This window comes from Devosia indica (assembly GCF_003056405.1).
GTDB classification, from domain to species: Bacteria; Pseudomonadota; Alphaproteobacteria; order Rhizobiales; family Devosiaceae; genus Devosia; species Devosia indica.
In genome coordinates this window covers 57141-111565 of the sequence record NZ_PYVZ01000010.1, presented here as the reverse complement: position 1 = coordinate 111565, position 54425 = coordinate 57141, and the positions used below count along the sequence as shown (strand labels likewise).

Genomic DNA, 54425 nt, shown 5'->3' with positions numbered 1-54425 from the left:
CGAGATCGGCCTCGGCGGCGGCGCGCTTGGCGCTGAGATCGGCCTGAATGGCTTCGCGCGTTTCATTGGCAATGCCCTGGGCCTTGGCCTTGGCTTCTGCCAGGGCCTTTTCATAGGCCGCGATGGCAGCGTCGGTCTTCTGGCGATCCGCATCGGCAGCCGCCAGATCGGTGTCGATCAGCGTCTTGCGGTTGTCCAGAATGCCGCCAATACGGGGCAGGGCCAGCTTGCTCATCAACAGATACAGCGCGCCAAAGGTGATGGCGAGCCAGAGGAGCTGGCTGGGGAAAGTGGCCGGGTCGAAAGGCGGGAACACGTCCGAATGGCCGGCATCGCCGTGCGCTTCGGTCGTGGCATGCGTGTCTGCGGTCGGATCGGCGTGAACGCCATCCTCGACATGCATGGCATCAGCGGCGCCCGCGGCTTCTGCGCCGTGGTCGTCTGCTGGGGTTTCCGCTTCTTGAGCGTAGGCTTGCGTTACCATCTGGTAGAGGTCCCGTTAAATCCGGTCATCCAGTCGTGATTGACTGGAGAAGGGAACGCAGCCGGACATTGCGTCCGGCTGCGGCAATCTCGGTGCAGTCGCGCGATTAGGCGACGAACAGCAGGATCAGGGCAACCAGGAACGAGAAGATGCCCAGAGCTTCGGTCACGGCGAAGCCGAAGATCAGGTTACCGAACTGGCTCGGAGCAGCCGACGGGTTGCGCAGGGCACCCGAGAGGAAGTTGCCGAAGATGTTGGCCACGCCCAGGGCGGCACCAGCCATACCGAAGGTGGCAATACCGGCACCGATGAACTTTGCGGCTTCAGCTTCCATTTTAATGTCCTTTCAAGCGACTTTTGGGTTCCGGTGGGTCATCCACCGAGAATGGGTGGTTAGTGGGACGGGTGGATCGCGTCGTTGAGATACATGCAGGTCAGGACCGCAAAGACATAGGCCTGGACTGCACCGACGAGAAACTCGAGGCCCGTAAGGGCGATTGCCATCAGCATGGGCAGGATAGCGGCGGCCCAGCCGAAAGCGCCAAGGCCCGCAATCATCATGACCGCAAAGCCGGTGAAGACCTTGAGGGTGATGTGGCCGGCAAGGATGTTGCCGAACAGACGAACCGAGAGGCTGATGGGACGCGAGAGGAAGGAAATGACCTCGATCGGCGTCACGATGGGGAGAATATAGCCCGGCACACCGGCCGGTACGAAAAGCTTGAGGAACTTGGGGCCGTTCTTGACGAAGCCGTAGATGATGACGGTGAGGAACACCAGCATCGAAAGGGCAAAGGTGATGATGATGTGGCTGGTGACGGTGAAGAAATACGGCACCATGCCGAACATGTTGGCGGCAAAGATGAAGGTGAACAGGCTGAACACCAGCGGGAAGAACTTCATGCCGGCAGTGCCCGCCGAACTTCGGACCATCCCCGCCACGAACTCGTATAACAGTTCGGCCGTAAGCTGCGCGCGGGTCGGGACCAGCTTCTTGCCTGAGGTGGTGAGCAGCAGGAAAAGGGCGATCGTGGCCACCGTCAGCACCATGAACAGCGCCGAATTGGTGAAGGCAAACGTCGTGCCCGACCCTTCGGTGCCGTCACCGCCAACGGTAAACAGCTCGAAGATGTCATAGATGACAAACTGGTGGATCGGGTCAGTACCGGCCATGGAGCCCTCTAAGCGTCATCAATTCTCAGTCCGCTCTTCGTCTTCCACCTCGGGGCCAAGATCGGCACCCTTGGGGGCAGGCGAGGCGGCATTCATTTCCGCCACCACTCGGATGACGTTCAGGATTCCAGCGGCAAAGCCCATCAGCAGCAGGATGAGCAAGCCCCAGGGGCTGGTTCCCAGGCCAAGGTCAATGAGGTAGCCGAGACCGGCACCCACCAGGACCGCGGCGATGAATTCGGTACCGATACGCATGCCGCGCGCCAGACCGCTCATCTCCGGGGAAGCATCTCGGGCGGATCTGTTGTCCTCCCGGTCGCGCTCCCGCTTGGCAGAGGCGATACGCGATGCGAGATCGTGCGTCACCCCCCGGGCGCTATCTGATCGGCCCTGGTCGTCTGGCGAACTGGTCATCCGCTGCTCCCTTTGGCCGGCCATTTTCCGGAATTTCCGGACGCCCTTTAAGTCGCGCGCAACATAGTGGTGGCCCCAATTGGTGTCAAGGCGCGTGCGGCTTGTGTAAGTGTCTGTTTTAACGAGATGATTTGGTGTGTGGCGGGGGTGCGGCATGCTGTCCACACCGCGATCATGGCAGAGTCAGGGCAGGGCGGGGGGATTCTGCCCCTGCCGGCCTTGGCGCGGGGTGGCGCGACGCACTGCCAATCGATGGGTCAGCTCGCTTCCCGGAAGCTCTCTGCCGTCGTCAGATCGACCGAGACGAGTTGCGACACGCCGCGCTCGGCCATGGTGACACCAAACAGGCGATCCACCCGGCTCATGGTGATCGGGTTGTGGGTGATGACCATGAAGCGGGTATTGGTGCGCTGGCGCATCGAATCGAGCAGGTTGCAGAAGCGCTCGACATTGGCGTCGTCGAGTGGGGCATCCACCTCGTCCAGAACGCAGATCGGCGCTGGATTGGTCAGGAACACCGCAAAGATCAGGCTCATCGCGGTCAGCGCCTGCTCGCCGCCTGAGAGCAGCGTCATGGTCTGCGGCTTCTTGCCGGGTGGCCGGGCGATGATTTCCAGGCCTGCTTCAAGCGGATCATCGCTTTCCACGAAACGCAGCTCGGCCGTGCCGCCGCCGAACAGGGTGGTGAACAGCTCCTGGAAATGCGCGTTGACCTTGCCGAAGGCTTCATTGAGCCTTGCCCGGCCTTCGCGGTTGAGCGCGGCAATGCCGCCGCGCAGCTTGGCGATGGCCTCGATGATGTCGTCGCGGTCGCGCACCATGGTGTCCAGCTTGTCCTGGACTTCCTCGGCTTCCTTTTCCGCTGACAGATTGACCCCGCCCAGCCGCTCGCGCTCGGCCTTGAGCCGGTCAAGCTTCTGCTCGGTGGCATGTTCATTGGGTAGCGCTTCGGTGGGGCGGATGCCTGAGGCCTCGAGCGTCTTCGAAGCCGGAATGCCCAGCGATTCCTCGACCTGGCGTTCGATCTGCTGGCGCTGGGCGATGGAACCCTTCAGCCGCTCCTCAATGCGGGTCAATTCGATCCGGACCGCATTGAGCGCGTCACCCGCGCCCTTGAGGGACTTTTCGGCGTCGCGCCATGCCGTCTGGGCTGCGCTCAGGCGGTCGCCCGCGGCCTTGTGGTCCGCCTGCGCGGTTTCGATCTGGTCATCCAACTGGGCCTTGCGGCTCTCGAAGCCCTCCGGCGCTTCGGCCAGATTGGCAAGTTGGGCCTGCACCTCGGCCATGCGCTGGTCGAGCGTGGCCAATTGCGCTTGCGCGCCATCGCGGCGGCGCTGCCAGGCCGCGCTGTCCCGCCCAAGCTGCTCCAGTCGCGCGGCCCGCATGCGCGCCGCCGATTCCACCGTGCTGAGCTTGAGGCGGGCCTGGTCGGCCTTGTCGCGCAGCGCCGTCAGCGTCTGCTGGCCTGCTTCCGCAGCGGCCGCCATTTCGGTTTCGTCGCCCGCTTCGGCCAGCGCGGCCTCGGCCTCGGCCAGCATGGTCTCGGCTTCGGTGACACTGGCGGCCAGCCGCGCCTGGGCTTCTTCAAGCGTCGAGCGGCGGGTGGCGAGATCACCCATGGCGCGCTGCGCCTTGTCGAGATCGGCCTGGGCCGCGCCGATCGCGTGCTGGGCCTTGCGCCAGTCTTCGCGGCAGGTGCGCTCGCTCTGGCGCGCCGTGTCGAGCGCGGCCACCAGGGCATCGACATCCCGGCGCCAGCTATTGCGCTCGCCCTTGGCGCGCAGGATTTCCTCGTCGAGTTCGGCCAGGCGATTGCGCTGGGCCAGACGCTGCGCAGCAGCACTCGGGGCATCGGCGGCGGCAACGAAACCGTCCCAGCGCCACAGCGCACCGTCCAGCGTTACCAGTCTCTGGCCGGGCTTGAGCGCCTTCATCAGCCCCGGCCCGTCGACCGCATCGACCAGACCGATCTGGTCGAGCCGGCGCTTGAGCAATTCGGTGCCGGTGACATGGCGCGATAGCGGTTCGGCACCCTGCGGCAAGGCCGGGTCGTCATAGCCGTCAATGGCGATGGACCAGTGCATTGGCGCCCCGGCATCGGACGAGGCTTCCAGATCATCGCCCAGCGCGGCGCCGAGCGCGGTTTCATAGCCCGGCTCGACCGAGAGTTCGTCGACGACCGCAGGCCACAGGCTGGACCCGGTATTGAGCATCTTGCCCAGCGTTGAGGCCTCGGCCTCAAGCCGGGTGACCAGCGCGTCGAGTTCGGACAGGCGCGGACGGGCCGCATCGAGCCTGGCCTGGGCAGTGCCGGAAGCCTCCTCGGCAGCAAGGGCCGCCAGTTCAGCCGTCGTTGTGGCGGTCTGCGCCGCATCGAGCGCGGCGCGCCGGGCAGCAAGCGTCTCGTCGGCTTCGAGCGTCGCAATGACGCGGGCCTGATCGGCCTCGACCTCGGCCAGTTGCTGGGCCAGCCGGGCGCGGCGATTGCGGGCGTCGCCCAGATTGCGTTCCGCCTGGATGCGGCGGGCGCGCATCTGGGCCAGGGCATCGGCGGCCTCGCGCGTGGCGGCGTCCGCTTCGGCAACGGCGGCTTTTGCGGCTTCGGCCTCCGCGCGGGCAGTGTCGAACGCGGCCTGCGCGGCCTGCTGTTCGGCGGTAAGCTGGGTCTGTTCCTCGGCATAGGCGGCCAAGGTCACCTCGGCTTCACCGACCAGTTCGCGTTCGCGGGTGCCGTCGGCCGCAATCTGGCGCAGCCGATCCTCGAGTTCGGCCCGGCGCTGGCCCATGCGGCGCGCTTCCTCGGCTAATTGCTCGCGCAGAATGGTGTAGCGCTGCAAGACCGCCCCGGTGACCGCATCGCGCTCGCGCAGCGGTGTCAGGGCGGCTTCCGCCGTTTCGACGGATTTTTGCGCATTGAGCTCGGCATGGGTGGCATCGGCCAATTGCCGGATCAGCACGGCCTGCGCCGCTTCGGTTTCCTTTTCCGCAGCGCGCGTTGCCACCCAGCGAATGTGGAACAGAGTTGCCTCGGCGCGGCGAATATCGCCCGACAGGCCGCGATAGCGATTGGCCAGCCGCGCCTGGCGCTTGAGGGTTTCAAGCTGGCTTTCCACCTGGGCAATGACGTCATCGACCCGTTCGAGATTGCCTTCGGCCGCGCGCAGCCGCAATTCGGCTTCGTGACGGCGGGAGTGCAGGCCCGAAATGCCGGCGGCCTCTTCGAGAAGGGCACGGCGGGCGGTGGGCTTTGCCGCGATCAACTCGCCAATCTGTCCCTGCCGCACCATGGCTGGGGAATGGGCGCCGGTCGAAGCGTCGGCAAACAGCAATTGCACGTCGCGGGCGCGCACTTCCTTGCCATTGACGCGATAGACCGATCCGGCCTCGCGCTCGATGCGGCGCGTGACTTCGAGCACGTCCGCGTTGTTGAGCACAGCCGGGGCGGTGCGATCGGAGTTGTCGAGAACCAGGGTGACTTCGGCGCTGTTCCGCGCCGGGCGATTGCCGGAGCCTGAGAATATGACATCGTCCATGCCCGAGGCGCGCATGGCCTTGTATGAGCTTTCGCCCATGACCCAACGCATGGCCTCGACCAGATTGGACTTGCCGCAGCCATTGGGCCCGACAATGCCGGTCAGGCCCGGCTCCATGACGAGCACGGTTTCATCGGAAAACGACTTGAAACCGTGCAGCTTCAGGCGGGAGAACTTCATGCGTTCACCCGCCTGATGGCACTATTAGTTGGCAGGCGCCATCGCGTCGGCTGCGGGTGCCATTGCGTCAGCCGCAGGCGCCATTGCATCGGCTGCAGGCGCCATGGCGTCGGCAGCAGCCGGGGCGACGAAATCGGCGGGCACAAGCGGGTCGATCTCGGCAGCGAGCTGCTCGAGTGTCTTGCCTCCCGAAAGCGTCTTGCCATTGACATAGAAGGTTGGTGTCCCCGTCAGCCCGAACTCGTCCAGAGCCTGCTCGCGCTGGGCTTCGATCCCGGCGAACACCTCCTGATTCGTCAAGGCGGCCGAGAAGCTTTCCTCTGTAAAACCGAGCTGCTGGGCCACCGTGAAGATGGCGTCGCGCGGCTTGTCGGACATGCCCCACTCGTTCTGGGTCTTGAAATAGGTGGCGATCACATTGTGGTAGTTCTCTTCGCCGGCCGCTTCGGCAAGCAGGAAGATGGCTGCGTCCAGTGCATTGCGGGCAAAGGGCCGCACGATGAACTTGACCTTGCCGGTTTCGACATAGGCTTCCTTGAACGGCTCATAGACCGTGTTGTGGAAGGACGCGCAATGCGGGCAGGTGGGCGAGGCATATTCGATAACCGTGACCGGTGCATCGGCATTGCCTTCGACCTTGTCCGTAAGGCCGCCGGCCGGCGCCATCAATGCGGCCTGGTCGATCATGTCGCCTTCAGCAGCCTGCGATGCCGAAATGCCCGAAAGGGTCACCGCCGAAGCAGCAGCGGCCAGGATGATTGTTTCGCGGCGGTTGAATTTCACGTCTCAGGCTCCTGAAAATTTTTTGCCGGGCGACACTACACACGAGGATGGTGTCGGCAAGTGGGCACGCGCATCACTTGGGGGTGAACGGCATTATTGTTTCTTCATGTTCGACCTGCGCGAGAGCGCCAGACCCAGGGTCCTCAACGCTTCCCGCAGATCGTCATCTTCGACCATTTCGGTCGCCTTGCCGACCTTTGCAAGTTCGCTCTGGCTCGGTTGATAGGGCTTTTGCACCTTCTGGCCTGAACCGGGGGTGAATGGCTCCGCCGACAATCTGACATCATTGACCAGCACGTAGCCGAAATAGCGATTGACCGCGGCGGCAATGACCGGCGCCTCATGCTGGGCAAACAGGGCCTGGCCCGGCGCGCAGCGCAGGTAGAGCGTGGCACCCTCGGCCCCGTGATTGCTGCGCGGCCAGCTCAACTTGTCGGGAAGGGTCGTCTGGTCGAATGGCGGAGGAGCAATGTGACGCCACTGGGCGATGATGTCGCGCCCGGCAAAGCCGCGCTTTTTCAGTACCGGGTCGAGCGCGCCCGAAAGCGCGTCGGAAACCGACAGCGTCTTGTTTCGGCGTTTGGGTTCGGGCAGCGCGTCTTTTGCCATGCACCAGATATCGCTCGTGATGCTTGATGCACAAGCCCACCCCGCTAATGTCGAATTATTGTTCGCTGTTTCGTCGCGCCGTCAGGAACACAGGAGACGGTTGATATGCCCACACTTATCTCGAAGGACGGAACGACCATCGGTTATGAGGCAAAAGGCAGCGGCCCGGTGATCATCATGGTTGCCGGCGCCACGCAATATCGCGCCATCGATCCAACGACGCCCAGGCTGATCGAGCAGCTCTCGGACCGGTTCACGATGATCAATTTTGATCGGCGGGGACGTGGGCAATCCACCGATACGGCGCCCTATGCGGTTGCACGGGAAATCGAGGACATCGAAGCGCTGATCGATCTGTTCGGTGGCCAGGCGGGGCTGTATGGCATGTCGTCGGGCGCGGTGCTGGCGCTCGAGGCGGGCGTCGCGCTTCCTGGCAAAGTGACGTCTGTATTGCTCTACGAACCGCCGATTGATGTTGACCAGCCTTCGGCAGACTCATGGAAGCAACACAGCGAAATGGCGGCACTGGCCGAACGGGGAGAGGCCGAGGCGATGATGAGCCTGTTCATGGGGGCATTCATGTCGCCTGAGGAACTGGCCGGGTTCAAGCAATCGCCCGCCTGGCCGGGTTTCGCGGCGGTGGGCGGGACCATCGAGCATGACTATCGGATCCTGGCGGAGGCAACCGATGGCGATCACCATCCGGCACGCTGGCAGCAGATTGGCGTGCCCGTGCTGGTGGTGAACGGCGACAGCAGCTTTCCATTTATCGACGCCGGGGCGGCCTGGGTCGCGGCCGGGGTGCCGGGGGCGCACCGGCATATTCTGGCCGGGCAGGGACATGATGTCAGCGTCGAGGCGATTGCACCTGTGATTGCCGAGTTTTTTGCCGCGCACTGACTTCCTCAAGAGGGTATGAGGGGTTATGCCCATCGCCCATCCACATCCCATTGATTCAACATCCGTGCTCGCCTGGTATGACCGCCATGCGCGCGAGCTGCCCTGGCGGGTTTCGCCGGCAGACCGACGCCAGGGCGTTCGGCCCGGTCCCTATCGGGTATGGCTGAGCGAAGTGATGTTGCAGCAGACCACGGTGGCGGCCGTGAAGGCCTATTTTGTGCGCTTCACCACGCTCTGGCCAACAGTGCAGGACCTGGCGGCCACCCCGCTCGACAACGTGCTGCGCGAATGGGCCGGGCTTGGCTATTATGCCAGGGCGCGCAATCTGCATGCCTGCGCCAGGGCCGTGGTGGCGGAGCATGGCGGGGTGTTTCCCGACAGTGCCGCCGGCCTGCAAAGCCTGCCCGGCATCGGCGCCTATACCAGCGCCGCCATCGCCGCGATCTGCTTTGACGAACGCGTTGCCGTGCTCGATGGCAATCTCGACCGGGTGCTGGCGCGCTACTATGCGCTCGACGTACCGGTGCGCGAGGCCAAGGATGCATTGCGCGGCGCCCTGCAACTGGCCGTGCCCGAGCGGGCCGGGGATTTTGCCCAGGCCATGATGGACCTGGGCGCCACCATCTGCGCCCCGCGCGCCGCCATGTGTCTGGTCTGCCCCTTGCACGATGGTTGCGAAGCCCGGCAGCAGGGCGAGCCGACGCGCTATCCGGTCAAGCCGGCCAAGACCGAGCGACCGGTCCGCCGTGGCCATGCCTTCGTCATGCGCGACGGGGGCGGAGATGTTTACCTGCAATCCCGCCCGGGCAAGGGCCTGCTTGCCGGCATGACGGAAGTGCCGACTTCAGATTGGGGCGATGTGTTAGGGGAGCCGGATTTCCCCGCCAAAGGCGATTGGCGCCGGCATGGCCAGGTGGTCCATGTGTTCACCCATTTCCGGCTGGAGCTGGAGGTTTGGTCGGCGCTCGTTGCGCCTGACGGCCTCAATGCCGGCTGGTGGGCGCCGCCAGATGCCCTCAAGGGCGAGGCGCTGCCCACGCTGTTCAGGAAGGTATTGGCGGAGGCTGGGCTTAGCTGAGCAGCAGGCCCATCATCAAGATATCCTCGTGGACGCCATCGCGCAGCAACGCCCGCCGGCGGCGGCCTTCATGGGCGAAGCCGGCCTTTTCATAGAGTGCGATGGCTGGGGTATTGGAGGCATAGACTTCCAGTTCCACCCGTTCGAACTTTCCCTGCGCCGCATTGAGCGCTGCGGTCACTAGGGTAGTGCCGATGCCCTTGCCGCGATGGCTGGCCAGCAGCCCCATGCCAAGCCCACCACAATGCTCCGAATCCTGCTCGCCGCTGCGGCAGATATCGCACCAGCCCACGATCTCATCCCCATCGATAGCAACGAATTGCGGGTTGCCGCTTGCTAGATTGCTGGCAATGAATTGCAGCGAACGCGCCAGCGGCGGGGCCTCGGTGAGACGCAAAAACCGGCGTTCGCGCACCACGCTGTCGAGCGCGGCGTGAAAGCCCCCGGCATCGTCCAGGGTTATTGGGCGGATGGTGATGTTGAGGCCTAGTTCGAACCTTGTGTTGCGAAGGGAATGCCGACCATTACTCACCTTGGTTTTCCCACGTTTGCTGCTCGTAGCGTCGCGCGCTTATGGCTTTTTTCATGGGCGGATCATCTGCTGCCACTATGCTCAGGCTATTTTCAATTTTTCTAAGCGTGGGGACGACACCCATCACCGCGTCATAGGCAGGGTCCAATAGGTGAAGTACGCTGTATGTGTACCCGCGCTTTTCATCAGGCAACAGTTTGGGAAGCCAATCCCTAACTTCTTGGCAGTCTGCGTGAAACTTGGTTATCGCGAGAATGAGATCAGGCTTGAGAATGCCCAATTTGTTTGACAATGCCAAATATATCGTCGGGTGAGATAAGACGCTGCGTTCTAACAGGTATTCGTCGAACTTAACGTTCGGTCTCGGGGAAAAACCTTCGTCAAAGTATGCTGTAGCTACAAGGTTTGCAATTCTGGCGACTTGCGGTCGGAGTAGTAGGATTTCACCATAGAGCGCAGCAGTGGTGGACAATGCTTCAAGTTCGCGAAGCCTATTGTCTCGTTTGCGGTTTAAGTACGAATTGAAAAGTGCACCAAGTATTATCGCGAAAATACCAAACACGAATGTCGTAGTTGCGCTGACGAGTGTCAGCGCGCCACCTTGCAATTCGCCCATCCACTCCACAAGTGCCCCCATTTCCCGCCCCCAACAGGTATGAATGGGTGACAACATAGCAAACAAAAAGGCCGCCGGGGCAAACCGGCGGCCAGTTTTTAGAGCCTGTGAACTGATTGGAGGTCAGGATCAGGCAGAAAGCAAATCAAGTTTTTGACGAATGTCGGCGCGCAATGTGTCGATCGGCTCCATTCGTCCTGATCGTTCGTGGTGCCAGAAGGTCCACCCGTTGCATGACTCGGAGCCCTGAACCAGCGCACCGACCCTGTGGATCGACCCCTGGTGTGGACCCGAGACGAGCGAGCCGTCTGCACGAACCATGGCCGAATAACGCCGGCCCGCGTCGAAAAGTTGCGTGCCCACATCGAGCACACCCTGTTCCACAAGCGAGCCGAAGGGAATGCGGGTTTCCTTGCGCTTGGGCGTCACCGATTGCAGGGCTTCGAAGACGCCCGGGCGGATGGTGGCGATGCGCTGCCGGGCGCCCGCGATATAGTCGGGCTCACGCTCGATGCCGATGAAATGGCGGCCCAGCTTTCGGGCCACCGCGCCGGTGGTGCCGGTCCCAAAGAACGGGTCGAGCACGATGTCGCCGGGCTTGGTGGTGGCATTGAGAATGCGGAACAGGAGGGCCTCGGGCTTCTGCGTGGGATGCAGCTTGCCGTCATCCTCGTCCTTGAGGCGTTCCGAGCCGGTGCAGATCGGGAACAGCCAGTCCGAGCGCATCTGCGTATCGTCATTGGCCAGTTTCATGGCTTCATAATTGAAGGTGACACGGCTCTTCTGGCTTTTGGCCGCCCAGATCAGCGTCTCATGCGCATTGGTAAAGCGCGTACCGCGGAAATTGGGCATCGGATTGGCCTTGCGCCAGATCACGTCGTTGAGCATCCAGAAGCCCAGATCCTGCAATGCCGTGCCGACCCGGAAAATATTGTGATACGAGCCGATCACCCACATTGCCCCGTCGGGCTTGAGCACCCGTTTGGCAGCGCTCATCCAGGCGCGGGTAAACTGGTCGTAATGGGCAAAGCTGTCGAACTTGTCCCAGTCATCATCGACCGCATCGACCCTGGACTGGTCGGGGCGAGTCAGACCCTGCTCGAGTTGCAGGTTATATGGAGGATCTGCGAAAATCAGATCGACGGAGCCGGCCGGCAAACTATTCATGTGGTCGATGCAATCGCCCACAAGGATAGTGTCGATCGGCAGGCGTGTGGCCTGCCTTTCCGCATCGGCCTTCTTGGCCGTACGCGCGGTACGCAACATACACTTAACCCTAACGCAGTACTAACAAGCCCGTTATAGGGGCGCGAGGTTAATGGAGCGTTCGCAAGGGGTTAGCGAGGGGTTAATCTACCGTCTCAATGACCGTTTCGCGCACCAGAAGCGCTGCCACGGGAGCAAAATCGCGCCGGTGGTGACGGCTGGGGCCATGCAGGTTCAGCGCGGCCAGATGCGCCGCCGTGCCATAGCCCTTGTGGCCCGAGAAACCGAACTGCGGCGCATCGCAATCCATGATGGTGCACATGCGGTCGCGTGTGACCTTGGCGATGATCGAGGCAGCGGCAATCGAGACGCTGCGTCCGTCCCCGCCGATCAGTGCGATGCCGGGGCAGGGGAGTTCGGGCGGCACATCGCGCCCATCAACTAGCGCGCGATCGACCGGGCAGGGCAGGGCCGCAACCGCCCGCGCCATGGCGGCCAGGGTCGCGCCGCGAATATTGCGCAGCACAATTTCATCGGGAGGTGCCGAGACGACGGCAACCTCGGCACAAGCCATGATCGCGTTATAGAGCGCGTCACGCCGCTCGGCACTCAGCTTCTTGGAATCGTTGAGCCCTTCGGGAATATTGTCCGGATCGAGCCGCACCGCCGCCACGACAACCGGCCCGGCCAGCGGCCCGCGACCGGCCTCGTCGACGCCGGCGACAAATCGTGCCCCGCGCGCCAGCAGCATTTCCTCATGGCTGAAATCGGGAAAGCCGGCCTCGGCCGCAAAGAGCGTTCCGGTTGCCGGGTCTGTTGGGCGACGCCGGGCCATGCTCAGGCTTTGCCTCGCAGCCTGGCCTGGAGCGCTTCGCGGTCTTCAGCGAACAGATGGCGGCCGGCCTGATTGGTCTCCCCCACAAAATCGCGCACGGCCTTGCTCGCGTTCATATGCTGGGAAATATCACCCAGCACGGCCAGCCGCATCTGGTAATTCTGCAGTTTCTGAAAGAAGTGGCCGAGCTGCCTTGTGGAAAGATCGAAGAACCCTTCCGCAAACCGCTCGGCGGGAACCGCGATCATGTCGGTTTCGGTGCCATAGGTCTCGCCGAGCAGGTCCAGGGCATCTTGCTCACTTGCCAGGGCCTGCCCTTCGGCCGAAACGAAATAGACCGTCACTCCGTTGATGTTCTCGATGACCATGATGAGCAATCCCAAGTTTCTTGATCGGCATCGGAGCCCGTGATTGCTGCAAGGCCCTGCCACATGCTTTTGCCGATCACACTTATGCTGATACAAGAGTCTGGCCGGGGGGCAAAGGCGAGAGAGACTTTGATGCGCAATGCGACAGGCCTTGCAGCGTTTTTGCTGCTGACCGGTGCCGTTTCGGCCGAGCCCTTCCACCACCCTTATGGCGAATGGCGTGAATATCATCGGGACTGGCTGGCGGCCTGTCCCGATTCCATCAATGAGGACGCCGCCGACTATTACGGCTATTCCTGCTTTGCCAGCACGGGCAGCCAGGAGCTCAACGGCGCAGGACTGCCAGCCTATAAGCTGACCCTGATCCGCAATCGGCTCAATGGGGAGCTCGATATCGCGATCACGGTGTCGCCGGGGGATGGAGAATATGATCCCGACCGTCCCATTGCGCTGCGATTTGGCGGTGAAGCGCCCATTGCCCTCACTTTGGCCTCGGGGCTCGAAACCCGGCACAATACGATCAATCAGTTCTTCATCACCGGCCCCCGGCGCACCGACATTCTCGACAGGATGAAGGATCGCAACGCCCTGACCCTCTCGGTGCCGCTGATGGGGCTGGACGATCCGGTCGAAACCTGGCTCTCGCTGCGCGGCGTGCTGGCATCGCTCGATTTCATGGCCACCTATGCGCGCCGGGTGGCGCAATATTGAGACGCGACGGCTAGAACAGGCTCATCTGCGGGCTTTCCACCGTCGGGGCCTCGAACAGGTCGGCGCGGAGCGGCGGTAGCTTGGCATCGAGCCCGTAGCGCTCGCGGGCCTTTTCGAAACGCTGGCGCAGCAGGGTGGCATAGGGGCCCTCGCCGGTCATGCGGCTGCCGAAGCGCGGATCATTGTCGCGCCCGCCACGCGTGTCGCGCACCAGCGAGAGCACATGACGCACCCGGTCCGGGAAATGCCTGAGCAGCCATTCGCGGAACACGTCCCGCACTTCGCCGGGCAGGCGCAAAAGGATCATCTGCGCACTGATCGCGCCCTGGGCCTTGCCTGCGTCGAGAATGCGTTCGAGCTCCATGTCGTTGATCGCCGGGATCATCGGCGAGGCGAAGATGGCGGTTGGAATGCCGGCCTCCGAAAGCAATCGAATAGCTTCCAGCCGCCGCGCCGGGGAGGAGGCGCGCGGCTCCATTTTGCGGCTCAGCTTGTGGTCCATCGAGGTGACCGAAATCGCGACCTTCACCAGCCCCAATTTGGCCAGTTCTGTGAGGATATCGAGGTCCCGTACGATCAGCGCCGATTTGGTGGTGATCATCACCGGATGCCTGGTTTCCAGCATCACTTCGAGAATGCCGCGCGTCAGCTTGTGGGTGCGCTCGGCGGGCTGGTAGGGGTCGGTATTGGTGCCCATGGCAATAGGCTTGGCGCGGTAGTTCTTTGCCGAAAGTTCGGCCCGCAGCGCCTCTACGGCATTGGCCTTCACATAGATATCGCGCTCGAAGTCCACCCCGGCTGAATGCCCCAGATAGGCATGGGTCGGCCGCGCAAAGCAGTATGAGCAGCCATGCTCGCAACCGCGATAGGCATTGATCGAGCGCTCAAAGCCGATATCGGGACTGTCATTGCTGGTGATGATGGTCTTGGCGCGCTCGATATGTTCGATTGTTTCGAACATGGGCATTGCCTCGACGCTGCCCCAGCCGTCATCGAAGCTGTCACGCTGATGCTTTTCAAACCGGCCCACGCGATTGCTCTGCGCGCCCCGGCCGCGAATGCTGTCGGGTCGCTCCAGTTCGCGCCGCGCAAGATCGGCGTCCCGGCTGCGGCTCAGACGTTCAAGGGCTTCAAAAGAGGGCGCCTGATAAAGGGCCATGGTTCTGTCTCCTGCCTCGACGCGGAAGGGAATCGTCTCTCCTCCAACGCATTGGAAAGTTATCAGGTTGAATAGAACAGAACAAGAACATGTATGCGGCAAAGCTGGCTGCCGTGACAGATATCAGCATGGCGCCCATGCATTACAAGACTTTACCGCAGCCCGATCCGGGCGTAGGAAACCGAGCCCAACCGGCTTTATCGGCCATCCGCAATTGTGCGCTGCGCTCGTCTCGTTGAAGGCACGCAGGGCCCCGAAATTCATGCTGCTGACACTGGCTGTCGCGCGATTTTTGCAATTCCCGTGTCGAAAGCTGACGGCGCCGGCCGTCGCATGGGCGACACGCTATTCGTGATGAGGGTTACGACACATGACACTGCAAGCCACATTGGATGAGACGGCCGAGATCGCGCCGCACCATCCCGACAATGCCGCACGCAACAGGCTGGTCATCGCCATCCTGCTGGTCTCGACCTTTGTCGTGTTTCTCAACGAAACCATCATGAGCGTGGCCATTCCGCATCTGATGGGCGACCTCGGCGTTACCGCCAGCGCGGCCCAATGGCTGACCACGGGCTTCCTCTTGACCATGGCGGTGGTGATCCCGATCACCGGCTTCCTGCTGCAGCGGATCAATACCCGGCCGATCTTCATGCTCGCCATGGCTATCTTTTCGACTGGCACATTGGCCTGCGCCCTGGCGCCGGGCCTTGAACTGCTGATCGTCGGGCGCGTCATTCAGGCCATCGGCACCGCCATCATGATGCCTTTGCTGATGACCACTGTGATGACCCTTGTGCCACCCGAATCGCGCGGCAAGACCATGGGCAATATTTCCATCGTCATGTCGGTGGCCCCGGCCATCGGCCCGACCATTGGCGGGTTCATCTTGGCCAATTTCGACTGGCGCTTCATGTTCTATTTCACCTTGCCCATTGCCATTGCGGCACTGGTGCTGGGCGCGCTGCGCATCCGCAATGTCTCGACCCCCCGCTATGCCCCGCTCGATGTGCTGTCGGTGATCCTGTCGGCCTTTGCCTTTGGCGGTCTGGTCTATGGCCTGTCGAGCTTTGGCGAGAGCTTTGCCCATACTGGCGAGGCGGGGCCGGTGCCGCTCTGGCTGCCGATCGCCGTCGGCGTGATCGCCATGGGGCTGTTTGCCTGGCGCCAATTCGGCCTGCAGCGCGACGACAAGGCCCTGCTTGACCTGCGCGTGTTCCAGTCGCGCAACTATACCGTGTCGGTCTCGATGATGCTGGTGGCCATGATGGCCCTGTTCGGCACCGTCATCCTGCTACCCATCTATACCCAGAACGTGGTCGGGCTCGACACGCTCGAAACCGGCCTGCTGCTGTTGCCTGGCGGTCTGATCATGGGCCTGCTCGGCCCGGTCGTCGGCCGGCTTTATGACCGCGTCGGCCCCAGGGTGCTGGCCGTGCCGGGCGCCGTTCTGGTCTCGGCCGTACTTTGGGCGCTGACCACTGTGGGGCAGGACACCGCGCCCTGGGCTTTGCTGGCCGGCCATGTGGTGCTCAGTGTCGGCCTGGCGCTGATCTTTACCCCGGTCTTCACTTCGTCCATGGGATCGGTACGCATGGAGCTTTACTCGCACGCCTCGGCAGTGCTGGGCTCGATCCAGCAATTGGCCGGCGCGGCGGGCATTGCCTTGTTCGTGGCGTTGATGACCATTCGCACCGCGGCGCTTACGGCCGAGGGAGTGGAGCCGGTCGAGGCCCTGGCCGGCGGCATCCGTGCCGCGTTCCTGGTCGGCGCGATCATCTCGCTCTTTGCTATCCTTGCGGCCTTCTTCATCCGCAAGCCCGAGGGCGGAGCACCGGGCCATGGCGGTGGTCACTGACGCTACCCTGCAACAATAACTTCCAGCTCCCGCCCCCAAAAGGGCGGGAGTTTTTCTTGGCGCCAACCATTTCATTACCAATGCGGGCTAGTGCTGGAGCTGGAGGATGTCCGATGGATACCCAAGACAACTTCGCCATCCTGGCGCCGCTGATCCAGCTCTCCTTTGCCGCCGTGTTCTGCTGGCTGCAGCGGACCGGCATTGACTCGGCCTGGCGCTGGGGTCTGGCCTATGGCTTGAGCGCCTTGGCCGCGCTGCTCTACCTGCCGCCCTTCGATCCCGCCATCCAGACCGTTCTTTCGGATGCCTGCTATCTGGTGGCGTATTCGATGTTTGGCGAGGCGATCCTGGCCCGTCACAACCAATCGCTGCGGCGCGTGATACGGACCATTGTGTTGCTCGCCTTTCTCGGGCTGGATCTGATCGCCGTCATGGTCTTTGACAGCCTCGCCCTGAGTGTGCTGGCCATCGATATGGGGGTGGGCGTACTGCTCGCTTTCGGCCTGCTCGCCTGGCGGCACATGCGCAGCAGCGTGGATATCACGCTTGGCCTATGTGCTCTGCTGAGCGTGGCAGTTAACCTCCTTTCGGCGATCACCTATGGGCTGGTGTTTCCGGCGCAGGTCGAGGTGGCGCAGCTGTTTGGCAGCGAATATGCCTATCTCATGCAATTGACGGGCAGTGTGTTCGGCATCTGGTTCGGCCTGTCGGCCCTGGCCACCTATTCGCTCGATGCCATGGCGAAATATCGCGAAGCGGCGGACCGGGACCCGCTGAGCGGGCTGCTCAACCGGCGCGGCTTTGACGCTGCAACCAAATCACTGATCGAGAAGCGCCAGCGCGGGGCCTTGCTGACCGTGGATATCGACCACTTCAAGCAGATCAATGACCGTTACGGCCATGATGCCGGTGACCTGGTGCTGGTCGGGTTGGCCGATATCCTGCGCTCGACCCTGCCGGACAAGGCGATCATTGCCCGCTTTGGTGGCGAGGAATTCGTGGTGGTCGTTCCGCAGGCATCCTTGAGCGAAGGCGGCGCGCTGGCCCACGCGATCCGCGTGACCTGCGCCGGCCATGACTGGCGGCCGGCAGGCATCGACCGGCAGGTCACCGTTTGCCTGGGCGTGTCCGAAGCCGGTCTCGATGAGGAGACCTGGCGCCCGGCTTTCAACCGTGCCGATGCGGCGCTCTATGCCGCCAAGGAAGCGGGCCGGAACCAGGTGATGTTCGCCCGCAATGACAGGCTGCAACCAATCAGCCGCAGCGCTGCGTGAGCAGACATCAGCGCTCGTCGAGCCGGGGCATCAGTTCGACGAAATTGCACGGCTTGTGCCGGTAGTCGAGCTGGTGGGTGAGGATGCCTTCCCAGGCGTCGCGGCAGGCGCCGCGCGAACCGGGCAGGCAGAAGACGAACGTCGTGCCGATCAGCCCGGCCGTGGCTCGCGATTGCAGCGAAGATGTACCCACGGTGGTCGCTGAATATTGGTGGAACAGCACCGAGAAGCCTTCCATGCGCTTGTCGAACAGCGGTTCGACAGCTTCCGGTGTGATGTCGCGCCCGGAAAAGCCGGTGCCGCCGGTGGTCAGGATCACATCGACCCGGGGGGTGGCGACATAGGCCTGCACGGCGGCGCGCACGAGCTGGATCTCGTCACGCACCACCTGCCGTTCGAAGCAGTGATGCCCATCGGCCTCAAGCAGGGATTTGAGCAGCGCGCCGCCGGTATCGGTCTCCAGCGTGCGCGTGTCGGAGACGGCAATGACGGCGATGGAAAGTGGCTTGAAGGCCCGGTCCTCAAACTTTTCCGTTTTGAACATCGCCATCATCCTCCAGCGTCTCGATCAGTTCCTCGGGCACCGGATCTTCCCCGCCGGCCACGAACTCGTCGGCTTCACTATCAGCCCGCGGGTCCAGAACAAAGGTCTCGGGTGTCACCTGCTTGTCGCTCATCGCCTGGAACGGCGCGCGCTCGGCGGCGTCCACACTCTTGCGCACCCGCATCCGCAGATAGGCGGCGCCCGCCAATGCCCCGTGGAACGTGGCCGTGACGAGGAACAGGCCGACCGGGTGCCAGGCACCCATGATCAGCGAGGCAACCGCAGGGCCGATGGCGAGGCCCACCCCCAGAATGAGCAGCATGCCCCCGGCGATCTTGGCAAAGTCCCCATCGCGGGCAAAGTCGTTGGCATGGGCAACCGCGACCGCATAGATGGGGTTGGCGGCAAAGCCATAGGCGGCAAACAGCACATACATGCCCCAGCCGGCGCCGGGATTGATCAGCACCGTCAGCGCGCCCACCACGGCCGCAAAACCAGATAGGCCAATCAGCACCAGGCGGCGGTCGACGCGGTCGGACAGGCGCCCGAACGGCACCTGCGCCACCGCACCCAGAATAGCCGCCACGGCGAACAGCAAGGCGATTCCGCCTGCATCCAGCCCCTGCTCATAGCCATAGACCGGCGCCAGCGTGCCGAAGGCGCCATTGGCCATGCCGCAAGAAAAGGCCGCAATGGCGGCAACCGGCGAGGTCCGGTAGAGCAGTTTGAGATCGAGCCGGGCCGACTGCAGCGGCTTGGGTTGCGGGCTCGACGTGAGGGCCGTGGGCAGCACCGCGCAGATGAAGCTGATCGCGCCGATGACAAAGGGTATATAGCCCGCGGTGCCAGTGACCGACATGGCAATCTGCCCCAGGGTCGACGCGGCCATGTTGATCGTCACATAGATCGAAAAGATCGTGCCGCGGCTGCGGTTGTCGGCCACTTCGTTGAGCCAGCTTTCCACGATCATCGCCGCGCCGGCAAAGCAGAAGCCGGAAAGCGCGCGCAGCACGATCCAGCTAATGTCGTTGATCCACAGCAGGTTGAGCAGGATCGTGACCGTGCCGATGGCCGCCATCACCGAGAAGGCGCGGATATGCCCCACCTTGCGAACCACCAGCGGCACGGCCAGGGACCCGGCCACGAAACCGATCGACCAGCCCGTGCCGATCAGGCCCAGCGCCAATAGCGAGAAATTCTCTTCGGCGCCACGGACCGACAGCAGCAGCCCCTGCAGGCCGCCACCGAACATGAGCAGGGCTGACCCCAGGAACAGGGCATAAATCTTGACGACGGAAGCCATGACGCAGTTCGGCCTTCAGGTAGAGCGTTGCAAATCACACGAACGCGACCATAGCGCGTTCAGTTGCGCTGGATAGTCCCGAAATCCGGATCAGGCGAGCCCGAGTTCGTCCACACGCTGCCGGAAGCTCAGCAGGTCCCGCCAGGCCTGTTGCTTGGCCGGCGGATTGCGCAGCAGATAGGCCGGGTGCAGCGTGGGCAGGGCCGGCACAGTATGGGTGCCAATGGTCACGTCCTGCCATCTGCCACGCATCTTTATGATGCCGCTGGTGGTCTTGAACACGGTCTGCATGGCGGGGCCACCCAGCGTCATCACCAGGCTGGGCGCGACCAGTTCCACCTGCCGGTTTAGGAAGGGCAGGCACAATTCCATTTCCTCGGGCGTCGGCGTGCGATTGCCGGGCGGACGCCAGGGCACCGTGTTGACGATATAGACCGATGTGCGGTCCAGCCCGATGGCACCGAGCATGCGGTCGAGCAATTGACCCGACCGGCCGACAAAGGGTTTGCCCTGCCGGTCCTCTTCAGCCCCGGGGGCTTCGCCGATCAGCATGATTTTGGCGTCCGGATTGCCATCGGCAAACACCAGTTGCGTGGCACGGAATTTCAGCCCGCAGCCATCATAGCGTTCAAGCGCAGCGCGCAGGGCATCAAGCGATTGGGCCGACGCCGCCAATTGACGGGCTTCGCTCGGATCGCCGCCAACCGGGCCGGAAAGGGGTGGGGGCGCTGCCGGTGCCGCACCGGCCGGTGCCGCGCGCGGCGGCATCGCCGCTGGCATTGGCGGCTTCTGGGCAAAGCGGTCGACCGGTTCGTCAAGCACGGCCAAATCCACCCCGGCGGCCCGATACCAGTCGAGCACCGAGAGCAGTTCGGCATTGTTGAGCGGTCGATCTTGAGACATTGGGCCCGTTATGTCACACCCCGTCCAAGGGAACCAGTCGCCCTCCAAGCCCCAAAGGTGCATTTCCAATGGCAGAAGCCGGCAATCGCGAAACGCTTCCGACAGATGTGCTGATCGTCGGCGCCGGTCCGTCCGGTCTGGCCGCGGCCATTCGGCTCAAGCAGCGTTATCCCGAGCTTGCCGTCACTGTCGTGGAAAAGGCCGCCGAAATCGGTGGACATATCCTTTCGGGCGCGGTGATGGACCCGGTGGGCCTTGATGCCCTGATCCCTGACTGGCGCCTCAAGGGCGCGCCGGTCGGTCCCGATGTATCCAGGGACACCTATCACTTCCTCACCCGGTCGGCGGATTTCGCCTTTCCCCACGTGCTGGTACCGCCGCAGATGCGGACCAGGGATGGTATTATCGTCAGCCTGGGCGATCTGGTGCGCTGGCTGGGTGAACAGGCGGCTGAACTGGGCGTCGATATTTTCCCCATGACCGCGGCGGTCGATGTGCTGCGAAGTGGCGATGGCCCGGTGCGCGGCATCATCACCGGCGATCTTGGCCTGGATGCAGACGGCAATCCCAAGCCCGGACACGCAGAGGGTATTGCGCTTGAAGCGAAATATACCCTGATCGCCGAAGGCGCGCGCGGCTCCTTGGCCAAGCAGATCATCGGCGATTTCGCACTCGACCAGAATGCCAGCCCGCAAAAATTTGGCCTTGGCATCAAGGAAGTCTGGGAAATTCCAGCAGAGCGGCATCAGGCGGGGCGGGTCGACCACTATCTGGGATTCCCGCTCGATAACGCGACTGGCGGGGGCGGCTTTGCCTATCACGCCCAGGACAACAGGCTCTATCTCGGGCTGGTCGTGCATCTTGACTATGCCGACCCCACGCTCTCGCCCTTTGACGAATTCCAGCGCTTCAAGACCCATCCCTCCATCGCCCGCCTGCTCGAAGGGGCGACCCGCATCAGCTATGGCGCCCGTTCGCTGACCGCTGGTGGATTGCAGGCCATCCCCGATCTGGCCTTCGAGGGGGGCGGGCTGATCGGCTGTGCGGCCGGGTTCATGAATGCCCCGCGCCTCAAAGCCATCCACAATGCCATTCTGTCCGGCATCGGGGCTGCTGACGCGGTCGGCGATGCCATCGCTGCCGGGCGCCAGCATGACCGGATTGCCGATCTTGGGCACCACATCCTCTCGACCGGTATCGAAAAAGAACTGACCGGCGTGCGCAATCTCAAGCCGCTCTGGGGCCGGTTCGGCACGCTGCTTGGCGCGTTTCTGGGCGGCTTCGACATGTGGTGCCAGACCGTGCTGCGCTTTTCCCCCTTCGGCACGCTGCGCTGGAACACGCCTGATTCGGCCAAGCTGAAGACTTTGGACGAGGTCACACCGCGCCAATATGCCCGTCCTGACGGCAAGGCGACCTTTGATCGGTCGTCCTCGGTATTTCTGGCCAATCTCGCCCATGACGAGGATCAGCCGGTACACCTCAAGCTGGCTGATCCGTCCGTACCGGTCAGCGAAAATCTGCCGCGCTATGGTGAGCCGGCGCCGCTCTATTGCCCTGCGGGCGTTTATGAAATGGCCGAGGAACACGGCGCGCCGGTCTTCCGTATTCACCCGGCCAATTGCGTGCATTGCAAGACCTGCGACATCAAGGATCCGGCCCGCAACATCACCTGGGTGCCCCCCGAGGGCGGCAGTGGGCCCAACTACAGCGGAATGTGACCATGCGAAGCGGGCGCTGCCCTTGCGGCGCAGTCGCAAAACGGACAATCTTTGCGCCCAAACGCAGCCAGCAATGGCATAGGGAGAATTTGAGCACGTGACCCTGCTTTCCAATCGACCGGTATGGCGCCTCGCAATGGCTGCCATGCTTGCCCTGATGGCGACACCCCTGGCGGCCCAGAGCGAGGCATCTGCGGGCTTGCGTCAGGCCGCGCAGGACATGCTCAAACTGTTCCGGCCCAGCGTCACTGGCTCCTATATGGCCGGGCAGCAGGCGCTCAAGGATCTGCGGACGGACGAGGCCGCGCGCTATTTCTCCGATGCTGCCCAGGCCGATTGGGACAATCCCATTCTGGTCGAACGGGCCTTTGTGGCGCTCGCCACCGATGGGCAGATCGGCAAGGCCGCCTCCACGGCGCGGCGCATGCTCGAACTCGATCCGGCCAATGAGCTGGCCGAGCTGGTGGTGGCCTCCGAGGCGCTCAAGGAAAGGCGCTACGATTCCGCCGTGCGGCAGCTCAGCCAGATTTCGCAGGACAGCTTTAGCGGCATTACGGCCGGCATTCTGCGTGCCTGGGCCATGGTCGGTGACAACCGCGGCGATGACGCGCAGGCCTTGATGGAGCAGCTCGGCGCCAACGGGCTCGACGAGTTCCTGGTGTTCCATCGCGCGCTGATGGCCGAGGCCGCAGGCGATACTGAACTTGCTCTGGAGCTGGCCGCACGCGCCTTCGAGGCAGAGCCCTATGTGGCGCGCATGGCCGAGGTCTATGCCCGCATGCTGGCCAATGCCGGACGCTTCGACGAGGCCAGTGACGTGCTTGACGCTTTCGAGAGCGAAGGTCTGACCCACCCAATTATCGAAATCGTCCGCGAATCGATCGAAGCCGGTCGTCGTCCGGGCGTGTTTGCCGCCAATGTGCAGATCGGCGCCGCTGAAATGTTCCACGGCATTGGCGTGGCCCTGTCGCGCGATGGCAGCTCCGATCTGGCGCTGGTCTTCCTGCGCCTTGGCGTCTATCTCGATCCCGGTGCCGATGTCATCTCGCTGGCGCTGGGGCAATTGCTCGACATTGCCGGGCAGCATCAGGCCGCCAACCAGATTTATGATGCCATTCCGGCAAATTCGGCCATGAAGCCGATGGCTGTCGTGCGCGTGGCCCAGAATCTGGATACCACCGGCGACCGTGCCGAAGCCATTCGCCGTCTCAACAATATCGTCGCCACGCGCCCCGACGATCTCGACGCAGTGTCCGTGCTGGGCGATCTGCTGCGCTATGACGAGGACTACCTGGCTGCCGCCGAGGCCTATACCAAGGCGCTGGAGATAACCGGCGGCGAATCTCCGGCCGATTGGCGCTTCTATTATGTCCGCGGCATTGCCTATGAGCGCGCCAAGGAATGGCCCAGGGCCGAAGCCGACTTCCTCAAGGCCCTCGAGCTCAATCCGGATCAGCCCCAGGTCCTCAACTATCTGGGCTATAGCTGGATCGATCAGGACATGCATCTGGTGCGGGCGCTCGAAATGATCGAGAAGGCCGTCGCCGCCCAGCCGCAGGATGGCTACATCATCGATTCGCTCGGCTGGGCCTTCTACAAGCTCGACCGCATGGAAGAGGCCGTGGAAACGCTGGAACGCGCGGTCATGCTGCTGCCCAATGATCCTGAGATCAACGATCATCTGGGCGATGCCTATTGGAAAGTCGGGCGCAAGCTCGAAGCGCGCTTTCAGTGGAACATCGCCCGCTCGGTCGACGAGACGGGCAATGTGGCCGAACGGGTTGGACCCAAGCTTGCCGAGGGGCTGACGCCCGCCGCCGAAACCCAATAGTCCGCCCATGGTCGAGGCTATTGTTCAGACGGCGCCAGCCAAGATCAATCTGGCGCTGCATGTCACACGTCGGCGCGAAGACGGCTACCACGATCTCGAAAGCCTGATCGTGTTCGCCGATATTTTCGATGAGCTCGCAGCGCTCCCGGCGGACGAGGACAGCCTGACCATATCCGGTCCATTTTCGCGCGGTCTTGGCGCCGGGCCAAACAATCTGGTGCTTAAGGCCATCGCGGCCTTTCGTGCCCGTTGGCCAGAGCTTTCGCCACCGGGTCTCAATCTGCATCTGACCAAGAACCTGCCTGTCGCTGCCGGGATCGGGGGCGGTTCGGCCGATGCGGCTGCCGCTTTGCGCATCATGGCAGGTCTGGCCGCTGAGCCGGTGCCGGTTGCCGATCTGGCCGATCTGGCAGCGACCTTGGGCGCGGATGTGCCCGCTTGCCTGCTCTCGCGGCCGCTGGTGGCGCGCGGCGTGGGGGAAATCCTCTCGCCATTGCCCGATTTCCCGCAGCTCCATGTGACCCTGGTCAATCCGGGCGTAGCCGTGGCAACTGCCGACGTGTTCCGCCGGCTGCGTGCCCATGACAACTATCCCCTGCCGGCACTGCCCGAGCCCCTGACCCGGCCGGCGCAGCTCGGCCTCTGGCTCAACGAGACGCGCAATGACCTGCAGCCGCCAGCGGTCAAGCTGGTGCCCGAGATCGGTCTGCTCATCGAGGAAGTGGCCGAGACTCCCGGTTGCATGCTCTCGCGCATGTCCGGCTCCGGCGCCACCGTCTTCGGCCTGTTCGGCTCGGAAGGGCAGGCGCATGAGGCGGCCAATCACATTCGGCGGCAATATCCGGACTATTGGGCAGCGGCAGCCGCCATTTCCGTCCCGGCTGCTTGAAGCTGAACATTCAGCAAATGTGATTGCATAAGTGCCGGTCGCCGGTTTTGGGCCTTCGCGGCTTCTGCTACTAAATCTTGGGGGCGCATTTATTCGAGAACGCGCCGGCGGCAGCCGGCGATGTTCCCATCGTTGCGGATTCCGAGAGCGTGCCTTTTTCGACCCTTTTCAAGCCCGTTGCGGCCATCGGCCTGACCATCGCGGTGGCGGCCTGCTCAGGCGGCGGTGCGTCGTCATCTTCGAGCGGCGGATCTGGCGGTAGCAGCGCATCGAGCTCGGTGCCGAGCTATGTCTTCACCCCCGCACCCAGTGCCACCTGGGGCACCCGCAGCGTCACCTTCAATGCCGCGCAGGCCGCCGCATTTGCCGCCTCGGCCGAATTTCGCGCCAGCGATGCAAGCTGCGCCACGGTTGGGTGTGGCGTCACGCCAACCGGCACGCAGTCGGCCGCCTTTGTGCTCCATGGCGTGAACTGGGCCCATTCGGCCGGGCTGACCGGTGCACGTGAAACCATCGCCATCGTCGATGACGGCTTCCGGCTGTCCCATCAGGAATTTGCCGGCAAGACCATCAACAGCACCGGCGCGCTGCCCGATGAGGGACACGGTACCTTTGTCGCTTCGCTCGCCGCAGGGGTGAAAGATGGCGCCGGCATGCATGGCGTGGCGCCCGGGGCCGATCTGCACCTCACTTCATTCGCGCCAACCGGTGCGGGCTTCGACATTGCCAATGTAACCACGGGTACCCTGGCGGCGGCAGGGCTGAACGCGGCTGCCCAGAACAATTCCTGGGGCTTTGAGGTGTCTTCGCTGAACCTGCAGACCTATCTCAGCAACAATCCCGGTGCCACGACGGCCCAGGGACTGAACGCCACCCTGGGCTACGGCTCTGGCAATTGGCAGGCCTATCTCAATGCGCTGGACAGCTTCCAGAATACGGGTGTCATCGTCTGGGCATTGTCGAACAATAACAGCCTGACCTCTGGCGATGTCATGGCCGCCTTGCCCCATTTCGAACCACGCCTGGCCGAAGCCTGGATTGCGGCGGCCAATGGCTATTTCGAGGTCAATGGCAGCGGCGACATTACCCGCGCGGTTCGGCTCTCGGCGGCCTGCGGCCTGGCGGCCAAGTTTTGCCTGGCTGGCGATGGCATCAACACGGCCGCCTGGAACGGCAGCGACACCGACTATCGTAGTGGGTTCGGCACATCCTTCGTTGCGCCCCAGGTGGCCGGAGCCGTGGCCCTGCTGGCCGAGGCCTTCCCCGACATGACGCCGTCCGAATGGGCGCAGCGCCTGTTGGCCAGCGCGGACAATTCCTGGTTCGCCGCCCAGGGTGTCCCGCTTGCCGGCACGATCGACTATGGCAATGGCGTTACTCATGCCTATTCGACCGAATGGGGGCACGGCGTGATGGACATTCGGGCGGCCCTGAGCCCCATTGGTTCGGTCTCGGTGTTGAGCGGCGCCAGCGTTGCCAGTGCGGAACGCCACAGCCTGTCTCAAAGCACCATCGTCGCGCCGGCCAGCTTTGGCGATTCTCTCAGCCGCGCGCTCGAACCGCAGCAATTGGCGGTGTTCGACGCGCTCAATCGCGCTTATTCCGTCTCTTCGGCCAGCGCCGTGCAGACTGCAACTGCCACCGTGCTGCCGCGGCTGCCTGGGCAGGCCAGCATCGACCAGGGGCATGACGGGCTCAACTTCATCCATACCGGTGACCTGGCCGGCACGGTGACCGGCTATGCCGGGGCGGGTGGCGAGGCATCGGTGCTCTCCATGGCAGGCGAAAGCCTCCTGGTCGCCTCGATTGCCCCGGTTGGAGCGACGGGTGAACTCACCACCTATGGCTTTGCCGCCGAACATGGCGCGGTGGACAATGGCGCATTGGCGGGAGGTGGCATGACACTGTCCCTGCCGTTCGGCAGCGGGCAGGTTCGCTTCGGCGCGACCCTGGCTGGGGAACAGGGAGCGGTGATGGGACTCGATGGCGGCACGGCCTTCGATTTCGGGTCCGGCAGCGCTATCGGCGCGCTGAGCCTGGGACTGGAACAGCCGGTGTCGCCGGGCCTGTCACTGTTCGGCCGCCTCGAATATGGCGCGGTGGCGCGCCAGGGCGGCGGCAGCGGCCTGGTTACGGATTTTTCGGGCCTGACCTTTTCCGGCATGGAGATCGGCGCCAGTTTCGCGGACGCTCTGGCGGCAGGTGACCGCCTGACCCTGTCCGTCTCCCAGCCGCTGCGCATCGAAACCGGCACCGTCGAAATGACCCGCCCGGTTGCCCGCATGGCCGATGGCAGCATCATCAACCAGACCGCGAGCGCCGAGCTGGCATCATCTGGCCGGGAAATCGATCTTGGACTGTCCTATCAGGCCCGAATGCCCAACCAGGCCTCGTTCAGCCTTGGCCTCAAACATGCCATCAGCGCAGGCCACGTCGCTGGCCAGAGCGGCTCCGGGCTGATGCTCGGCTACCGGCAGGGCTTCTAGGGTTAGCTCGCGCGGCTGACGCTGTGCACCACTACATCGGCGAGAATGGATTTCATCTCGCTGTCGGGCAGTTGATCGAGCGCAGCAATAGCGGCCCGAGCATGGTCCTGCGCCTTTTCCAGAGTCCTTTTCAGCGTCTCGTAGCGGTTGAAGATGGCGACCACCTGGTGCACTTCGAGGTCTGTGGCGTCCGCATTGCCCAAGGCCGAAGCGATCAGCGCGCGCTCGCTTTCACTGGCGGCCTGCAGCGCCAGGATCACTGGCAGGGTCATCTTGCCTTCGCGCAGATCGTCGCCGACATTCTTGCCCAGCGTGCCAGACTGCCCGCCATAATCGAGCGCGTCATCGACAAGCTGGAAGGCATTGCCCAGCTCCAGCCCATAAAGCGCCAGCGCCTTGCGGCCGGCCTCGTCGGCTCCGCCCGACATGGCACCGACCTCGCAGGCAGCCTCGAACAGCACGGCGGTCTTGGCGCGGATCACCTCGGCATAATCGGCGGCACTGGTATCGAGATCGCCAGTCTTGGCGAGCTGGAAGACTTCACCTTCCGCCATCACGGCGGAGGCGGCGGACAGCACCCCGAGTGCATCGACATCACGGGTTTCCACCATCATCATAAAGGCTTGGCCGAGCAGGAAGTCACCAACCAGGATCGAGGCCTTGTTGCCCCAGACCATGCGGGCCGCCGGCTTGCCACGGCGCATATCGCTTTCGTCCACCACATCGTCATGCAGCAGCGTGGCATTGTGCATGAACTCGACAGCGGCGGCAAAATTGATGGCGCTGCCATTGCCTTTGCCGAACAGGATTGCGGCGGCGACCGTCAGCATGGGCCGCAGGCGCTTGCCGCCGCTTTCGATCAGGTAGCGCGCCAGCTCGGGCACCATATCGACATGGCTTTCGGCGCGCTCCAGAATAAGGGCATTGACGCGCGCCATGTCATCCGCGGTGGCGGCCATCAGCCGCTCCACCGGGTTCATCTCTGGCGCCTGATTGATCTTGGGCAGAACTGACACCGCCATAAAGTCCTTGATGCCTGAAGGGCAATTCGGGTTGAGACCGCCATGCCCAGCCATGTATGGTTCGGGCAAAACCAGCCTTCCGGTTGCGATGTCCCTAGACCAGCCTGCCCAGTTTGTAAAACATCAAACCATAACGCGCGATGCCTTTTTGGGCGGGCGGCTCACTCTGTCGCAGCCCCGAACCGGTTTTCGCGCCGGACTGGACAGTGTCCTGCTCGGCGCCGCTGTGCCTGCGGGCACGCGCAACGTGCTCGATCTGGGCGCGGGCGTGGGGACGGCCGGGCTAAGCGCGCTGGCCATGAGGCTCGCTGAAAAGGCCTGTCTGGTCGAGCGGGACGAAGCGGCGCTGGCGCTGGCGCGGGACAATGCCGCCCAGAACGGCCTTGCTGGACGGGCCGAGGTGCTGGCCCTCGATATTCTGGCCAAGGGCGCGGACCGGCGCGCCGCTGGTCTGAAGGACAATGCCTATGATGTGGTGATCGCCAACCCGCCTTATTTCGGCGCAGGTCAGGGCACGCATGCGCCGGACAATGCGCGCGCCGATGCGCGTCACATGGACACCGATGGCCTCGAAACCTGGGTGAAATGCGCCGCGACGGCGGCCAGCGCCGGCGGCACGGCAATACTCATCTATCCCGCCGAAGGTCTGGCGTCCCTGCTGGCGGCCTTTGACCGCCGTTTTGGCGGCATTGTGATATTGCCGCTTTGTCCGCGGCCGGGGGCACCGGCGTCCCGCGTCCTCGTACGCGGCAACAAGGGGTCGCGGGCGCCCTTGAGACTGTTGGCTACGCGCCCCCTGCACGGCGACCAGGGCAATGACTTTGCCCCCGAATTCGACTCCATTTTGCGCGGCACGGCGGTGCTGGACTGGTAATGGTGCCAGGGCCTGCCTAAATGAGCTGAACATCCAGGGGAGCACACATGACCGAGACGCCCGCGGGCACCAAGCGCAATTGGCTGAGCCGACTGATCCATCGCCCGCCCGTCATTCCGGTTGTGCGCCTGCAGGGCGTGATCGCCGCCGAACAGCGCCCCGGCCGGCTCAATATCGCCGCGGTCGAACCGCTGCTGGCCAAGGCTTTTACCATCAAATCGGCGCCCGCCGTCGCCATTGTCATCAATTCGCCCGGCGGTTCGCCGGTGCAGAGCCGGCTGATTTCAAAGCGCATTCGCGATCTGGCCAATGAGCACAACAAGCCCGTGCTGGTGTTTGTTGAGGACGCGGCCGCCTCTGGCGGTTACTTCATCGCCGTGGCCGGAGACGAAATCTTTGTCGATCCGTCCTCGATTGTCGGCTCCATCGGCGTCATCATGGCGACCTTCGGCTTTGTCGACGCCATCGGCAAGCTCGGCATCGAGCGCCGCGTGCACACGGCAGGCCGGAACAAGTCCACGCTCGACCCCTTCCTGCCCGAAAAGGCCGAGGACGTGGAGCGCATCAAGCGCTTCGAACTTGATATCCATCAGGTCTTTATCGACCACGTAAAGGCCGGGCGCCGCGGTCGGCTCAATGCCGATGACGATACCCTGTTCACCGGCGAATGGTGGACCGGCCTGCGAGGCGTGGAATTGGGCCTTGTCGATGCCGTCGGCGATTTGCACACCGTTCTGCGGCAGCGCTTTGGCCCCGAAGTGGTGCTCAAGCCCATCGCGCCCAAACGTCCCTTCTTCGCTTTGCCTCGGCTGGGATTTTCCGCTCAGGGCATGGTAGAGGACGTCACCACGTCTTTCGAGGATCGCGCCTGGTGGGCGCGGATCGGTCTCTAGGTCTTAAAGCATGCTCCTGCGCATACTGCTCTTTGTCGGCCTCGGCCTGCTGATCTATTTCGGCATTCGCCGCATCTGGAAGGATTGGACCAACAAGTTCAATCACGACGCCGAAGAAGCCAAACGCATCGCCCGCGAGCGCGACCGCGCCGAACGCGCCAAGCCCGGCGTCATCGACCTCAAGCGCGACGAGGACGGAACCTACCGGCCAAAGGACGGGGATCGCGACTAGCGCTTGGCCAGAATTCGCCTGCACCAGCTCATCAACGCTTGATCGTCTGCCGCAAAGGACCAATAAGCCGCCAGCCAACGCTTGGCGTCTGGGTAATGGGGTGTGAGATTGTGTTTCGCAAGCCAGCCCATGGCCAGTTTGCGGTCGGCCTCAGTTGCGTCTGGCGATATTTCGGTATCTAGATAGGCGACGGCGCTCCAGGCATCCATGCGCGGATCGCCGAATATGGTCGATGGTCCAAAGTCGAGTACAGCAGTGACCGAGCTGCCTTGCGAGAGCACATTTCCCGGAAAATAGTCCATATGCACAAGCGCGGCTTGGGACGGCACCGGCAGGTCGATATCCCGCATCGCCGCCACGGCGGGGCGCAGGTCAGTGGGACAGCTTGCAAGGCTCCGTTCCAGCCTGGCGCGAAGAAAGCTTCTCCACTCACGCTTGTGCAGCTCCGCGCCGCCGAGCAGTGGGCCGTAGCTGGGGCGGTCGATTGATATTGTCCTGATCTGGCCGACCACGTTGAGATAGTTGAGAAGTAAGTCGGTTCGCTCGGTGCCGGACACGCTCCCCAGGCGCTGCGAGACCGGCTGCCCCGATAATCTGGGTTCAACGCTGAAAACGCGCCCATTCCATGCCTGCACACTGTCCACCGACGGAACTTGAAACGTCAAATGCCGGGCACCAGTCTGGATCTCAGCCATCAGGCTGGCCCTTTGTTCAGCGTCTGCCAGCGCTGCCCCGGCCCGCAAAATGCGAACAACACGCGCATCATCCAGCGCATAGACTCGGGCTTCGCCACCGGCTCCAAGCAGGATGGCTTTCGGATGGCCGAGATAGGCAAGAAGGTCGAGGTCCGTGGCGCTCATGGTTGCATCTGCGGGAGACCGCCATTGTGTGTCAATGCAGGCTTTGTCCTCCGCGCCATTGACCGCTCCGGCACACCCCACTAGAGCTTTGTCCGCTTCATTGCAGGACTTTTGACATGACCTCTCGCCCCGCCCACATGGACCCGAAGAATTCCTTCCAGGGTCTGATCCTGACGCTGCAGCAATTCTGGGCCGAGCAGGGTTGCGTGATCCTGCAGCCCTACGACATGCAGATGGGCGCGGGAACCTTCCACACGGCGACGACTTTGCGCGCCCTGGGGCCCAAGCACTGGAAGGCGGCTTATGTGCAGCCATCCCGCCGCCCGACCGATGGGCGCTATGGCGAGAACCCCAATCGGCTGCAGCATTATTACCAATTCCAGGTGATCCTGAAGCCATCGCCCGACAACATCCAGCAGCTCTATCTCGACTCGCTGGCCGCTATCGGCCTCGACCAGAGTGTGCATGACGTGCGCTTTGTCGAGGACGACTGGGAAAGCCCGACCCTGGGCGCCTGGGGGCTGGGCTGGGAATGCTGGTGCGATGGCATGGAAGTCAGCCAGTTCACCTATTTCCAGCAGGTTGCCGGCTTTGAGTGTGCCCCCGTGCCGGGCGAGATCACCTATGGTCTTGAGCGCCTCGCCATGTATGTGCAGGGCGTCGAGAACGTCTATGACCTCAACTTCAACGGCCGGACGGGCGACGAGAAAGTCACCTATGGCGACGTCTTCCTGCAGAATGAGCAGGAAAGCTCGAAATACAATTTCGAGGCGGCCGATACCGAGATGCTGTTCCGCCATTTTGAGGATGCGGAAAAGGAATGCCGCGCCATTCTCGAAAAAGGCGCCGAGGGCAATCGCCAGACCATGGCGATCCCGGCCTATGAGCACGTCGTCAAGGCTTCGCATAATTTCAACATGCTCGACGCGCGCGGCGTGATCTCGGTCACCGAGCGCCAGAGCTACATCCTGCGCATCCGCGAACTGGCCAAGGCCTGCGGTGAAGCCTGGCTGCAAACCGCCGGCGGCGGCGCGGAGTAGTCGCGCCGCTTTGTCTCAGGGGTCACGCCAGGCCGTAAAGGATCGGCATGGGCGAGACGCCATTGGCGGCGAAATTGTCGAGCACATAACTCTTGAAGGTCGGGCGCAGCGCCAAGTCCGGCACAATGTCGTGCCAATGGTCCCAGCGGCAATGGTTGATCAGGCCATATTCCGACCCCTGGCCAGCCTCGGGCACCAGCAACTCCGAATTGTCGAGCCCGGTGCGATCTTCAAACCAGCCGGCGGTATATTCCCAGATCGGGATGAGCTTTCTGGGCTCTTCCCCGTGGAAATAATTGAACAGGAACACCCCGTCGCGCGAGAAATCGACCGAGCCGATGCGGCGGCCATTGCGTGCCCGCGTTACGTGCAGATAGTCCGACCGGGCCTTGAGCCCCGCGATCAGCTCGGCATAGCGCGGTGTGCCCTGCAGCGTCTCTGCGGCGGCGGGGTCGGTGGTTTCGATCAAGACGACCAGATCGAAAGCCGGCTTGTGCACGCCCTCGGGATGGTGTGCGCCAGGCGGTAGCAGGCGGGCAACGAAGACGGTGGCCCGCACCACGCTTGCGTCCTGCTCAAGCTCTTTGGCCAGTTTCAGGGCCAAGGCCCGCGCCTCGCGCTTGCGCCGGCTCTCCGGGCCCAGCCCGAAGGGGCGGATCGGGTCGATCTCGGCCGCGATGTGGATATAGCCCGCCGGTTTGGGTGCAATCAGATGCACCTTGGGAAAATTGAGATGGGCGTTGACCACGGTGATGTCCGCATCCTGCGGATGGTTCATGCTGTTCATGGCGAAACTCCTGACTTGAGATGAACGGCGAGAAAATGGGCGACATGCCGCTCGGCCATCTGCCGGGCGCGGTTGAGATCGTCAGGCGTGGCTGTGCTGCCCATCAGGGTCAGGCGGATGGTGGCGAGCGGGGCGATGGCCTCCCAGGCCAGCCAGTCGGCATCGAACCGGTCGTCAAAATGTCCGCCCGCCTGCCAGGCCCTGAACAGCGGGGTCAGGCGCTTCGCCACAGTGTCGACGGCCCGGCCTGCGCCATCGGCACCGTCGCGCAGCATCATCGAGGTGAATTTGCGCACCTCCGGCTCGGCCCAATGCGCCACGATGCGGCCGAACAGGCCGGACAGCGCCTTGTCCGGAGGCGCAGCGGCCATGGATGCCGGGTCGAAGCCGGAGAGCTTGAGCACGCCCGGACCGGCCCGCTCCATCAACACATCGAGAATGGCTTGCTTGCCTTCGAAATGGCCATAGATCGCGCTGTCCCGCACGCCGACCGCTTCGGCGATCTGTCGCACGCTGGTGGCGACGAACCCTTGTGCTGCGAACAGGTCAAGCGCGGCGGCCAGCAGCTTCTCGCGCGTATCCGGACCTTCTGCTTTTCGCGGGCGGCCCCGTCTGTTTGGTTCTGCTGTCATGCCAGTATATTTAATGAGCGCTCATTAAATAGACAAGCGAAAAATTGCCGGTCGCATGCCGTGAGGCGTGCGACCGGCTGCTTATGTCCCCCAAACGGGCATTGGTCAGTCAGCCAGGGCGGCGCTTTCCACCTTCAACACCGTCAGCTTGTGCCGCTTGTCGGCGCGGTCATGCCAGGTGATCGACTGGCCGGCCTTGAGCCCGATCAGCGCGACCCCGATCGGGGTCATCACGGAAATGCGGCCTTCTTCGATATTGGCGTCCACCGGATAGGCCAGGGTTACGGTCTGCTCCTGCCCCGAATTGGTTTCGAAGGTCACGCGCGAGCCCATACGCACCACGCCATCGGGCAGTTTTGCGTCATTGACCACCTTGGCGCGATCAAGCTCGGTGAGCAGGATCTCGGCCAGATCCGGATTGCGGTCGAGACCGGCTTCACCCAGTGCATAGAGCTTGGTGTGGTCGGTCTGGCCAAGGGTCAGGGGCGGGGTCAGGTCGCGGCGGATCTCAGTCATTTGAGGGTCCTTTCTAAAAGTCGGGCCGCGCGCGCAAGGGCGCCGCGCAGGCGGGTAGTATGAAACTGAAACTGGAGAACGGTGCGCCGGCGGCGGAACAGAAGTGTTCAGAAGCCCTAAGCAGGCTCCGGCGCGGGCATGCCTAGGGTAGATAGCTTGCGTGAAGAAAGCTGCAGCGATGCCATTGGCGCGTGTTCATAGGCTAAAAGCTAGGGATTGGCGGCGGGAAGTCAAGCCCACCGATCAAACCGGCGTTGCAAAGCCCCGGCCACAATGCCAGTTTGCGCCGCACATTGCTTGAGGGAGCGCAATCATGGAATGGGTCATTCTTCTGCTCGTGGTCGGCATCGCCGGCTACGCCATCGTCATCTACAATTCGCTGGTGTCCAACCGGCAGATGGTGCGCGAGGGCTGGTCGGGTATTGATGTGCAGCTCAAGCGCCGCACCGATCTCATTCCCAATCTGATGGAAACGGTGAAGGGCTATATGGCCCATGAGCGCGAAACGCTTGACGCCGTGGTCAATGCCCGCGCCAAGGCCACCAGCGCCGCCGCTGCCGGCCCGGAGGCCCGTGCCAAGGCCGAAGGCGAGCTATCCGCGGCCCTTGGGCGCCTGCTGGCCATTGCCGAGGCCTACCCCGACCTCAAGGCCAATACGACCTTTCTCGAGTTCCAGACGGCGCTCCAGGGCGTCGAGGACGAAATCCAGATGTCCCGCCGTTATTACAATGGTGCGGTGCGCAATCTGAACATCCAGGTGGAAAGCTTCCCCTCCAACCTGGTCGCCAATGCCTTCAAGTTCGAGCAGGCCGAGTATTTCGAGCTTGAGAACGAGGCCGAGCGGGCCGTGCCGCAGGTGAAGTTCTAAGCCCCATGCCTGTTCTGCCCCGCCTGATCGCTGTTCTCGCGCTGTTTTTGGCGCTGGCCGTGCCCGCTCTGGCGCGCGAGGAAATCCGCGCCTTTGCCGCCGATGTCGAACTGTTGACCGACGGATCGGTCGATGTGCTCGAAACTATCGACGTCAATGCCGAGGGCAATCAGATCCGGCGCGGCATCTATCGCGATATTCCCGTCACCATGATCGGGGAGCGCGGTAACAAGATCCGCATCACGCTCGATGTTGACGCGGTAACGCGGGGCGGGCAGCCCGAAATGTTCCGCGTCGAGCGCATGGGCGATTTCCAGCGCATCTGGATTGGCGATCCTGACGTCTTCCTGCAAAGGGGCGAGCATCGCTACACCATTGCCTACACCATGGACCGCATGGCGCGGCCCACTGCCGATGGCGCCGGTGACGAACTCTATTGGAATGCCACCGGCAATTACTGGGATTTTCCCATTCTGACTTCGGTGGCGCGCGTGCGCCTGCCCGAGGGGGCGGTGATCGAGGACATGGCCGCCTATACCGGCGTTGCCGGGGCCACTGGCCGCGACGTTTCCATGACCCGCGAAACCGACAACACAGCCATTTTCCGTACCCAGCGGCAACTGGATCCAGGCGAGGGCATGAGCTTTGCCGTTTCCTTCCAGAAGGGCGTTGTGACCTATCCAGAGGGCGTGGATGCCCTGCTGCAAACCGCCTCGGATCTGCGCGATGTCTGGCTGCCGGTCCTCGCTGTCCTCCTGTTGCTGGCCTACAATTTCACCGCCTGGCTGCGCGTTGGACGTGACCCGCCCAAGGGCACCATCATTCCGCTGTTTCATCCGCCGCGCGGTTTCTCGCCCGCACTGACCCACTACGTGCATAAATGGGGATTCTCCAATTCGGGCTGGACCGCCATGACGGCAGCGATCTTCAATCTGGGCGTCAAGGGGCTGGTTACGGTCCGCAATCCGGGCAAGACCCTGACCGTTGCGGTCACCGGCAAGCGGCCGGATCAAAAGCTCCCCGTCGGCGAACAGGTCCTGTTCTCCTATTTCGACGGCAAGGGCGCGGTCACCTTCGACAAGGCCAATGGCAAGGATCTGGGCACCAAGCGCACCGAGTTCACCAGCGCCATCGAAAGCGAAAACCGCAAGGTCTGGTTCAACCACAATTGGGGCTATGCGGGGCTCGGGTTCCTGCTCGCTGCGGCCATGATTGTTGGAATGGTTGTGTTCGATGTGCTTGAGCCGGTCTGGCTGTTCATTGCTTTGTTCGCCGGCATTTTCCTCGGTGTGATCGGCAGCGTGATCTTCGGTGCCGCAAAAGCCGGTGGCGCATACAATCGCTTTATCGCCATGCTGTTTGTGGCGGTCTTTGCTTTCAATTTTGCCGGCGGGGCCTTGGAGACCTTCACCGGCTTCACCATCAATTCCGCTGCGCTCGCGGCCGGCTCTATGGTGCTGATCTGCGTGGTTTTCACGGTCCTGCTGCGCGCCCCGACCGTGCAGGGGCGCAAGCTGATGGACCAGATCGACGGCCTCAAGCTCTACCTCGAAACGGCCGAGAAGAACCGGCTCAACATCGTCGATGAGCCGCCCATGACGATCGAGCGCTTCGAGCGGCTCTTGCCCTATGCCATAGCACTGGGCGTGGAAAAGCCCTGGTCCGAGCATTTCGAGGCCGAACTGGCCCGCAACGCAGTGCCCGACGCCGAAAAAGGCACTTACACGCCACGCTGGTATTCAGGCAGCCGCTCGTTCAATTCGGGCAATATCGCCCGGGCCGTCTCGGGCGCCTCGGCCGGCATGGCCGCTGCCATGGTCGCCGCCCAGCCGGTCCAGGCCAGCTCGTCCGGTTCGGGTGGCGGCGGCTCTTCCGGCGGCGGTGGTGGCGGCGGCGGTGGCGGCGGCTGGTAGAGATTGGGGGCGAGAGCTTAGGTGCCTACGATCCTGCGTCTCGATGGTTACCGTTTTTATTTCTATAGTGGCGAGGGCAGTGAGCCGCCTCATGTCCATGTGGAATTTGGCGACAAGCTCGCAAAGTATTGGTTGGAGCCCGTGGAACTCGCATCATCGAAGCGCTTTAGGTCTCACGAATTGGGGCCATTGCGTGATATCGTTCTGGTGCACCGTCAGACATTCTTGAGGGCTTGGTATGAGCACTTTGAAGCTTGAGAGCGAACCGCTTGCCGTTGATGTTTTTGTCGACGACGTCGTTTTGCGCGTCAGCCTGGACGATGGGCGAGAACTGTCGGTGCCGCTCGAATGGTTTCCGCGCCTCCGTGATGCCGCTCCCGCCAGCCGGTCCAATTGGCGGCTGATCGGTCTGGGCGAGGGCATCCATTGGCCCGAAATTGATGAGGACATTTCAATACTCGGTCTATTGGCGGGCAGCCGCCATCAATCCCGGGCCGCCTGACGCCACCTACTCGTTTCTGATAGCGCCGCACACTTCATCGCCGGGCAATAGACATCCTGTCGCCCCCACGCTAAGCACGCACACGCCTTCAAACACCGGTTGCCTTCCATGCCCGAACTGCTGCTCGAACTGTTCTCCGAGGAAATTCCCGCCCGCTTCCAGCGCCGCGCGGCCGAGGACCTCAAGAAAGCCGTGACCAACGCGCTGGTCGATGTGGGCCTGGTCTATGAAGGCGCCAAGGCGTTCGTGACCCCACGTCGCCTGGCTCTGTCCGTGGCCGGCCTGCCGGCCCGCTCGCCCGACACGCGAGAGGAAAAGAAGGGCCCCAAGGTCGGGGCGCCACAGCCAGCCATCGATGGCTTCCTGCGCTCGGCGGGCCTGATCTCGATCGATCAGGCCAAGGTGGAAAGCGACCCGAAAAAGGGCGATTTCTATGTGGCCGTGATCGAAAAGCCCGGCGCTGATGCCGTTGACCTGCTTTCGTCCATCCTGCCCAGAATATTGACCGATTTTGGCTGGGCCAAGTCCATGCGCTGGGGCTCGGGCAGCTTCCACTGGGTGCGTCCGCTGCGGGCCATCACTGCAACTTTCGGCACCGAGAATGACGAGCCCATCGTCGTGCCCTTTGCTGCGGCAGGCCTGGAATCCGGGCAGACCACATTCGGGCATCGTTTCCTCGCCCCCGATGCGATCCGCGTCAAGCGCTTCGAGGACTACCAGATCGCGCTGGAGCGGGCCAAGGTCGTGCTCGACATCGATCGCCGCAAGGACATCATCCGTACTGACGCCGACAATCTGGCCTTCGCCCAAGGCCTTTCGGTCATCCATGACGAAGGCCTACTCGAAGAAGTGGCCGGGCTCGTCGAATGGCCCAATGTGATGATGGGTTCGTTTGATCCCGAATACCTCAAGCTGCCCGAGGAAGTCATCATCGCCACCATCCGCGCCAATCAGAAGTGCTTCTGCCTGCGCGATTCATCTGGCAAGCTGGCGCCCAATTTTGTCATCACGGCCAATACCATCCCCGCCGATGGCGGCGCCGTGGTGATCGCCGGCAATGAGCGCGTCATCCGCGCGCGCCTGTCGGACGCGGCCTTCTTCTACCAGGGCGATCTGGCCATTCCGCTTGAACATGGCCTGCCCAAGCTCGAGGACATGGTGTTCCACGCCAAGCTGGGCAGCCAGTTCGCCATGGTCGAGCGCCTCGTGCACCTGGCGGCACAGATTGCCCCCAAGGTCGGCGCCGATGTCGATCTGACCAAGCGGGCAGCCATGCTGGCCAAGGCCGATCTCGTCACCGGCATGGTCGGTGAATTCCCCGAGTTGCAGGGGCTGATGGGGCGCTATTATGCGACCGCCCAGAAAGAGCCCGACGCCATCGCCTCCGCCATCGAGATGCATTACAAGCCGCTCGGACCGACCGACCGCGTGCCGACCGAACCGGTGTCGATCGCCGTCGCGCTGGCCGACAAGCTCAACGTGCTATCCGGCTTCTGGTCGATCGACGAAAAGCCGACCGGCTCGCGCGACCCGTTCGCGCTGCGCCGCGCCGCGCTGGGCGTCATCCGCATCATCACCGAGAACGGGCTGAAATTCCCGCTCGAGGTCGAACCGGATCTGCTCAGCTTCTTCCATGATCGGCTCAAAGTGTCGCTGCGCGACGCCGGTGCCCGCCACGATCTGCTCGATGCCGTCATCTCGGCCGACAGCAACGACATCCTGCAGATCACCCAGCGCGTCGAAGCCCTGTCGACACTGCTGGCCACCGAAGATGGTGCCAATTTGCTCGCCGGCTACAAGCGCGCCGCGAACATTCTCGCCGCCGAGGAAAAGAAGGATGGCAAGGCCTATGCTGGCGCGGTCGACCAGGGTGCTCTCAGATTGCCCGAGGAAACGGCGCTGGCCTTTGCGGTGGATGGGGTCCACGCGGCCGTCGCCGGCCATGTCGGCCGGGACGACTACAAAGGTGCCATGGCCGAGCTGGCCACGCTGCGCGCGCCGGTCGATGCCTTCTTCACCGCCGTTCTGGTCAATGACGAGGACGCCGCCGTTCGCGCCAATCGCCTCAACCTGCTGGCCCGCCTGCGCGACACCATGCACCTGGTGGCCGATTTCGGCAAAGTTGCAGGCTAGGAAAGCACGCTCATGTCGGTCGGTCTTCTCGCTCTCCTCGATGACGTTGCCGGCCTGGTCAAGGTCGCCGCGGCCTCGCTCGACGACATTGCCGGGCAGGCCGCCAAGGCCAGCGCCAAGGCCGCCGGTGCCGTCATCGACGATGCGGCAGTGACCCCGAGCTATGTCAAGGGCTTCAAGGCCGAGCGGGAACTGCCCATTGTCGGGCGCATCGCCTGGGGATCGGTCAAGAACAAGCTGATCTTCCTGCTACCCGCCGCCTTGCTGCTATCGGTCTTCCTGCCCTGGCTGATCACGCCATTGCTGATGATTGGCGGCGCCTATCTCTGTTATGAAGGCGCCGAAAAGGTTTTTCACCTCTTCGCGCCGCACGAGGCCGAAAAGCACGAGGCATCGATCGAGCATACGGCCATCTCGCCCGCTTCGCTGGAAGAACAGAAGATTGCCGGCGCCATCAAGACCGATTTCATTCTCTCCGCCGAGATCATGACCATCATCCTCTCGGCCATCGAAGTGGATGATTTCTGGACCCGCGCCGCCATTCTCGCCGTCGCGGGTGTGGGCATCACCGCGCTGGTCTATGGCGCGGTGGCGCTGATCCTCAAGGCCGACGATGTGGGGCTCTGGCTCGCAAAATCGGCGCGGACGGGTCTTGGCCGCGCGACCGGGCGCGGCATCGTGGTTGCCATGCCGGTTTTCATGCAGGCCCTGAGCCTGGTCGGCACCGCCGCCATGACCTGGGTTGGCGGCTCCATCATCGCCCATGGCCTTTACGAATTTGGCATTTCCGGCCCCGAGCACATCATTGAGGCCGCTGCCCATTGGGCCGAAGCGGCCTTCCCTGCCATTGCCGGCCTCGCTGGCTGGCTCGCCACCGCATTGGTCGATTTCCTCATCGGCCTGGCGCTCGGTGCCTTGCTCATTCCAGTGGTGGGATATGCCATCAGCCCGGTCTGGGGGCGTATCAAACGCCTGCTACCCCAGCGGGCTAAAACGGCGGGGTAAATCCCTCGGCCTTTTTGCGCTTGAATGGCGCCATGCCTTCACGGGCCAGTTCGTCCGCGCGTTCGTTCAAGGCGTCCCCGGCATGCCCCTTGACCCAGTGCCAGGAAATTTCATGGCGCTGGGTGGCTTCATCGAGCGCCTGCCACAGTTCGACATTCTTGACCGGCTTCTTGTCGGCGGTGCGCCAGCCATTGCGCTTCCAGCCGTGAATCCAGCTCTGCACGCCGTTCTTGACGTATTGGCTGTCGGTATGGAGATCGACGTGACAGGGGCGGCTCAGCGCATTGAGCGCTTCTATGGCCGCCGTCAGCTCCATCTTGTTATTGGTGGTCAGCGCCTCGCCGCCCTTGAGTTCCTTGCGGTGCGGCCCGAATTGCAGAATGGCACCCCAGCCGCCGGGACCGGGATTGCCCGAGCAGGCGCCATCGGTATGGATAATCACGCCATCAGACATGGTCTGGCCGCCGGTAGATATGGAACTGGCAGGTGAGCCCGTTCGGCTCGACTTCGACATGCGTTTCTTCCATGCCGATCTTCTTGAGGACGGCGAGGGAAGGGGCGTTTCTGGTGTCGGCAAAGCCGATGAAATGGGGTGCGTCGGTTTCCCGGAAGATCCAGTCCCGCAATCCGCCCGCCGCTTCCGTCGCATAGCCCGCCCCGTGATGCTCTTCAAACAGGGCGTAGCCTATCTCGGGTTCGCCGGTGCGGGGATAAATGCCGTATCCGGCGCGGCCAATGAACTTGCCGTCGCTCTTGCGAGTCAACCGCAGCTTGCCCAATCGCCGGGTCTCGAACAGCTCGATCCAGCCGCGAAGCGCCGTCTTGGCTTGCTCGCGCGTCCAGGGCGCTCCGCTTGAGGTCAAATAGCGCGACACATTGGGATTGCCGTGCAAAGCCAGCAGATCGTCAAGCTGGTCCATCCGCCAGCCGGACAGCACCAGCCGCTCGGTTTCGAACAGATCAAGGCTCATCGTCCCGCAGCCGCTTCCAGATTGCGCAGCACGCGGGGAATGTTGAAGGCGATGTTTTCCTCGGCCGTGGTCTTGGTCTCGACCGTCACGTCATAGCGCGCGGCGAAGGCATCGATCACTTCCTCGACCAGGCTTTCCGGGGCGGACGCACCGGCGCTCACGCCGAGCGAGGTGATGTCGCCATACAAGGACCAGTCGATTTCGTTGGCCCGGTCGACCAATGTCGCGACCTTGCAGCCATTGCGCAAGGCCACTTCCACCAGGCGCTGTGAATTGGACGAATGGGGTGAGCCGACCACGATCATGGCATCGACCAGTGGCGCCACGGCCTTGATCGCCTCCTGCCGGTTGGTCGTGGCGTAGCAGATGTCTTCCTTGTGCGGACCATTGATCGCCGGGAAGCGCGCCTTGAGGGCAGCAACGATCTCCCGCGTGTCATCCACCGAAAGCGTGGTCTGCGTCACAAAGGCCAGCGTCTCGGGGTCCTTCGGGGTGAAGGCATTGGCATCCTCCACCGTTTCGATCAGTGTCACGGCGCCGGCCGGAAGCTGGCCCATGGTGCCAATCACTTCGGGGTGACCGGCATGCCCGATCAGCACGATTTCGTGTCCTTCCTCATGGTGGCGCGACGCCTCGACATGCACCTTGCTCACCAGCGGGCAGGTGGCATCAAGGAAGAACATGTTGCGCGCCTTTGCATCGGCCGGCACGCTTTTGGGTACGCCATGAGCCGAGAAGACGACGGGTGCCTCGGTCTCGGGGATTTCGTCGAGTTCCTCGACAAACACGGCGCCCTTGGCCTTCAGGCCCTCCACCACATATTTGTTGTGCACGATGGCGTGGCGCACATAGACCGGTGCGCCATATTTTTCGAGCGCCAGTTCCACGATCTGGATCGCGCGGTCCACGCCGGCGCAGAATCCGCGCGGGGCGCAGAGCAGAATGTTAAGGTGCGGCCTTTTTTCCATGCCAGATCAGATGCTTTCCCCGCACTTGCAAGTCAAGTGCTGTTGCAGCCGGGGCAGGGCATAGGCAATATGCGCTCGAGTAAGTGACCGGGACGGTTCCAGGTGAGTTTGGCGCAGGAAATGTTTGCGATTGCCCCGGCGACGGGGAAGGCGAACCTGAGCGCTGGTCAGCTCAAGCTGCTCACCGGCAAGTCCCGCTGGATTTTCCGCGTCGGCGAAGCCGGTTTCCCTACGGTTCCCACCATCGCCATCACCCGCGCCGCCTGGGAGGAACTGCAGGCCGAACGCACAAGGCGCGACACTCGCTTGCGCACCCATTGGGTGGCATGCCTGTTCAAGCTTGTCGCCAAAGATGGTCCCGCCCCGCAATTGGTGGTGCGTACCTCGGCTTCCTCGCACAATAGTGGCCTGGCGCCGGCACGGCTGGGTATTGCCGCGCCGACTGCCCCCGAGGATTCTGTCGACCCCACCCGGCCTTTGGCCAAGGCCATCAAGCAGGCCTTCGAAAGCTATGGGTTTTTTGGCGGCGGCTGGATTGCGCCGCGCAATGAGGATGACCGCGCACGCCAGATCGTTCTGGTGCAGGCCGTGGCGCAGGGCGACATCGAACAATTCCTGACCCGCAACGCTTCCACCGGCGCCATGGGTCCGGCGCCCTTGAATGGTGCGCCCTTGCCGCGCCTGCCCGATGATGTGAACGCGCTGGTCGATCTGCTCGATGCCAAGGCGGGCCGCCACATGGCGTGCCTGGTGGCCATTCACAAGGGCAAGGTGACCTTCCTGTCGGCGCGGCCCGTGCAGGCCAGCGCCGGGGCGGAGCTGCAGGCCGCGGTGGACCGGGTCGAACGCAAGGTCTGGACGCCCCAGGGTGCCGTGTCGCGCGTGGATCCCAGTCGCCTCGCGCTCATGCTGCATCCGCGGTTGAAGGCACCGGAGGAGGCGACACCCATTGCGATGGGATTGGGCGTTTCGCCTGGCGCGGCCAGCGGCATCATCACCTTCAACCCCGATGACGCGGCGCGCCTGCGGGCCCGCGGCAAGCATTGCATCCTTGTCGTCAATGAAACCGGCCCGGCCGACATTGAGGGCATGAAAGCGGCCACCGGCATTCTGACGGCGCGCGGCGGCATGTCGAGCCATGCCGGCGTGATCGCCCGTATCACCGGCAAGCCCTGCGTCGCCGGAGTGCGCAGCCTGACGGTCGATACGCTCGAAATGGTCTGCCGTATTGGTGAGCGCGAATTCCGCGCCGGGGACCGGCTGACCATCGATGGCACCGATGGCGCGGTCTATCTCGGCAACCTGCCCTTGGCCCAGCCACAGATTGGCGGCGCCATCGGCACACTGCTGGGCTGGTCCGACGCCAGCCGCAAGATCGCCGTGCGCACCAATGTCGAAACGGTCGAATCGGCGCAGACAGCCCTCAGCTTTGGTGCCGAAGGCATTGGTTTGGCGCGCTCCGAGCACATGTTCTTTTCGCCCGAGCGCATGGTGGCCCTGCGGCGCATGATCCTTTCGGAAGACGAGGATGCCCGCTCGCGCGCCATTGCCGGCCTGGTCGATTTCCAGACTGGCGATTATTCGGCGCTGTTTTCGGCCATGCAGGGCTTGCCGGTCACCGTGCGCCTGTTCGATCCGCCGTTGCATGAGTTCCTGCCCCGCACCGACGAGGAAATCGAGGAAACCGCGGCCTCGCTCGGCGTGGCCGTACGCGCCCTGCGCTTGCGGCTCGAGCGCATTGCCGAAATCAATCCCATGCTGGGCCATCGCGGGGTACGCCTGGCCATCACCTATCCCGAAATTCTGCAAATGCAGATGCAGGCCGTAATCGCCGGGGCCCGCGCGGCGAGCGAAACCCAGACACAGCCGGTCGTGGTCGAGGTCATGGTGCCCTTCGTTTCCACGGCTACCGAGGTGTCCTGGGTACGCGAGCGGATCATGACCATTCTCGACAATGCCGGCATGGGCCGGACTGATCGCATCCGGGTCTCTTTCGGCACCATGATCGAGCTGCCGCGCGCCTGTCTCCGCGCCGGTGACATCGCCTCCATGGTCGACTTCATTTCCTTTGGTACCAACGATCTGACCCAGACCACTTTTGGTATCTCCCGGGATGACGCGCCGACCTTTCTCGCCGCCTATCAGCGCAAGGGCGTCTATGAACGCGACCCCTTCGTCACTATCGACGAAAAGGGTGTAGGCGAAATGATCGCCATTGCCATCGCGCGCGGCAAGGCAGCCAATCCACGTCTCAAGGTCGGCATTTGCGGCGAGCACGCGGGCGACCCGGCTTCCTTGCGCTTCTTTGCCGGCTTGGGCGTCGACTATGTCAGTTGCTCACCCTATCGTGTACCGGTGGCCCGGCTGACCTTGGCCCAGGCTTCGGCTTAAATAGCTGCCATCGCATACCTATATGCGATGACAAGACAGAACCGGCCGCAACGTGCCGGGACAGACGGGAAGGGCCTTGCGTTCGTGAGAAGTTTTGCACTCGTTCTGGCGCTGCCAGTGCTTTTGGGCCTTATGCAGCCAGCTTTGGCACAATCGGGTGCGCAATGCGCACCCATCGACAATGATGCCGAACGTCTCGTCTGCTATGACGACATCTTCCGCCCCGGCGGCGTCATCCCCGAATCGACCAGCGTCACCCTTCAGTCCGAACAGCTCATTCCCGCCCGCCCCACCGGCCGGGCACCCGCGACGATCACGGTCTTCTGCGAGGCCGATATTCTGCAGGTCGCCTTCGGCTTTGCCGGCAACTCCATGTCGGCATTGGGCAGCGATACCGGCATCACCCTGCAATATGACCTGCAGCGCGCCAGAAGTTCGACCCTGCCGGTCAATGAGGACAATACGGCGATCCTGATCGACAATACCCGTGACGCGCGTGCCTTCCTTGATGGCCTGATCGGGGCGACCAATCTGACAGTCCGGGTAACCCCGGCCACCACGCGCTCGCTCTCGGTGCGCTTCCGCGTTGCCGATTTTGCCGATGAAGTGGCGCCGGTCATCGCCGCCTGCGGGCAGTAGCCCGCACCGCACAATTTGCCGCACCCCACGCCGCAACACGGTCACAAACGCGCCCTTTGGGTGCCCCGAACCCCATTTACCCAGCGCTAACCTTAATAACCGATCATCACAACCATCGGCATTTGAGCGTCACATTTGCCGGGCTTGAGTTGTGTTGCGTAGCGTTGAGTAAAGTATATGGCCCTTTCCCACCGGCCGGTGGCGCCCAAGCGTCCGGTCAGAGCGGTTAGCCGAACAGCCATCCTCGCCCGAGGGGCGATGATGCTGCTTGTGGCCCCCCTTGCCTATGTCGGTCTTGCTGGCGCGGCGTTTGGGCCCGGTTCGGCGCCCCTGGGCAATGCAGGCCTGCCCGGACAGGCCGAACCTGTTGCCGTGGCACAAGCCAGCCTGAGCTATAACGGCGTTGATCCCATCATCACCGGGTCGGTCAATCATCTGTTTGAAAGCGCCAGCTTCACCGGCCCCAATCGCGCCCAGAAAACCGACCGTCTGCGCCCGGCTGTCGATGCTCTGGCCATTTCGAAAAGTTTCGAGCAGGCGCGGCTGCAGATCGCTGCCCTGCGGGCGCCGGCTGATGCGGCCGCCTTGGGCCAGACCAGCATTGCCGATGCCGGCGACACCGCAGACGCCGAGCCCGGCCCGCGCATGTCGGTGGCGTCGCTTCATCCCAATGCCGCTGCCGCGCTCGATGCCATTGCCGGGATCGCGCCCAAGGCCGAGGGCGAAACCCTTGCCGACGTCACCTTGCCCGAATCGGTGCCCGAACAACTGGCCTATGCCCGCGCCAGCGCACCGGCGACCGTCACCGAATTGCAGGGCGAGCCCATGGCGGGCTTGTCCGACAAGGAACTCTGGTGCCTGGCCACAGGCATCTACTTCGAGGCGCGCGGCGAAGTCTATCGCGGCCAGGTCGCCGTGGCCCAGGTCATCCTCAACCGCGTCAAGGATCACCGCTATCCCGACACCATTTGCGGCGTCGTGTTCCAGAACCAGAATCGCCGCAATGCGTGCCAGTTCTCCTTTGCATGCGACGGCATTCCAGAGACCGTGACCGAGCGCCGCCCCTGGGATCAGGCCGAGGAAATCGCGGCCAAGGTGACCAGCGGCGAGCTCTATCTGACCGAGGTGGGCGATGCGACCCACTATCACGCCACCTATGTGCGGCCGGCCTGGGCCCCGCGCATGACCAAGGTGACCCAGATCGGCCTGCACGTGTTCTACAAGTTCAAGCGCGGCTGGCTGTTCGGCTAGCCGTAACACAAGATCAGGGCAGGGCGGGTCCGCTCAGGCGGATGAAGGAATTGCCGGCGCGGCTTCTGAAGCTGTACCAGTCACCATTGGTCCAGAACCGTACATATGTGCCCGTGCCACGGCCCACCGCGGTCACATCGATACCCGGGTAGAGCACGTGCTTTGAGGTCAGGCCATCGGTGGAATAGGTGCCCGTGGCCGTTGTGGTGATGCTCACATGGCTCACCCGCCCGGCCTCGATCTTCTTTACCGTGGTGCTCGAAAGCGGGTCAGTCGACACCCAGTCAGCGTAGTCGACCTCATACTCCCGGCCGTCGAACTTCACCAATTTGCTTGTATCAAAGCCGGCCGGCATTTCGTCGGCAAAGGCCTCCAGCACGAAGCCCGGCCCGATGGCAGCCAGGGCCGTCGCGCAGATTGCGCCAAGGGTCATGCCCATCAGCATATGGCGTGTCGGCAGGTTCATGGCGGGCGCTCCGGACTGTTCCACTTCGGCACACATGGCTTAATGAAGCAGTAACCATGAAGTGGCGGGCGCGCACCGTCATACTTAACTTAAGGTTAATGTGCACAGGCCGCTCAGGCCGAAGAAATATCGCGGCTAATCTGTTCGAATGCCCCAATAAAACGCTCATGCGCCTGTTGGGTCGGCCAGGGTCGGATGAGCTTGTCAAAGGCGTCGATATCGAAAGCAGATTGGCTCGGTACGCCGAACAGGCGCCGGGCCTCGGGCGGCTCGAAACCGGCCAGATTGGTCGCTTCGAAAAAGGCCGCCTCCTGGTCCGCTTTCTTCACCAGCTTGTTGACCGCGGCCGGCATGGTTGCAGGCAGCGAGAAACGCAGGAAAATGGCGGCCAGCAGGCCCTTTTCAACATCCTTGTAACTGCCCCCGATCACCGCCTTGAACGGCGAGATGATGTCTCCCACCACATATTCAGGCGCGTCATGCAAAAGGCACTGCATCTGCGCCACCGGTTCGGCGTCCGGATTGGCTGCCCGGAACAGTTCGAGCACCAGTACCGAATGCTGCGCCACCGAAAAGGGATAATCCCCGATCGTCTGCCCGTTCCATCGCGCCACACGCGCCAGGCCATGCGCGATGTCGGACAATTCCACATCGACGGGTGAGGGGTCGAGAATGTCGAGACGGCGCCCGGACAGCATACGCTGCCAGGCACGATTGCTTTGGCGGGACATCGGCATCAGACGCAGCTAGTGGACTGGTGCCACCAGCTTTAACAGATCAGGGCGATTCGAGAATGGCGACTACTCGTCTGCCGAAACCGCCTCGCCGAAGCGATAATTGGCCCAGACCGGCAGGGCGATCTCGACCGGCTTGCCCTCGACCGTCACCGCGCCGGGATCGGTAATCCGATCAAGCCGCACGATGGCCACCGCCATCCCGTCCACCACCTGGCCGATTGATCCGGCCTCCTTGCCCCCTGCGACAACGGCGCTGCCGGCCGGCGCCTCCACGCCCGAAACGATAACAGGACGGCGGCGCGCCGTGCCGCGATGCTTCATGCGCGAAACCACTTCCTGCCCGACATAGCAGCCCTTGGCGAAGTCGATGCCTTCGAGAATGTCCATGCCGATATCGTGGGCGAAAGCGTCATTGGCGGGAAAGTCATTGCCCTGATGGACGATACCCGTGGCAATGCGCTGCTGATGGTAGAACGTGTCGTTCTGCACCCAGCTTTGCGTTGCCTCTATCGGGGCAATGATCCGCCAACCCATATCGATGGGCCCCAGCCGGTCGGCATGGCGAAGCCCCTCGGGCGCCTCGCCCTGCGCAAACCCCACGCGATGGGTATCGCGCAGATCATCGATCACGACCTGTGCCCGCAGGCGATACATCTTCATGCGCTTGAAGAAATCATCGGCGACCGACTGGTGCACGTCGAGCCATAGAGCGCCCTCGGCGTGCCCGGCAAGGCCCTCGGCCAGGATCTTGCCCTGCGCAGACAGCAGCGCCCAGGCCGCAGCCACCTCGCCATCACCGTCGCCAGTGCTGGGAATTTCACCAGTCACAACGTCATTGAGCAGGCGATGTGCCTCGGGGCCGGAAAAGCGGAACAGCGCGCGGTCTGCGCGCAGATGGATGGTCATGAGACTTGCCTCGTCGGACGCCCGTGTTAAACCGGCCCTGAACATGGACCAGCGGCGGGACGAAAGACATGGCGCAGTACGACACGATTTTCAAGAATGCCACCGTGGTCAATCAGGATGGCGAGGGCCTGGCCGATGTCGCGGTCAAGGACGGCAAGATTGCCGCGCTCGGCTCCGTCGCGGGCAGTGCGGCCGAAACACTCGACTGCAAGGGCCTGCATATCCTGCCCGGCGTCATCGACACCCAGGTGCATTTCCGCGAGCCCGGCCTGACCCACAAGGAAGACCTTGAATCCGGTTCGCTCAGCGCTGTCATGGGCGGGGTAACGGGCGTATTCGAAATGCCCAATACCAATCCGCTGACCACTACGCGCGAAACCTTCGAAGCCAAGATCGCCGCCGGCACCAACCGCATGCATTGCGATTTCGCCTTCTATATCGGTGGCACGCACGAAAATGTCGGCGAGCTGCCCATGCTCGAAAAACTGCCTGGCTGCGCGGGCGTGAAGGTCTTCATGGGTTCGTCCACCGGCTCGCTGCTGGTGGCCGATGACGATGGCGTCGAAGCCATTCTTCGCGCCATTTCCCGCCGCGCCGCCTTCCACTCCGAAGACGAATTCATGCTCGAAGAGCGCAAGGGCCTGCGCGTTGAGGGCGACCCGTCGAGCCACCCGGTCTGGCGTTCGCCCGAAGTCGCCATGAGCTGCACCACGCGGCTGGTCAACCTGGCCCGCAAGACCGGCAAGCGCATTCATGTTTTGCACATTTCGACCAAGGAAGAGATTGCCTATCTGGCCGACCACAAGGACGTCGCCAGCGTCGAGGTGACCCCGCATCACCTGACTCTCGACGAGACCGCCTATGACCGCCTGGGCACCTATGCGCAGATGAACCCGCCGGTGCGGGACGCGGAGCACCGCGAAGGTATCTGGAAAGGCGTTGCCAATGGCGTGGCCGATATTCTGGGTTCCGACCACGCGCCGCACACGCGCGAGGAAAAGGATCATCCCTATCCGCAGAGCCATTCAGGCATGACCGGGGTGCAGACCCTGGTGCCCACCATGCTCGACCACGTGAACAATGGTAAGCTAAGCCTCCAGCGATTTGTCGACATGACCAGCCACGGCCCCAACCGCCTGTTCGGCATTGCCGGCAAGGGCCGCATCGCCGTGGGCTATGATGCCGATCTCACCATTGTCGACATGAAGCGCCGCGAAACCATCACCAATGACTGGGTAAAAAGCCGCGCCGGCTGGACACCCTATGACGGCGTCACCGTCACCGGCTGGCCAGTCGGCACCATCGTGCGCGGCAACACGGTGATGTGGCAGGGTGAACTGGTGACGCCCTCAAAAGGCCAGCCCATGCGGTTCCTCGAGGCATTGTAGAGAAGTGAAAGCCTTATCCGCAGGTCATCACACCTTCGTCGACGATCTTGGCCCAGTCAGCACCAAGGGTTTCCTTCGCGGAGATTGCCGAATAGTACCCTGGGTCTCCGCGGCGGAACATAACTATTGAGAACGATTGTTCGTGCCGACCACTAACGACAGTTTGTGGCGTATACGTCGTGGTTGCATTCCAGGAGTTTCCGAACACATTGCCGCGGGTGTAGGAAGTTCCAGGTACTTGTGTAACGCGGACATTGTTCTGCGATTGTCCGCTGGCAATAACATAGCGATCATAGCCGGCGCGGATCGTTTCTATCGCTGCTTGTTTTTGAGCTACTTGTGCTGCCCCCGATCCGCCACATACCGGGGCCGCGCTGGCCTGAATAAGCGCAGTATTCTGCGAAGTGCGAACTGCAGAACCGCTCGCGCATGCGCCCAGTGCTAAAATAAGGCCCGCAAGCCCGATATATCTGATCATATTTGTTTCCCCAATCCTGCAGTCAGCATAGAGGAAATTTGCGAGCTGTCGCCCTGATGTTTTGGGTGGTCGACCGCTACTGCAGAATCCGGTCCAGATTGTATTCGCCATTGCGGATGCGCTCGGGGAGTTGCGCGATCAGGTCGGCAGTGGCCTCGTCGCCCTGCGTAATCAGGCGATGGCGCCCTCGAACGCTTCAGCGCCCCTGCCGGGCTGTGGGGCTCGGATGTCGCGGGCATAGCGAGCCGGGGTCATGCCGACTTCGCGCAGGAAGGCGACGCTGAAAGCGCTGGCGGAGCGGTAGCCGATGCTTCGGGCGATTTCGGAAACGCTGGTCTCTCGCTTGCGCAGCAGGTCCTTGGCGAGGGCCAGCCGCCAGGTCTTGAGATATTCCATTGGTGCCATGCCCACCGCGCTCTGGAACCGCTCGTGGAAGCCCGAACGGGAGAGGGCCGCTTCGCGTGCCAGCTCGACCACGGTCCAGCCGCGTTCGGGCCTCGTATGCATGGCGCGCAGGGCGGCGGCGAGGCGATCATCGGAGAGGCCGCGCAGCAGCCCGGGGGAGTGGGAGAGCTTGGCACTTGAGCGCAGCGCCTCGATCAGCAGCACTTCAAGCAGATGCTGCAGCACCACCTCACGCCCGGGCCTGCTGTCCACGGCCTCGTCGCCGAGCAGTTGCATCAACATGGAGAGGCGGTGCTGGCCGCGCACCACGACAACCCCGGGCAGCAGCGAGGACAGCAGCGTGGCGTCTTCGGATTGGAACAGGCAGTAGCCCACCAGGGCCCGCATATCGACCGGCCCGTTGACACTGCCGACGCGATATCCACCGCCGGGCAGGATCACCGGATCGATCACCATGTCATTGTCATTGCTGGGCGCGGCACTCCACATCATGAAATCCTGCGCGAAGGGAATGAGGATGAAATCGCCGGCATTGACGACCACTTCTTCCCCCTGCTGGTCGCTGTAGCGCATGCTCCCTTGCAGCACGGCGACATAATAGGGGTTGGGCGATTGGGTGCGTCGCACGCGCCATGGCCCCGATCCGGTGACGCATTTCGAAAATGGCGCCCCCGGCCGCAACAGTCTGACAATCTGGGCGAGGGGATCAGCCATTCTGGACTCATTCGAAATTCTATTGGATTTTTGAATATAGAACGTCCGGATGCCCGTGACCATCTCCTGTTCGGCCAATCAAGCAACAGGATCATGCCAATGACTGAAAACACTCGCATCGCACTCGTTACCGGCGCCAATCAGGGCATCGGGCTGCAGATCGTCACCGATCTCGCCGCCAATGGCCTGACCGTGCTGCTCGCCTCGCGCAATCTCGAACGCGGCAAGGCGGCGGCACAGAAGCTTGAAGGCGACGTGCACCCCATTCAGCTCGACGTCACCGACGAGGCATCGATCCGCGCCGCTGCCGCGCTGGTCGAACAAAAGTTCGGCCGGCTCGATATTCTGATCAACAATGCCGCCATCTCCCGCGCCAATGGCCAGCATACCGAGACCATGCAGGATTATATCAAGCGCTCGCGGGCGACCCTGATATCGGTGGATGAAGTGCGCACAATCTGGGAAACCAATGTGTTCGGCGTCCTCACCGTGACCCAGGCTTTCGTGCCGCTGCTGCGCAAGTCGGACGCGGCGCGCATCGTCAACGTTTCCAGCGGCCTTGGCTCGCTCGCCTTCAATTCAACCCCGAATCCCTATCGGGCCACCTTCAACCCCGGTTATGGCGCGTCCAAGACCGCGCTCAATGCCATCACCCTGGCCTTTGCCATCGAGCTTGAAGAAGAGGGCATCAAGGTCAATGCCGTGACCCCCGGCTTCACCGCCACCGCGCTCAACAATTACGAGGGCACCGATACGGTGGAGCAAGGCGCCGCCGAAGCCGTGCGCGTGGCGCTCCTCGGCAGCGAGGGCCCGACCGGCACCTTTACCGGCTCGGTCAACCAGACCTATCCTTGGTGAAATGACGAAGACCCGCCGGCCTCAGGCTGGCGGGTTGCCTGCGGGCAGCCGCGTAGAGACGCTACTGCAGAATCCGGTCCAGATTGTATTCGCCATTGCGGATGCGCTCGGGGAGTTGCGCGATCAGGTCGGCAGTGGCCTCGTCGCCATGCATCTTGACGAAGGTGGCCAGCGCCGCGAACAGCGAGGCATGCGCCAGCGAGGCGGATTCCAGCCCGTCTTCTTCGGCGCTGTTCCAGGCCTCCGCCAGATATTCCAGAGCCAGTTGCCGTTCCGACTGGCTGCGGTCGAACGGGCCGATCCCCGATGCGGGCGAGAAGATGGTTTTGGGCGTGCTCATGAAGCGGGCATAACATGGCGCGCGCGCCACTTCTTGGCAGAAGTAAGCCGAAGGTTAACAGCGGGTAGGCAATTGCATGGACCCGCCCGCCGGCCTATTCGGCAAAGCGCGTATGGATGTCCCGCGCCAGTTTCTGCGCCTCGTCCAGCAGCCGGGTCAGCGCCTCGCGCGATGAGGGGGTGCAATGTTTATGCAGACGGGAAAAAGCGGTGTATCCGGTGTTGAACGCACCGGCCAGGCGCTGCCGCCGGTCATCGTCCGGCTCATCCAGTTCAATCAGCTCGGACGCCTGCTGCCGCCAATCCTCTGTGCCGGTTTCGCACAGCGGTTCGAGAAAATAGAGGCTGCCCATGATCTCGGTCAGCCGCTCCATCTGGCGTTGATAGAGCGGGTCGATGGCCTGTGCGGGGGAGGCGAGCAGGAGAGCGAGGGCCATCCCACACAACCGTCCACGCAGGCCAGCCAGCCCCCCCTTGTTCCATCGCCATGGGGCGGAGTGAGTTGATGAACACTGGCGCCCAGCACCTTCGCCTCCCTCCCCTCGATGGGGAGGGAATGAGGGTGGGGTGACCCTTGGGCTGTGCGGTGTTGTGTTTGGTCGATCCATTCGTGAAACCTACCAGCTTTGCCCCAACACCTTGAAGCATTCTCTGATCACCTCATCGAGCCGTGATGTGGTGCGCAATGCCGGCAGCATGCCCGGATCGGCCCATTTATGGTCGCTGATCTCGTCGGACGGGCGGATCACACCGGAGAAGTCCGTCGTTGCGAACACGGCCAGCCGATAGGTGCCGTCCCGGCCCAGCGCCTGCACCTTGGCGAGCTGCGGATTGCGGATCGTGATCCCCAGTTCCTCCTGCACTTCGCGAATGGCGCATTGCTCTACGGTTTCGCCCGGGTCCATCCTGCCGCCGGGAAAGGTCCACAGGTTCTGGTAGGGTGCATAGGCCCGCTTGATAATCAGCACCTTGCCGTCGCGGACAAGGGCAACGCTGGCGGCGTTGGGAAGGTCTGTCATGGATGGAACGGGCCCCGCCGGTTTGCGATTCGTGAGCCAGGAGCTTACCTCTCCTCAGGTAAAGGAGACATGCCATGTGCGGACGCTATGCCTCGACCCTGCCGCCCGAAATGATGGAAGAGCTGTTCAAGCTGCTCAACAGCGTCGACACCGTGCCGCGCTACAATATCGCGCCGACCCAGCCCATCGTCGCCATCTGGGAAGCCGAAGCCCGGCGCGAGGCCCATC

At 63.1% G+C, this 54425-nt stretch carries 57 protein-coding genes (2 of these 57 cut by a window edge); 25 read left to right on the top strand and 32 right to left on the bottom strand.

Annotated elements, in window-relative coordinates:
- The 7 genes from DDE76_RS11365 to DDE76_RS11335 form a co-directional block, all read right to left on the bottom strand.
- Positions 1-484, bottom strand: the 5' portion of a protein-coding gene (locus DDE76_RS11365; protein ID WP_104891798.1) for a F0F1 ATP synthase subunit B family protein. It extends 167 nt beyond the left edge of the window; 484 of the gene's 651 nt are visible here — the first part of the coding sequence; it begins with the start codon at positions 482-484; the stop codon falls past the left edge of the window.
- 106 nt (positions 485-590) lie between these two features.
- Positions 591-818, bottom strand: coding sequence for a F0F1 ATP synthase subunit C (locus tag DDE76_RS11360; RefSeq protein WP_067459640.1), 228 nt, complete (start codon positions 816-818; stop codon positions 591-593).
- A gap of 59 nt (positions 819-877) precedes the next feature.
- Positions 878-1657, bottom strand: coding sequence for a F0F1 ATP synthase subunit A (locus tag DDE76_RS11355; protein ID WP_104891797.1), 780 nt, complete (start codon positions 1655-1657; stop codon positions 878-880).
- A gap of 18 nt (positions 1658-1675) precedes the next feature.
- Entirely contained in the window at positions 1676-2071 is a 396-nt protein-coding gene (locus tag DDE76_RS11350; protein ID WP_198650897.1) for an AtpZ/AtpI family protein, read from the bottom strand.
- 257 nt (positions 2072-2328) lie between these two features.
- Positions 2329-5784, bottom strand: a complete 3456-nt coding sequence (locus DDE76_RS11345) for an AAA family ATPase (protein ID WP_104891795.1) — start codon at positions 5782-5784, stop codon at positions 2329-2331.
- A 24-nt stretch (positions 5785-5808) separates the two neighbouring features.
- Positions 5809-6567 carry a DsbA family protein gene (locus DDE76_RS11340; protein WP_104891794.1) on the bottom strand — a complete coding sequence of 253 codons (759 nt, stop codon included), beginning with the start codon at positions 6565-6567 and terminating at the stop codon, positions 5809-5811.
- Positions 6568-6660: 93 nt separating this feature from the next.
- Positions 6661-7176: a DUF721 domain-containing protein gene (locus DDE76_RS11335; protein ID WP_104891793.1), complete on the bottom strand. Its 516-nt coding sequence runs from the start codon at positions 7174-7176 to the stop codon at positions 6661-6663.
- A gap of 105 nt (positions 7177-7281) precedes the next feature.
- On the opposite strand from DDE76_RS11335, the gene DDE76_RS11330 reads away from it, so the two are divergent.
- Complete coding sequence (locus DDE76_RS11330) at positions 7282-8076, top strand: alpha/beta fold hydrolase (RefSeq protein WP_104891792.1); 795 nt, start codon at positions 7282-7284, stop codon at positions 8074-8076.
- A 49-nt stretch (positions 8077-8125) separates the two neighbouring features.
- Complete coding sequence (gene mutY, locus DDE76_RS11325; RefSeq protein ID WP_104894730.1) at positions 8126-9154, top strand: A/G-specific adenine glycosylase; 1029 nt, start codon at positions 8126-8128, stop codon at positions 9152-9154.
- Here the strand turns inward: mutY and DDE76_RS11320 are convergent.
- The 5 genes from DDE76_RS11320 to DDE76_RS11300 form a co-directional block, all read right to left on the bottom strand.
- Positions 9147-9686, bottom strand: a complete 540-nt coding sequence (locus tag DDE76_RS11320) for a GNAT family N-acetyltransferase (protein ID WP_245891888.1) — start codon at positions 9684-9686, stop codon at positions 9147-9149. The genes mutY and DDE76_RS11320 overlap by 8 nt on opposite strands.
- The gene (locus tag DDE76_RS11315; protein ID WP_104891791.1) at positions 9679-10323 is read right to left on the bottom strand and encodes a hypothetical protein; all 645 of its coding nucleotides are present in this window, start codon (positions 10321-10323) and stop codon (positions 9679-9681) included. Before DDE76_RS11315 ends, DDE76_RS11320 begins: the two co-directional genes overlap by 8 nt.
- 108 nt (positions 10324-10431) lie before the next feature.
- Positions 10432-11568 carry a site-specific DNA-methyltransferase gene (locus DDE76_RS11310; RefSeq protein ID WP_104891790.1) on the bottom strand — a complete coding sequence of 379 codons (1137 nt, stop codon included), beginning with the start codon at positions 11566-11568 and terminating at the stop codon, positions 10432-10434.
- Between the two features lie 82 nt (positions 11569-11650).
- Complete coding sequence (locus DDE76_RS11305; protein WP_104891789.1) at positions 11651-12343, bottom strand: ribonuclease HII; 693 nt, start codon at positions 12341-12343, stop codon at positions 11651-11653.
- 2 nt (positions 12344-12345) lie between these two features.
- A complete protein-coding gene (locus tag DDE76_RS11300) occupies positions 12346-12711 on the bottom strand; it encodes a DUF4180 domain-containing protein (RefSeq protein WP_104894728.1) in 366 nt (121 codons plus the stop codon).
- 132 nt (positions 12712-12843) lie between these two features.
- Between DDE76_RS11300 and DDE76_RS11295 the strand changes: the two genes are divergently transcribed.
- Positions 12844-13422 (top strand): hypothetical protein, encoded by a 579-nt coding sequence (locus DDE76_RS11295; RefSeq protein WP_104891788.1) that lies wholly within the window; start codon positions 12844-12846, stop codon positions 13420-13422.
- Positions 13423-13432: 10 nt separating this feature from the next.
- On the opposite strand, the gene DDE76_RS11290 is transcribed toward DDE76_RS11295, so the two are convergent.
- Entirely contained in the window at positions 13433-14581 is a 1149-nt protein-coding gene (locus tag DDE76_RS11290; RefSeq protein ID WP_104891787.1) for a PA0069 family radical SAM protein, read from the bottom strand.
- 370 nt (positions 14582-14951) lie between these two features.
- Here DDE76_RS11290 and DDE76_RS11285 point away from each other — a divergent pair, with 370 nt between their 5' ends.
- Both DDE76_RS11285 and DDE76_RS11280 read left to right on the top strand, forming a co-directional pair.
- Positions 14952-16439 carry an MDR family MFS transporter gene (locus DDE76_RS11285; RefSeq protein ID WP_104891786.1) on the top strand — a complete coding sequence of 496 codons (1488 nt, stop codon included), beginning with the start codon at positions 14952-14954 and terminating at the stop codon, positions 16437-16439.
- 113 nt (positions 16440-16552) lie between these two features.
- Positions 16553-17713, top strand: coding sequence for a GGDEF domain-containing protein (locus DDE76_RS11280; protein WP_104891785.1), 1161 nt, complete (start codon positions 16553-16555; stop codon positions 17711-17713).
- Positions 17714-17720: 7 nt separating this feature from the next.
- Here the strand turns inward: DDE76_RS11280 and moaB are convergent, their stop codons facing one another.
- The 3 genes from moaB to DDE76_RS11265 form a co-directional block, all read right to left on the bottom strand.
- Positions 17721-18257, bottom strand: coding sequence for a molybdenum cofactor biosynthesis protein B (gene moaB / locus DDE76_RS11275; RefSeq protein WP_245891887.1), 537 nt, complete (start codon positions 18255-18257; stop codon positions 17721-17723).
- Positions 18235-19560, bottom strand: a complete 1326-nt coding sequence (locus tag DDE76_RS11270; RefSeq protein ID WP_104891783.1) for an MFS transporter — start codon at positions 19558-19560, stop codon at positions 18235-18237. Before DDE76_RS11270 ends, moaB begins: the two co-directional genes overlap by 23 nt.
- 90 nt (positions 19561-19650) lie before the next feature.
- On the bottom strand, positions 19651-20463 hold the full coding sequence (locus tag DDE76_RS11265; protein WP_104891782.1) for a uracil-DNA glycosylase: 813 nt from the start codon (positions 20461-20463) through the stop codon (positions 19651-19653).
- A 68-nt stretch (positions 20464-20531) separates the two neighbouring features.
- On the opposite strand from DDE76_RS11265, the gene DDE76_RS11260 reads away from it, so the two are divergent.
- The 4 genes from DDE76_RS11260 (at position 20532) to DDE76_RS11245 (ending at position 27390) form a co-directional block, all read left to right on the top strand.
- Entirely contained in the window at positions 20532-22184 is a 1653-nt protein-coding gene (locus DDE76_RS11260; protein ID WP_104891781.1) for an electron transfer flavoprotein-ubiquinone oxidoreductase, read from the top strand.
- A 97-nt stretch (positions 22185-22281) separates the two neighbouring features.
- Positions 22282-24015 (top strand): tetratricopeptide repeat protein, encoded by a 1734-nt coding sequence (locus tag DDE76_RS11255; RefSeq protein ID WP_157955764.1) that lies wholly within the window; start codon positions 22282-22284, stop codon positions 24013-24015.
- A gap of 7 nt (positions 24016-24022) precedes the next feature.
- Positions 24023-24904 carry a 4-(cytidine 5'-diphospho)-2-C-methyl-D-erythritol kinase gene (locus DDE76_RS11250; protein WP_104891779.1) on the top strand — a complete coding sequence of 294 codons (882 nt, stop codon included), beginning with the start codon at positions 24023-24025 and terminating at the stop codon, positions 24902-24904.
- 149 nt (positions 24905-25053) lie between these two features.
- On the top strand, positions 25054-27390 hold the full coding sequence (locus DDE76_RS11245; protein ID WP_157955763.1) for a S8 family peptidase: 2337 nt from the start codon (positions 25054-25056) through the stop codon (positions 27388-27390).
- Positions 27391-27392: 2 nt separating this feature from the next.
- Here the strand turns inward: DDE76_RS11245 and DDE76_RS11240 are convergent, their stop codons facing one another.
- Complete coding sequence (locus tag DDE76_RS11240) at positions 27393-28412, bottom strand: polyprenyl synthetase family protein (protein WP_104894727.1); 1020 nt, start codon at positions 28410-28412, stop codon at positions 27393-27395.
- A 148-nt stretch (positions 28413-28560) separates the two neighbouring features.
- On the opposite strand from DDE76_RS11240, the gene DDE76_RS11235 reads away from it, so the two are divergent.
- The 3 genes from DDE76_RS11235 to DDE76_RS11225 are packed head-to-tail and all read left to right on the top strand — an operon-like array spanning position 28561 to position 30411.
- The gene (locus tag DDE76_RS11235; protein ID WP_198650896.1) at positions 28561-29286 is read left to right on the top strand and encodes a tRNA1(Val) (adenine(37)-N6)-methyltransferase; all 726 of its coding nucleotides are present in this window, start codon (positions 28561-28563) and stop codon (positions 29284-29286) included.
- 47 nt (positions 29287-29333) lie between these two features.
- Positions 29334-30179, top strand: coding sequence for a S49 family peptidase (locus DDE76_RS11230; protein ID WP_104891777.1), 846 nt, complete (start codon positions 29334-29336; stop codon positions 30177-30179).
- 10 nt (positions 30180-30189) lie between these two features.
- Positions 30190-30411, top strand: coding sequence for a hypothetical protein (locus DDE76_RS11225; protein WP_104891776.1), 222 nt, complete (start codon positions 30190-30192; stop codon positions 30409-30411).
- Here the strand turns inward: DDE76_RS11225 and DDE76_RS11220 are convergent.
- On the bottom strand, positions 30408-31271 hold the full coding sequence (locus DDE76_RS11220) for a phosphotransferase family protein (RefSeq protein ID WP_104891775.1): 864 nt from the start codon (positions 31269-31271) through the stop codon (positions 30408-30410). The two genes, DDE76_RS11225 and DDE76_RS11220, sit on opposite strands and share 4 nt — an antisense overlap.
- Before the next feature lie 116 nt (positions 31272-31387).
- Here DDE76_RS11220 and DDE76_RS11215 point away from each other — a divergent pair, with 116 nt between their 5' ends.
- Entirely contained in the window at positions 31388-32311 is a 924-nt protein-coding gene (locus DDE76_RS11215) for a glycine--tRNA ligase subunit alpha (RefSeq protein ID WP_104891774.1), read from the top strand.
- Positions 32312-32333: 22 nt separating this feature from the next.
- Here DDE76_RS11215 and DDE76_RS11210 read toward each other — a convergent pair whose 3' ends face one another.
- The 3 genes from DDE76_RS11210 to rnk form a co-directional block, all read right to left on the bottom strand.
- Positions 32334-33098, bottom strand: coding sequence for a hypothetical protein (locus DDE76_RS11210; protein WP_104891773.1), 765 nt, complete (start codon positions 33096-33098; stop codon positions 32334-32336).
- A complete protein-coding gene (locus DDE76_RS11205; protein ID WP_104891772.1) occupies positions 33095-33730 on the bottom strand; it encodes a TetR/AcrR family transcriptional regulator in 636 nt (211 codons plus the stop codon). Before DDE76_RS11205 ends, DDE76_RS11210 begins: the two co-directional genes overlap by 4 nt.
- Positions 33731-33835: 105 nt before the next feature.
- Entirely contained in the window at positions 33836-34246 is a 411-nt protein-coding gene (rnk, locus tag DDE76_RS11200) for a nucleoside diphosphate kinase regulator (protein WP_104891771.1), read from the bottom strand.
- A gap of 313 nt (positions 34247-34559) precedes the next feature.
- On the opposite strand from rnk, the gene DDE76_RS11195 reads away from it, so the two are divergent.
- The 6 genes from DDE76_RS11195 to DDE76_RS11170 all read left to right on the top strand — a co-directional run bounded on the left by DDE76_RS11195 (position 34560) and on the right by DDE76_RS11170 (position 40667).
- Positions 34560-35114 (top strand): LemA family protein, encoded by a 555-nt coding sequence (locus DDE76_RS11195; RefSeq protein ID WP_104891770.1) that lies wholly within the window; start codon positions 34560-34562, stop codon positions 35112-35114.
- A 5-nt stretch (positions 35115-35119) separates the two neighbouring features.
- On the top strand, positions 35120-37027 hold the full coding sequence (locus DDE76_RS11190; RefSeq protein ID WP_104891769.1) for a DUF2207 domain-containing protein: 1908 nt from the start codon (positions 35120-35122) through the stop codon (positions 37025-37027).
- Between the two features lie 21 nt (positions 37028-37048).
- Complete coding sequence (locus tag DDE76_RS20040) at positions 37049-37285, top strand: DUF4160 domain-containing protein (protein ID WP_104891768.1); 237 nt, start codon at positions 37049-37051, stop codon at positions 37283-37285.
- Positions 37266-37529, top strand: coding sequence for a DUF2442 domain-containing protein (locus tag DDE76_RS11180; protein ID WP_104891767.1), 264 nt, complete (start codon positions 37266-37268; stop codon positions 37527-37529). Before DDE76_RS20040 ends, DDE76_RS11180 begins: the two co-directional genes overlap by 20 nt.
- Positions 37530-37637: 108 nt before the next feature.
- On the top strand, positions 37638-39662 hold the full coding sequence (gene glyS, locus DDE76_RS11175; RefSeq protein ID WP_104891766.1) for a glycine--tRNA ligase subunit beta: 2025 nt from the start codon (positions 37638-37640) through the stop codon (positions 39660-39662).
- A 12-nt stretch (positions 39663-39674) separates the two neighbouring features.
- Positions 39675-40667 carry a DUF808 domain-containing protein gene (locus tag DDE76_RS11170; protein ID WP_104891765.1) on the top strand — a complete coding sequence of 331 codons (993 nt, stop codon included), beginning with the start codon at positions 39675-39677 and terminating at the stop codon, positions 40665-40667.
- On the opposite strand, the gene rnhA is transcribed toward DDE76_RS11170, so the two are convergent.
- Genes rnhA through ispH form a run of 3 tightly spaced genes read right to left on the bottom strand, consistent with a single transcriptional unit; the run spans position 40651 to position 42606 of the window.
- A complete protein-coding gene (gene rnhA, locus DDE76_RS11165; protein ID WP_104891764.1) occupies positions 40651-41121 on the bottom strand; it encodes a ribonuclease HI in 471 nt (156 codons plus the stop codon). The two genes, DDE76_RS11170 and rnhA, sit on opposite strands and share 17 nt — an antisense overlap.
- Positions 41114-41638 (bottom strand): GNAT family N-acetyltransferase, encoded by a 525-nt coding sequence (locus DDE76_RS11160; protein ID WP_104891763.1) that lies wholly within the window; start codon positions 41636-41638, stop codon positions 41114-41116. The genes rnhA and DDE76_RS11160 overlap by 8 nt, the downstream gene beginning before the upstream one ends.
- On the bottom strand, positions 41635-42606 hold the full coding sequence (gene ispH / locus DDE76_RS11155) for a 4-hydroxy-3-methylbut-2-enyl diphosphate reductase (protein WP_104891762.1): 972 nt from the start codon (positions 42604-42606) through the stop codon (positions 41635-41637). The genes DDE76_RS11160 and ispH overlap by 4 nt, the downstream gene beginning before the upstream one ends.
- Before the next feature lie 120 nt (positions 42607-42726).
- Here ispH and DDE76_RS11150 point away from each other — a divergent pair, with 120 nt between their 5' ends.
- The 3 genes from DDE76_RS11150 (at position 42727) to DDE76_RS11140 (ending at position 46887) form a co-directional block, all read left to right on the top strand.
- Entirely contained in the window at positions 42727-44997 is a 2271-nt protein-coding gene (locus DDE76_RS11150) for a putative PEP-binding protein (RefSeq protein WP_104891761.1), read from the top strand.
- A gap of 84 nt (positions 44998-45081) precedes the next feature.
- On the top strand, positions 45082-45636 hold the full coding sequence (locus tag DDE76_RS11145) for a hypothetical protein (protein ID WP_157955762.1): 555 nt from the start codon (positions 45082-45084) through the stop codon (positions 45634-45636).
- 177 nt (positions 45637-45813) lie between these two features.
- Positions 45814-46887, top strand: a complete 1074-nt coding sequence (locus tag DDE76_RS11140; protein ID WP_104891759.1) for a cell wall hydrolase — start codon at positions 45814-45816, stop codon at positions 46885-46887.
- 13 nt (positions 46888-46900) lie between these two features.
- On the opposite strand, the gene DDE76_RS11135 is transcribed toward DDE76_RS11140, so the two are convergent.
- From DDE76_RS11135 to ygfZ, 3 genes are all read right to left on the bottom strand, one after another.
- Entirely contained in the window at positions 46901-47353 is a 453-nt protein-coding gene (locus tag DDE76_RS11135) for a hypothetical protein (protein WP_104891758.1), read from the bottom strand.
- Positions 47354-47466: 113 nt separating this feature from the next.
- Positions 47467-48084 carry an HD domain-containing protein gene (locus DDE76_RS11130; protein WP_104891757.1) on the bottom strand — a complete coding sequence of 206 codons (618 nt, stop codon included), beginning with the start codon at positions 48082-48084 and terminating at the stop codon, positions 47467-47469.
- Positions 48085-48153: 69 nt separating this feature from the next.
- Entirely contained in the window at positions 48154-48996 is an 843-nt protein-coding gene (gene ygfZ, locus DDE76_RS11125) for a CAF17-like 4Fe-4S cluster assembly/insertion protein YgfZ (protein WP_157955761.1), read from the bottom strand.
- Positions 48997-49064: 68 nt separating this feature from the next.
- Here ygfZ and DDE76_RS11120 point away from each other — a divergent pair, with 68 nt between their 5' ends.
- Entirely contained in the window at positions 49065-50384 is a 1320-nt protein-coding gene (locus DDE76_RS11120) for a dihydroorotase (RefSeq protein WP_104891755.1), read from the top strand.
- Positions 50385-50397: 13 nt separating this feature from the next.
- On the opposite strand, the gene DDE76_RS11115 is transcribed toward DDE76_RS11120, so the two are convergent.
- Positions 50398-50862, bottom strand: a complete 465-nt coding sequence (locus DDE76_RS11115) for a hypothetical protein (protein WP_104891754.1) — start codon at positions 50860-50862, stop codon at positions 50398-50400.
- Positions 50863-51033: 171 nt separating this feature from the next.
- Positions 51034-51981: an AraC family transcriptional regulator gene (locus tag DDE76_RS11110; protein WP_104891753.1), complete on the bottom strand. Its 948-nt coding sequence runs from the start codon at positions 51979-51981 to the stop codon at positions 51034-51036.
- A 99-nt stretch (positions 51982-52080) separates the two neighbouring features.
- Here DDE76_RS11110 and DDE76_RS11105 point away from each other — a divergent pair, with 99 nt between their 5' ends.
- The gene (locus tag DDE76_RS11105; protein ID WP_104894725.1) at positions 52081-52839 is read left to right on the top strand and encodes an SDR family oxidoreductase; all 759 of its coding nucleotides are present in this window, start codon (positions 52081-52083) and stop codon (positions 52837-52839) included.
- A gap of 61 nt (positions 52840-52900) precedes the next feature.
- Here DDE76_RS11105 and DDE76_RS11100 read toward each other — a convergent pair whose 3' ends face one another.
- The 3 genes from DDE76_RS11100 to DDE76_RS11090 all read right to left on the bottom strand — a co-directional run bounded on the left by DDE76_RS11100 (position 52901) and on the right by DDE76_RS11090 (position 54197).
- Positions 52901-53179: a hypothetical protein gene (locus DDE76_RS11100; protein WP_210283193.1), complete on the bottom strand. Its 279-nt coding sequence runs from the start codon at positions 53177-53179 to the stop codon at positions 52901-52903.
- A gap of 94 nt (positions 53180-53273) precedes the next feature.
- Positions 53274-53615 (bottom strand): TIGR02301 family protein, encoded by a 342-nt coding sequence (locus DDE76_RS11095; protein ID WP_157955760.1) that lies wholly within the window; start codon positions 53613-53615, stop codon positions 53274-53276.
- A gap of 180 nt (positions 53616-53795) precedes the next feature.
- The gene (locus DDE76_RS11090; RefSeq protein WP_104891751.1) at positions 53796-54197 is read right to left on the bottom strand and encodes an NUDIX hydrolase; all 402 of its coding nucleotides are present in this window, start codon (positions 54195-54197) and stop codon (positions 53796-53798) included.
- 74 nt (positions 54198-54271) lie between these two features.
- On the opposite strand from DDE76_RS11090, the gene DDE76_RS11085 reads away from it, so the two are divergent.
- Positions 54272-54425, top strand: partial view of an SOS response-associated peptidase gene (locus tag DDE76_RS11085; protein WP_104891750.1) — the 5' end (the start) only. Its footprint extends 596 nt past the window's final position; the window shows 154 of its 750 coding nt (coding positions 1-154); it begins with the start codon at positions 54272-54274; its stop codon lies beyond the right edge, outside the window.

Excerpts from the sequence above, each read along its gene's own strand:
- DDE76_RS11265 (WP_104891782.1), bottom strand. The coding sequence starts at position 20,463 with ATGTCTCAAGATCGACCGCTCAACAATGCCGAACTGCTCTCGGTGCTC.
- DDE76_RS11110 (WP_104891753.1), bottom strand. The coding sequence starts at position 51,981 with ATGGCTGATCCCCTCGCCCAGATTGTCAGACTGTTGCGGCCGGGGGCG.
- DDE76_RS11215 (WP_104891774.1), top strand. The coding sequence starts at position 31,388 with ATGACCTCTCGCCCCGCCCACATGGACCCGAAGAATTCCTTCCAGGGT.
- DDE76_RS11135 (WP_104891758.1), bottom strand. The coding sequence starts at position 47,353 with ATGAACCTGCCGACACGCCATATGCTGATGGGCATGACCCTTGGCGCA.
- DDE76_RS11330 (WP_104891792.1), top strand. The coding sequence starts at position 7,282 with ATGCCCACACTTATCTCGAAGGACGGAACGACCATCGGTTATGAGGCA.
- ygfZ (WP_157955761.1), bottom strand. The coding sequence starts at position 48,996 with ATGACCATCCATCTGCGCGCAGACCGCGCGCTGTTCCGCTTTTCCGGC.
- glyS (WP_104891766.1), top strand. The coding sequence starts at position 37,638 with ATGCCCGAACTGCTGCTCGAACTGTTCTCCGAGGAAATTCCCGCCCGC.
- rnhA (WP_104891764.1), bottom strand. The coding sequence starts at position 41,121 with ATGTCTGATGGCGTGATTATCCATACCGATGGCGCCTGCTCGGGCAAT.
- DDE76_RS11160 (WP_104891763.1), bottom strand. The coding sequence starts at position 41,638 with ATGAGCCTTGATCTGTTCGAAACCGAGCGGCTGGTGCTGTCCGGCTGG.
- DDE76_RS11115 (WP_104891754.1), bottom strand. The coding sequence starts at position 50,862 with ATGATCAGATATATCGGGCTTGCGGGCCTTATTTTAGCACTGGGCGCA.
- DDE76_RS11240 (WP_104894727.1), bottom strand. The coding sequence starts at position 28,412 with ATGGCGGTGTCAGTTCTGCCCAAGATCAATCAGGCGCCAGAGATGAAC.
- DDE76_RS11205 (WP_104891772.1), bottom strand. The coding sequence starts at position 33,730 with ATGACAGCAGAACCAAACAGACGGGGCCGCCCGCGAAAAGCAGAAGGT.
- DDE76_RS11195 (WP_104891770.1), top strand. The coding sequence starts at position 34,560 with ATGGAATGGGTCATTCTTCTGCTCGTGGTCGGCATCGCCGGCTACGCC.
- DDE76_RS11225 (WP_104891776.1), top strand. The coding sequence starts at position 30,190 with ATGCTCCTGCGCATACTGCTCTTTGTCGGCCTCGGCCTGCTGATCTAT.
- DDE76_RS11090 (WP_104891751.1), bottom strand. The coding sequence starts at position 54,197 with ATGACAGACCTTCCCAACGCCGCCAGCGTTGCCCTTGTCCGCGACGGC.
- DDE76_RS11300 (WP_104894728.1), bottom strand. The coding sequence starts at position 12,711 with ATGGTCATCGAGAACATCAACGGAGTGACGGTCTATTTCGTTTCGGCC.
- DDE76_RS11315 (WP_104891791.1), bottom strand. The coding sequence starts at position 10,323 with ATGGGGGCACTTGTGGAGTGGATGGGCGAATTGCAAGGTGGCGCGCTG.
- DDE76_RS11100 (WP_210283193.1), bottom strand. The coding sequence starts at position 53,179 with ATGAGCACGCCCAAAACCATCTTCTCGCCCGCATCGGGGATCGGCCCG.
- DDE76_RS11360 (WP_067459640.1), bottom strand. The coding sequence starts at position 818 with ATGGAAGCTGAAGCCGCAAAGTTCATCGGTGCCGGTATTGCCACCTTC.
- DDE76_RS11180 (WP_104891767.1), top strand. The coding sequence starts at position 37,266 with ATGAGCACTTTGAAGCTTGAGAGCGAACCGCTTGCCGTTGATGTTTTT.
- DDE76_RS11285 (WP_104891786.1), top strand. The coding sequence starts at position 14,952 with ATGACACTGCAAGCCACATTGGATGAGACGGCCGAGATCGCGCCGCAC.
- DDE76_RS11290 (WP_104891787.1), bottom strand. The coding sequence starts at position 14,581 with ATGGCCCTTTATCAGGCGCCCTCTTTTGAAGCCCTTGAACGTCTGAGC.
- DDE76_RS11295 (WP_104891788.1), top strand. The coding sequence starts at position 12,844 with ATGCGCAATGCGACAGGCCTTGCAGCGTTTTTGCTGCTGACCGGTGCC.
- DDE76_RS11335 (WP_104891793.1), bottom strand. The coding sequence starts at position 7,176 with ATGGCAAAAGACGCGCTGCCCGAACCCAAACGCCGAAACAAGACGCTG.
- DDE76_RS11250 (WP_104891779.1), top strand. The coding sequence starts at position 24,023 with ATGGTCGAGGCTATTGTTCAGACGGCGCCAGCCAAGATCAATCTGGCG.
- DDE76_RS11230 (WP_104891777.1), top strand. The coding sequence starts at position 29,334 with ATGACCGAGACGCCCGCGGGCACCAAGCGCAATTGGCTGAGCCGACTG.
- DDE76_RS11310 (WP_104891790.1), bottom strand. The coding sequence starts at position 11,568 with ATGTTGCGTACCGCGCGTACGGCCAAGAAGGCCGATGCGGAAAGGCAG.
- DDE76_RS11095 (WP_157955760.1), bottom strand. The coding sequence starts at position 53,615 with ATGGCCCTCGCTCTCCTGCTCGCCTCCCCCGCACAGGCCATCGACCCG.
- DDE76_RS11220 (WP_104891775.1), bottom strand. The coding sequence starts at position 31,271 with ATGAGCGCCACGGACCTCGACCTTCTTGCCTATCTCGGCCATCCGAAA.
- DDE76_RS11190 (WP_104891769.1), top strand. The coding sequence starts at position 35,120 with ATGCCTGTTCTGCCCCGCCTGATCGCTGTTCTCGCGCTGTTTTTGGCG.
- DDE76_RS11270 (WP_104891783.1), bottom strand. The coding sequence starts at position 19,560 with ATGGCTTCCGTCGTCAAGATTTATGCCCTGTTCCTGGGGTCAGCCCTG.
- DDE76_RS11355 (WP_104891797.1), bottom strand. The coding sequence starts at position 1,657 with ATGGCCGGTACTGACCCGATCCACCAGTTTGTCATCTATGACATCTTC.
- DDE76_RS11345 (WP_104891795.1), bottom strand. The coding sequence starts at position 5,784 with ATGAAGTTCTCCCGCCTGAAGCTGCACGGTTTCAAGTCGTTTTCCGAT.
- DDE76_RS11150 (WP_104891761.1), top strand. The coding sequence starts at position 42,727 with ATGTTTGCGATTGCCCCGGCGACGGGGAAGGCGAACCTGAGCGCTGGT.
- DDE76_RS11170 (WP_104891765.1), top strand. The coding sequence starts at position 39,675 with ATGTCGGTCGGTCTTCTCGCTCTCCTCGATGACGTTGCCGGCCTGGTC.
- rnk (WP_104891771.1), bottom strand. The coding sequence starts at position 34,246 with ATGACTGAGATCCGCCGCGACCTGACCCCGCCCCTGACCCTTGGCCAG.
- DDE76_RS11350 (WP_198650897.1), bottom strand. The coding sequence starts at position 2,071 with ATGACCAGTTCGCCAGACGACCAGGGCCGATCAGATAGCGCCCGGGGG.
- DDE76_RS11280 (WP_104891785.1), top strand. The coding sequence starts at position 16,553 with ATGGATACCCAAGACAACTTCGCCATCCTGGCGCCGCTGATCCAGCTC.
- DDE76_RS11105 (WP_104894725.1), top strand. The coding sequence starts at position 52,081 with ATGACTGAAAACACTCGCATCGCACTCGTTACCGGCGCCAATCAGGGC.
- ispH (WP_104891762.1), bottom strand. The coding sequence starts at position 42,606 with ATGGAAAAAAGGCCGCACCTTAACATTCTGCTCTGCGCCCCGCGCGGA.
- DDE76_RS11140 (WP_104891759.1), top strand. The coding sequence starts at position 45,814 with ATGGCCCTTTCCCACCGGCCGGTGGCGCCCAAGCGTCCGGTCAGAGCG.
- DDE76_RS11120 (WP_104891755.1), top strand. The coding sequence starts at position 49,065 with ATGGCGCAGTACGACACGATTTTCAAGAATGCCACCGTGGTCAATCAG.
- DDE76_RS11305 (WP_104891789.1), bottom strand. The coding sequence starts at position 12,343 with ATGGCCCGGCGTCGCCCAACAGACCCGGCAACCGGAACGCTCTTTGCG.
- DDE76_RS11210 (WP_104891773.1), bottom strand. The coding sequence starts at position 33,098 with ATGAACAGCATGAACCATCCGCAGGATGCGGACATCACCGTGGTCAAC.
- DDE76_RS11260 (WP_104891781.1), top strand. The coding sequence starts at position 20,532 with ATGGCAGAAGCCGGCAATCGCGAAACGCTTCCGACAGATGTGCTGATC.
- DDE76_RS11130 (WP_104891757.1), bottom strand. The coding sequence starts at position 48,084 with ATGTCCCGCCAAAGCAATCGTGCCTGGCAGCGTATGCTGTCCGGGCGC.
- moaB (WP_245891887.1), bottom strand. The coding sequence starts at position 18,257 with ATGTTCAAAACGGAAAAGTTTGAGGACCGGGCCTTCAAGCCACTTTCC.